Annotated in this window: 47 protein-coding genes and 1 tRNA gene (1 of these 48 running past the window's edge); 35 read left to right on the top strand and 13 right to left on the bottom strand. The window is 71.6% G+C overall.

Annotation, left to right across the window (positions count from 1 at the left end):
- The 4 genes from FM125_RS00790 to lplB all read left to right on the top strand — a co-directional run.
- A protein-coding gene (locus tag FM125_RS00790) for a sulfite exporter TauE/SafE family protein (protein ID WP_087133332.1) crosses the window boundary here: on the top strand, positions 1-234 show its 3' portion. It extends 636 nt beyond the left edge of the window; only the last 234 of its 870 coding nucleotides appear in the window; its start codon lies off the left edge, out of view; it ends in the stop codon at positions 232-234.
- Positions 235-349: 115 nt separating this feature from the next.
- On the top strand, positions 350-1189 hold the full coding sequence (locus tag FM125_RS00785) for a TrmH family RNA methyltransferase (RefSeq protein WP_082739828.1): 840 nt from the start codon (positions 350-352) through the stop codon (positions 1187-1189).
- Positions 1190-1280: 91 nt separating this feature from the next.
- Complete coding sequence (locus tag FM125_RS00780; protein ID WP_067190712.1) at positions 1281-1538, top strand: type B 50S ribosomal protein L31; 258 nt, start codon at positions 1281-1283, stop codon at positions 1536-1538.
- 156 nt (positions 1539-1694) lie between these two features.
- The gene (lplB, locus tag FM125_RS00775; RefSeq protein ID WP_087133331.1) at positions 1695-2759 is read left to right on the top strand and encodes a lipoate-protein ligase small subunit; all 1065 of its coding nucleotides are present in this window, start codon (positions 1695-1697) and stop codon (positions 2757-2759) included.
- Positions 2760-2954: 195 nt separating this feature from the next.
- Here lplB and pepN read toward each other — a convergent pair whose 3' ends face one another.
- The gene (gene pepN, locus FM125_RS00770; protein WP_087133330.1) at positions 2955-5621 is read right to left on the bottom strand and encodes an aminopeptidase N; all 2667 of its coding nucleotides are present in this window, start codon (positions 5619-5621) and stop codon (positions 2955-2957) included.
- Positions 5622-5690: 69 nt separating this feature from the next.
- Positions 5691-6929 (bottom strand): glucose-1-phosphate adenylyltransferase, encoded by a 1239-nt coding sequence (gene glgC / locus FM125_RS00765; RefSeq protein WP_087133329.1) that lies wholly within the window; start codon positions 6927-6929, stop codon positions 5691-5693.
- Between the two features lie 102 nt (positions 6930-7031).
- Between glgC and glgA the strand changes: the two genes are divergently transcribed.
- Positions 7032-8228, top strand: coding sequence for a glycogen synthase (gene glgA / locus FM125_RS00760; protein WP_070638330.1), 1197 nt, complete (start codon positions 7032-7034; stop codon positions 8226-8228).
- Positions 8229-8321: 93 nt separating this feature from the next.
- Here glgA and FM125_RS00755 read toward each other — a convergent pair whose 3' ends face one another.
- A complete protein-coding gene (locus tag FM125_RS00755; protein WP_087133328.1) occupies positions 8322-10457 on the bottom strand; it encodes an acyl-CoA dehydrogenase family protein in 2136 nt (711 codons plus the stop codon).
- Positions 10454-11152 (bottom strand): TetR/AcrR family transcriptional regulator, encoded by a 699-nt coding sequence (locus FM125_RS11650; RefSeq protein WP_180525274.1) that lies wholly within the window; start codon positions 11150-11152, stop codon positions 10454-10456. Before FM125_RS11650 ends, FM125_RS00755 begins: the two co-directional genes overlap by 4 nt.
- A gap of 100 nt (positions 11153-11252) precedes the next feature.
- Between FM125_RS11650 and FM125_RS00740 the strand changes: the two genes are divergently transcribed.
- The 3 genes from FM125_RS00740 to FM125_RS00730 are packed head-to-tail and all read left to right on the top strand — an operon-like array spanning position 11253 to position 14862.
- Positions 11253-12584, top strand: a complete 1332-nt coding sequence (locus FM125_RS00740) for an acetyl-CoA C-acetyltransferase (RefSeq protein WP_067190726.1) — start codon at positions 11253-11255, stop codon at positions 12582-12584.
- A 42-nt stretch (positions 12585-12626) separates the two neighbouring features.
- On the top strand, positions 12627-13985 hold the full coding sequence (locus FM125_RS00735) for a 3-oxoacyl-ACP reductase (protein WP_067190728.1): 1359 nt from the start codon (positions 12627-12629) through the stop codon (positions 13983-13985).
- A 1-nt stretch (position 13986) separates the two neighbouring features.
- Positions 13987-14862 carry a MaoC/PaaZ C-terminal domain-containing protein gene (locus FM125_RS00730; protein ID WP_087133326.1) on the top strand — a complete coding sequence of 292 codons (876 nt, stop codon included), beginning with the start codon at positions 13987-13989 and terminating at the stop codon, positions 14860-14862.
- Positions 14863-15018: 156 nt separating this feature from the next.
- Here the strand turns inward: FM125_RS00730 and FM125_RS00725 are convergent, their stop codons facing one another.
- On the bottom strand, positions 15019-18351 hold the full coding sequence (locus FM125_RS00725) for a 4-alpha-glucanotransferase (RefSeq protein WP_245829678.1): 3333 nt from the start codon (positions 18349-18351) through the stop codon (positions 15019-15021).
- A gap of 181 nt (positions 18352-18532) precedes the next feature.
- Positions 18533-18617: transfer RNA gene (locus FM125_RS00720), tRNA-Leu, on the bottom strand.
- Positions 18618-18809: 192 nt separating this feature from the next.
- Here FM125_RS00720 and FM125_RS00715 point away from each other — a divergent pair.
- The 4 genes from FM125_RS00715 (at position 18810) to mshC (ending at position 22695) form a co-directional block, all read left to right on the top strand.
- Positions 18810-20171 (top strand): M20/M25/M40 family metallo-hydrolase, encoded by a 1362-nt coding sequence (locus FM125_RS00715; RefSeq protein ID WP_087133325.1) that lies wholly within the window; start codon positions 18810-18812, stop codon positions 20169-20171.
- A gap of 44 nt (positions 20172-20215) precedes the next feature.
- Positions 20216-20458 carry a hypothetical protein gene (locus FM125_RS00710; protein WP_067190732.1) on the top strand — a complete coding sequence of 81 codons (243 nt, stop codon included), beginning with the start codon at positions 20216-20218 and terminating at the stop codon, positions 20456-20458.
- A gap of 100 nt (positions 20459-20558) precedes the next feature.
- Positions 20559-21392 carry an undecaprenyl-diphosphate phosphatase gene (locus FM125_RS00705; RefSeq protein ID WP_070638349.1) on the top strand — a complete coding sequence of 278 codons (834 nt, stop codon included), beginning with the start codon at positions 20559-20561 and terminating at the stop codon, positions 21390-21392.
- A gap of 28 nt (positions 21393-21420) precedes the next feature.
- Positions 21421-22695 carry a cysteine--1-D-myo-inosityl 2-amino-2-deoxy-alpha-D-glucopyranoside ligase gene (mshC, locus tag FM125_RS00700; protein ID WP_087133324.1) on the top strand — a complete coding sequence of 425 codons (1275 nt, stop codon included), beginning with the start codon at positions 21421-21423 and terminating at the stop codon, positions 22693-22695.
- Between the two features lie 9 nt (positions 22696-22704).
- On the opposite strand, the gene FM125_RS00695 is transcribed toward mshC, so the two are convergent.
- A complete protein-coding gene (locus FM125_RS00695; protein ID WP_067190739.1) occupies positions 22705-23655 on the bottom strand; it encodes a PAC2 family protein in 951 nt (316 codons plus the stop codon).
- Between the two features lie 43 nt (positions 23656-23698).
- On the opposite strand from FM125_RS00695, the gene FM125_RS00690 reads away from it, so the two are divergent.
- The 15 genes from FM125_RS00690 to FM125_RS00620 all read left to right on the top strand — a co-directional run bounded on the left by FM125_RS00690 (position 23699) and on the right by FM125_RS00620 (position 42147).
- Positions 23699-24415, top strand: coding sequence for an HAD family hydrolase (locus FM125_RS00690; protein ID WP_067190559.1), 717 nt, complete (start codon positions 23699-23701; stop codon positions 24413-24415).
- Positions 24412-25578 (top strand): site-2 protease family protein, encoded by a 1167-nt coding sequence (locus FM125_RS00685; RefSeq protein WP_067190561.1) that lies wholly within the window; start codon positions 24412-24414, stop codon positions 25576-25578. The genes FM125_RS00690 and FM125_RS00685 overlap by 4 nt, the downstream gene beginning before the upstream one ends.
- Positions 25575-26639, top strand: a complete 1065-nt coding sequence (locus tag FM125_RS00680) for a tRNA (adenine-N1)-methyltransferase (protein ID WP_067190563.1) — start codon at positions 25575-25577, stop codon at positions 26637-26639. The genes FM125_RS00685 and FM125_RS00680 overlap by 4 nt, the downstream gene beginning before the upstream one ends.
- 29 nt (positions 26640-26668) lie before the next feature.
- A complete protein-coding gene (gene arc, locus FM125_RS00675; protein WP_087133323.1) occupies positions 26669-28432 on the top strand; it encodes a proteasome ATPase in 1764 nt (587 codons plus the stop codon).
- A complete protein-coding gene (dop, locus tag FM125_RS00670) occupies positions 28429-30147 on the top strand; it encodes a depupylase/deamidase Dop (RefSeq protein ID WP_070637042.1) in 1719 nt (572 codons plus the stop codon). Before arc ends, dop begins: the two co-directional genes overlap by 4 nt.
- Positions 30148-30195: 48 nt before the next feature.
- A complete protein-coding gene (locus FM125_RS00665; RefSeq protein ID WP_067190569.1) occupies positions 30196-30393 on the top strand; it encodes a ubiquitin-like protein Pup in 198 nt (65 codons plus the stop codon).
- Positions 30390-31781, top strand: coding sequence for a Pup--protein ligase (pafA, locus tag FM125_RS00660; RefSeq protein ID WP_067190571.1), 1392 nt, complete (start codon positions 30390-30392; stop codon positions 31779-31781). Before FM125_RS00665 ends, pafA begins: the two co-directional genes overlap by 4 nt.
- Before the next feature lie 29 nt (positions 31782-31810).
- Complete coding sequence (locus FM125_RS00655; RefSeq protein ID WP_245829676.1) at positions 31811-32944, top strand: FKBP-type peptidyl-prolyl cis-trans isomerase; 1134 nt, start codon at positions 31811-31813, stop codon at positions 32942-32944.
- A gap of 30 nt (positions 32945-32974) precedes the next feature.
- On the top strand, positions 32975-33370 hold the full coding sequence (locus FM125_RS00650; RefSeq protein WP_067190578.1) for an FKBP-type peptidyl-prolyl cis-trans isomerase: 396 nt from the start codon (positions 32975-32977) through the stop codon (positions 33368-33370).
- A gap of 22 nt (positions 33371-33392) precedes the next feature.
- Positions 33393-35537: a helix-turn-helix transcriptional regulator gene (locus FM125_RS00645; RefSeq protein ID WP_087133321.1), complete on the top strand. Its 2145-nt coding sequence runs from the start codon at positions 33393-33395 to the stop codon at positions 35535-35537.
- 28 nt (positions 35538-35565) lie between these two features.
- A complete protein-coding gene (gene tatA, locus FM125_RS00640; protein ID WP_067190582.1) occupies positions 35566-35841 on the top strand; it encodes a Sec-independent protein translocase subunit TatA in 276 nt (91 codons plus the stop codon).
- Between the two features lie 39 nt (positions 35842-35880).
- Positions 35881-36861 (top strand): twin-arginine translocase subunit TatC, encoded by a 981-nt coding sequence (gene tatC, locus FM125_RS00635; protein WP_306301688.1) that lies wholly within the window; start codon positions 35881-35883, stop codon positions 36859-36861.
- A gap of 75 nt (positions 36862-36936) precedes the next feature.
- Positions 36937-39954, top strand: coding sequence for a DEAD/DEAH box helicase (locus tag FM125_RS00630; protein WP_087133320.1), 3018 nt, complete (start codon positions 36937-36939; stop codon positions 39952-39954).
- A gap of 123 nt (positions 39955-40077) precedes the next feature.
- A complete protein-coding gene (locus tag FM125_RS00625) occupies positions 40078-41175 on the top strand; it encodes a hypothetical protein (protein ID WP_087133319.1) in 1098 nt (365 codons plus the stop codon).
- Positions 41176-41412: 237 nt separating this feature from the next.
- Complete coding sequence (locus FM125_RS00620) at positions 41413-42147, top strand: polyprenol monophosphomannose synthase (protein ID WP_087133341.1); 735 nt, start codon at positions 41413-41415, stop codon at positions 42145-42147.
- 119 nt (positions 42148-42266) lie between these two features.
- On the opposite strand, the gene FM125_RS00615 is transcribed toward FM125_RS00620, so the two are convergent.
- The 3 genes from FM125_RS00615 to FM125_RS00605 all read right to left on the bottom strand — a co-directional run bounded on the left by FM125_RS00615 (position 42267) and on the right by FM125_RS00605 (position 44547).
- Entirely contained in the window at positions 42267-42605 is a 339-nt protein-coding gene (locus FM125_RS00615; protein WP_067190588.1) for an RNA polymerase-binding protein RbpA, read from the bottom strand.
- A gap of 100 nt (positions 42606-42705) precedes the next feature.
- Positions 42706-43992 carry an SPFH domain-containing protein gene (locus tag FM125_RS00610; protein ID WP_245232191.1) on the bottom strand — a complete coding sequence of 429 codons (1287 nt, stop codon included), beginning with the start codon at positions 43990-43992 and terminating at the stop codon, positions 42706-42708.
- Between the two features lie 57 nt (positions 43993-44049).
- Entirely contained in the window at positions 44050-44547 is a 498-nt protein-coding gene (locus FM125_RS00605; protein WP_227718807.1) for an NfeD family protein, read from the bottom strand.
- A gap of 124 nt (positions 44548-44671) precedes the next feature.
- Here FM125_RS00605 and FM125_RS00600 point away from each other — a divergent pair, with 124 nt between their 5' ends.
- Positions 44672-46972, top strand: a complete 2301-nt coding sequence (locus FM125_RS00600; RefSeq protein WP_087133318.1) for an oxidoreductase — start codon at positions 44672-44674, stop codon at positions 46970-46972.
- 140 nt (positions 46973-47112) lie between these two features.
- Here the strand turns inward: FM125_RS00600 and FM125_RS00595 are convergent, their stop codons facing one another.
- Positions 47113-47991 carry a DUF368 domain-containing protein gene (locus tag FM125_RS00595; protein ID WP_067190592.1) on the bottom strand — a complete coding sequence of 293 codons (879 nt, stop codon included), beginning with the start codon at positions 47989-47991 and terminating at the stop codon, positions 47113-47115.
- A 347-nt stretch (positions 47992-48338) separates the two neighbouring features.
- On the opposite strand from FM125_RS00595, the gene FM125_RS00590 reads away from it, so the two are divergent.
- The 3 genes from FM125_RS00590 to FM125_RS00580 all read left to right on the top strand — a co-directional run bounded on the left by FM125_RS00590 (position 48339) and on the right by FM125_RS00580 (position 50555).
- Positions 48339-48773: a DUF3054 domain-containing protein gene (locus tag FM125_RS00590; RefSeq protein WP_087133317.1), complete on the top strand. Its 435-nt coding sequence runs from the start codon at positions 48339-48341 to the stop codon at positions 48771-48773.
- 154 nt (positions 48774-48927) lie between these two features.
- A complete protein-coding gene (locus tag FM125_RS00585) occupies positions 48928-49209 on the top strand; it encodes an Lrp/AsnC family transcriptional regulator (protein ID WP_087133316.1) in 282 nt (93 codons plus the stop codon).
- 254 nt (positions 49210-49463) lie between these two features.
- Positions 49464-50555, top strand: coding sequence for a CapA family protein (locus FM125_RS00580; RefSeq protein ID WP_143745150.1), 1092 nt, complete (start codon positions 49464-49466; stop codon positions 50553-50555).
- A gap of 94 nt (positions 50556-50649) precedes the next feature.
- On the opposite strand, the gene trpD is transcribed toward FM125_RS00580, so the two are convergent.
- Positions 50650-51705 carry an anthranilate phosphoribosyltransferase gene (trpD, locus tag FM125_RS00575; RefSeq protein WP_087133314.1) on the bottom strand — a complete coding sequence of 352 codons (1056 nt, stop codon included), beginning with the start codon at positions 51703-51705 and terminating at the stop codon, positions 50650-50652.
- A 182-nt stretch (positions 51706-51887) separates the two neighbouring features.
- Here trpD and ctaE point away from each other — a divergent pair, with 182 nt between their 5' ends.
- The 4 genes from ctaE to qcrB all read left to right on the top strand — a co-directional run bounded on the left by ctaE (position 51888) and on the right by qcrB (position 56269).
- A complete protein-coding gene (gene ctaE / locus FM125_RS00570) occupies positions 51888-52544 on the top strand; it encodes an aa3-type cytochrome oxidase subunit III (RefSeq protein WP_070639030.1) in 657 nt (218 codons plus the stop codon).
- Positions 52545-52633: 89 nt separating this feature from the next.
- A complete protein-coding gene (gene qcrC, locus FM125_RS00565; protein ID WP_070639032.1) occupies positions 52634-53440 on the top strand; it encodes a cytochrome bc1 complex diheme cytochrome c subunit in 807 nt (268 codons plus the stop codon).
- Positions 53441-53509: 69 nt separating this feature from the next.
- Positions 53510-54586, top strand: a complete 1077-nt coding sequence (gene qcrA / locus FM125_RS00560; protein WP_087133313.1) for a cytochrome bc1 complex Rieske iron-sulfur subunit — start codon at positions 53510-53512, stop codon at positions 54584-54586.
- Between the two features lie 3 nt (positions 54587-54589).
- Positions 54590-56269: a cytochrome bc1 complex cytochrome b subunit gene (qcrB, locus tag FM125_RS00555; protein WP_087133312.1), complete on the top strand. Its 1680-nt coding sequence runs from the start codon at positions 54590-54592 to the stop codon at positions 56267-56269.
- Positions 56270-56518: 249 nt separating this feature from the next.
- Here qcrB and FM125_RS00550 read toward each other — a convergent pair whose 3' ends face one another.
- Entirely contained in the window at positions 56519-57286 is a 768-nt protein-coding gene (locus tag FM125_RS00550) for a hypothetical protein (protein WP_143745147.1), read from the bottom strand.
- Between the last annotated feature and the right edge of the window lie 385 nt (positions 57287-57671).

Here is a 57671-nt window from a genome sequence, read left to right as displayed (position 1 = left end):
AAGACGTGGCTGTCCCTGTGCGTGAACCTCGTGGCCGCCGTGTTCTACCTGCTCTTCGCCTTCGACCGCATCGACTGGGTGGCCGTGCTGCTGATCGCCGCCTCCTCACTGGTCGGCGGCTCCGTGGGCGCGAAGATCGGCCGCAGGATCTCCCCGACGCTGCTGCGCGGCGTGATCGTGGCCGTCGGTCTGGTGGGCCTGGCCGTGATGCTCCTGCGCCTCGTGCAGGGCTGAGCCGGACGTGGTCGCCTCCGCCGGCACCGCCGCACCGCGTCCCGACGACGGCCGCCTCAGCGTGCTCGTCTCCCGCCGAGACCTGGACTCGCCCGAGCTCGCCCCCTACGTCTGCATGACCGATGCGGCGCTGCGCCGCGCCGCCGATGCCGAGCACGGCGTGTTCCTGGCAGAGTCCACGCCCGTGGTGCGCCGGGCCCTGGACGCCGGCTGCCGGCCGGTGTCCTTCCTGCTGCCGCAGCGGTACCTGGAGACGGCGGCCGAGCAGCTGGCCGACGCGTTCGAGACGTTCCCGGAGGCGCCGGTGTTCACCGGGGACGACGAGCTGCTCAGTCAGCTGACCGGGTTCCACCTGCACCGCGGTGCGCTGGCGGCGATGGAACGGCCGGCGCCGCGTCCGGTGGACGATGTGCTGGCCGGCGCCCGCCGGGTGCTGGTGGCCGAGGACCTCACCGACCCGACCAACCTCGGAGCGATCGTCCGCTCCGCCGTGGCCCTGGACTGGGACGGGCTGCTGCTCTCGCCACGGGCCGCTGACCCGCTGTACCGCCGCGCGATCCGGGTGTCCATGGGCACGGTGTTCCGGCTGCCCTGGGCGCGAGCGCTGGCGTGGCCGGGGGCCGGCCACCACGGGATGCCGGCCGGGCAGGTGGGGAAGCCGCACCGGGCGCCGGCCACGGACGGACTGGAGGCGCTGCGACGGGCGGGCTTCGTCGTCGTCGCACTCGAGGTGACGGATCAGGCCGTGGCACTGGAGGACCCCGTGCTCGAGCCACTGCGGTACGCCGAGCGGCTGGCGCTGGTGGTGGGTGCCGAGGGGCCAGGCGTGCGAGCCGAGACCCTTGCCCTGTGCGACGTCCACGTGAAGATCCCGATGCCTGCCGGCGTGGACTCGCTCAATGTCGGCGCCGCGGCCGCGGTGGCACTGTGGGAACTGCGCTGTCGTCCGGTATAGTGATGCGCTGGCCGTGCGCGATGTACGGCTGACAGATGTGACCTCTCGAGCGCCCTGGCCAAAACCAGGGGCACTGAACGAAGGACTTTCCATGAAGGCTGACCTGCACCCCGAGTACCGCTACGTGATCTTCAACGATCTGGCCTCCGGCGAGAAGGTGCTGACCCGCACCACCGCCGACTCCGACAAGACCATGGAGTGGGAGGACGGCAACACCTACCCGGTGATCGACGTCGAGATCTCCGCCGCCTCGCACCCGTTCTACACCGGCAAGCAGCGCATCATGGACACCGCCGGCCGCGTCGAGCGCTTCAACGCCCGTTTCAAGGGCTTCGGCGGCAAGAAGTGATCTGAGGCGGCCTGAGCCGCTGGTCCGATCCGCGAAGGGTCCGTCTCCCCTCAGAACGGGGGCCGGGCCCTTCGTCGTGTCCGGGCTGAAACGCGGGTCACCTGGCCTGTGCCGTCCCCGCGCGGGACGGCGGCGCTCGAGCGATAGGCTCGAGGCATGAGCACCCAGCATCACGGCCAGTACAAGGTCCTCGGCGGCAAGCTCGTGCGCGTCGACCTCACGGTGGAGGACGGCGTCGTCACCGCCGCGAGCCTCAATGGGGACTTCTTCCTCGAGCCGGACGAGGCGCTGGAGGACATCAACGGCGCCCTCGTCGGCCTCGCCGAGGACACCGAGCACGCCGTGACCGCCCAGCGGGTGCAGGCGGCGATCCGCCCGGGTGCCCAGCTCTTCGGCTTCGACGCCGACGCCGTGGCCACCGCCGTACGCCGCGCCCTCGGCCGGGCCACGGCCTGGGAGGACCACGAGTGGGAGGTCATCGCCCCCACGCCACTGCCGATCCACCAGCACGTGGCCCTGGACCAGATCCTCACCGAGGACGTGGCCGCCGGACGCCGCAAGCCGTTGATGCGCCTGTGGCAGTGGACCGAGCCGGCCGTGGTGATCGGTGCCTTCCAGTCCCTGGCCAACGAGGTCGACGCCGAGGGGGCCGCCGCCCATGACATCCACGTGATGCGCCGCATCTCCGGCGGCGGGGCGATGTTCATGGAGGCGGACAACTGCGTCACCTACTCGCTGTCCCTGCCGCGCTCCCTGGTGGACGGCATGAGCACCGAGGAGTCCTACCCGTTCCTGGACGACTGGACCATGGAGGCCCTCTCCCGCGTGGGCGTGGAGGCGTTCTACCAGCCGCTGAACGACATCGCCACGCCGCAGGGCAAGATCGGCGGTGCCGCCCAGAAGAAGGTCGGCACCCACGGCCTGCTGCACCACGTGACCATGAGCTACGACATCGACGCGGACAAGATGACCCAGGTGCTGCGCATCGGCCGCGAGAAGCTCAAGGGCAAGGGCGTCGCCTCCGCGAAGAAGCGTGTGGACCCGCTGCGCCGGCAGACCGGCAACATGACCCGCCCGGAGATCTGGGAGGTCATGATGCAGGTCTTCGAGGAGCGCTACGGTGCGAAGCGTGTCGAGCTCGACCAGAAGACCCTGGACCGTGCCCAGGCCCTGGCCGAGGAGAAGTTCCTCACCCAGACGTGGCTTCAGCGCGTGCCGTGACGGCCCCGACGACGTGGGCCACCCTCCCCACCGTCCAGAGTGAGCCCCACCGTCCGGAGTGAGGGCGAGACACGGTCACGTTGGTCGATCTCATCACCGTGTCTTCCCCTCACAACGCAGTGATCAGCACCAGAGACGGCCCGCCGCCTTCACTTCAGAAGGCGACGGGCCGTCGTCGTCGACCCCGGCACAGGATCAGATGTGCCGCAGCTCCTCCTGGCGGGACTGGACGCGCAGGCTGCGGCGCAGTGCGTCCGTCTCCTCGATCACCAGGCGGCGCAGGGCGCCCGGGGCGTCCGGGTGTCCGTCGATCCACGCCTGCGCGGCGGCCAGGACGGGGTGCTGCTCCTGCGCGGCCTCGTCGCCGTCCACGGCGTCCTGGTGCAGCGGGAACAGGCCGTGGATGGCACGCGAGGCCAGGCCGTTCGAGCGGGAGGACCACAGCTGCTCGAGCTCGCCGAACAGCCTCTGGCCGTAGCCGGCGGTCAGCTCGCCGGCGTCGGTGGCGAAGCCCTCCGCGGTGGCCGAGAGCAGGTCGTTGGACAGGGGCGTGCCCGCTGCGTCCACGCCGGAGATCACGGCGTCCCATGCGGCCTGCTTCACCTGCGCCTCCGGCAGGGCGTTCACGGCCAGGGTGTGGCCGACCACGGTCTTGGCGGTGCGCTGCTCGGCCAGGGCGGTGTCCAGGCCGGCGCGGTCGATGCCGCCGGTGGCCGCCAACGCCTGCAGCACCAGCCAACGGATCTCCGTGTCCACGGCGAGGCCCGGCGCGGCGGTCTCGGCGTCCTGCACGAGGGCCTGCTCCACCTGACCGGCGAGCTCGGCGTCCTTGCGTGCCAGCAGGGCCAGGACGCGGGCGGCGGCGCGCTGCCGGTCCGAGCCGGCCTCGAGCCCGGCTACGTGGCGCAGCAGCAGCGAGCCCAGGCGGGTGCGCAGCCGGGCGCGCTCGTCGGCAGCGGCGTAGAGGGACACGGCTGAGGCGGCCTGGGTCAGCACCTGCGTGTACACGGCCACCGGGGCGATGGTGTCCGCGAGCGCCTCCATGGCGTCCACGAAGGCCGCCACGGACAGCTCGCCGCCGCGGACCATGGCCCACAGGGAGGCCCACACGGTGGCCTGCGCCAGCGGGTCGGCGATGCGGTGGGTGAGCACGGCGTCCAGGGAGATCTGGTCCAGGGACACGGCGGCGTAGGTGAGGTCCTCGTCGTTGGGCAGCACCAGGCGCACGCCGTGCTCCGGGACCTCCAGGCCACGGATCGGGGTGCGCTCGACACCCTTGGCCACGTCCACGGTGACCGAGTCGGTGCGCATCAGGGCGCCCGAGGCGTTCGGCTCGTAGACGCCCACCTGCACCACGTGCGGGCGGCGGATCGGTTCGCCGGTGGTGGGGTCCTCGCCGGACTGGACCAGCACCGCGGTGCCGTCCACGATGTCCACGCGCAGCGTCGGCACGCCGGCGGTGTGCAGCCAGGCATCGGCCCAGGCGGACATGTCCCGGCCGGAGGCCTCGGACAGCACGGCCAGGAAGTCCTTCAGCTCGGCATTGCCCCACGCGTGGCGCTGGAAGTAGGTGCGGGCGGCCTGCTCGAAGGCCTCGCGGCCCACATAGGCGGCCAGCTGCTTGAGCACGGATGCGCCCTTGGCGTAGGTGATGCCGTCGAAGTTCTGGCGGGCGGCCTCCAGGTCCACGATGTCCGCCACGATCGGATGCGTGGTCGGGTACTGGTCCTGCACATAGGCCCAGGCCTTGCGCCGGGAGGCGAAGGAGGTCCAGGCCTCGGTGAAGCCGGCGGCCTCGGCGGAGGCCAGGGTGCCCATGTAGTCGGCGAAGGACTCCTTCAGCCACAGGTCGTCCCACCACCTCATGGTCACCAGGTCGCCGAACCACATGTGGGCCATCTCGTGGAGGATGGTGTTCGCGCGGCCCTCCAGCTGGGCGCGGGTCGGCGCGGTGTCATGGATGTAGTGCTCGGTGAAGGTGACCAGGCCCGGGTTCTCCATGGCGCCGAGGTTGTACTCCGGCACGAACGCCTGGTCGTACTTGCCCCACTCGTAGGGGACGCCGAAGAGGTCATGGAAGAAGTCCAGGCCGTTCTTCGTGATGGCGAAGACGGCGTCTGCGTCCATGTGCTCGGCCAGTGTCTGCCGGCAGAAGATGCGCAGGTCCACCGGCACGGCCCCGGTGGCCTCGTGGCCGCCCCAGTGGTTCTCGAACACGGCGTAGGGGCCGGCGAGCAGCGTGGTGATGTAGGTGGACTGCGGACGGGTGGCCTGGAAGGCCACGGTGACCGAGCCGTCGTCGTTCTTCGTCCGGGAGGTCTCCGCGCCGTTGGAGGCGAGGACCCACGCGGCGGGGCCGGTGAGGCGGAAGGAGAAGGACGCCTTCAGGTCAGGCTGCTCGAAGTTCGGGAACACACGGCGGGCGTCGGCCGGCTCGTACTGCGTGTACAGGTAGGTCTGGCCGTCGGCGGGGTCCACGTAGCGGTGCATGCCCTCACCGGAGCGGGAGTACAGCGAGGTGCCCCTGAGCACCACGGTGTTCTCCGCGGCCAGGCCGGGCAGTCGGACACGGTTGCGGCCGGCGACCTCGGCGACGTCCAGGGTCTCGCCGTTGAGCTCGACGGACTCCACCGAGGCGTTGATCCAGTCCAGCCAGGTCTCCGAGCCCGGCTCGGAGCAGGAGAAGACGAGGGTCGCGGTGACCGGGTACGCCTCGGCCTCCGCGTCCTCGGCGTTCCGGACGTCGACGCAGACGTCGTAGGAGCGCACGGACACGGCGTTCGCGCGCCCACGGGCCTCATCGCGCGTGAGCTCGGCGGTGTCCCAGTCCGGGCGCGGCAGAGCGGAAGTGTTCTCAGACATGCGTCCTATCCCATCACATCAGCCGCCCCGGGCCGTCGTCGGGTCGGGTCCGTCGGGGACACGGCCGGGTCAGGCCGGGACGGCCTGGTTCTTCGGGATGACCGTCAGGCCGGAGGCGGTGACCGTGAATCCGCGGGCCTCGTCCTCGGCGCGGTCGAAGCCGATGCGCACGCCCGGCGGAACCACCACGTTCTTGTCCAGGATCGCGTTGCGCACCTGGGCGCCCTCGGAGATCACCACGGAGTCCAGCAGCACGGACTGCTCCACCCATGCCTCGTCGAGGATCCGGCAGTCCGTGGACACCACGGACTGGGCCACGGTGCCGCCGGAGACGACCACGCCCTGGGCCAGCAGCGAGTCCACCGCGGTGCCCGGGCGCTTCGAGGCCGAGCGGACCAGCTTGGCCGGCGGGGACACGGACTGCCGGGTGTACAGCGGCCAGTCCCGGTTGTAGAGGTTGAACTCCGGCACCGGCTGGACCAGGTCCATGTGGGCGTCGTAGTAGGAGTCGAGGGTGCCGACGTCCCGCCAGTAGTGCTGGCCGGAGCGGGCGCCCGGGATCTCGTTGGCGGTGAAGTCGTACACCCCTGCCTCGCCGCGCTCCACGAACCAGGGGATGATATCCCCGCCCATGTCATGCGTGGAGTCCTCGTCCTCGGCGTCACGGTTCAGGGCCTCCACGAGGGCGTCCGTGTCGAACACGTAGTTGCCCATGGAGGCGAGGAACGCGTTCGGGTCGTCCGGCAGGCCGGGGGTGGAGTCCGGCTTCTCCACGAAACGGGCGATCCGCTGTCGGTCGGTCTCCGCGGTCTCGATGACGCCGAAGGAGGAGGACATCTGAAGCGGCTGGCGCACCGCGGCCACGGTGGCCTTCGCGCCCGAGGCGATGTGCTGGTCCACCATCTGCTGGAAGTCCATGTGGTAGACGTGGTCCGCGCCGATCACCACCACGATGTCCGGGCGGGCGTCCTGGATCAGGTTCATCGACTGGTAGATGGCGTTCGCCGAGCCGAGGAACCAGTCCTTGCCTCGGCGCTGCTGCGCCGGCACCGACGCCACGTAGTTGTTCAGCAGCGTGGACATCCGCCAGGTCTCGGAGATGTGGCGGTCCAGGGAATGCGACTTGTACTGGGTCAGCACCACGATCTCGCGGTAGCGCGAGTTCACGAGGTTGGACAGGGCGAAGTCGATGAGCCGGTAGGCGCCGCCGAAGGGCACGGCCGGCTTGGCGCGGTCCGCGGTCAGCGGCATCAGACGCTTGCCCTCACCTCCGGCCAGGACGATCGAGAGGACCTTCTTCTGGACCATGGAACGAGGACTCCCTTCCTGCTGGCTGAGATGCCGGCATCGCACCGATGTCCGGTACCGCCAGACTATCGGCACGGTTCGGCGCTGGACTAGGTTGGAGGAGTGCGCATCGACATCGTGAGCAAAGAGTTCCCCCCGGCCGTCTACGGCGGAGCCGGCGTCCACGTCGCGGAGTTGACCCGCGTCCTCGCCGCACGCGCCGACGTCCGCGTCCACGCCTTCGGCGACCCCCGCGACGCCGACTTCCACGGGGCCCAGGTGCTGACCTACCCGACGCCGTCCGGCTTCGAGCAGACCAACGGCGCCGTCCAGACCCTCGCCACCGACCTGACCATGCTCGAGTCGTTCGCCGGAGCGGACGTCATCCACTCGCACACCTGGTACGCCAACATGGCCGGCCACCTCGGCGCCCTGCTGCACGACACCCCGCACGTGCTCTCCGCCCACTCCCTCGAGCCGCTGCGCCCGTGGAAGGCCGAGCAGCTCGGCGGCGGCTACCGCGTCTCCAGCTGGGCCGAGTCCACCGCCTACCACGCCGCGGACGCCGTCATCGCCGTCTCCGAGGGCATGCGCCGGGACATCCTGAGGTGCTACCCGCAGGTCGACCCGGCCCGGGTGCACGTGGTGCACAACGGCATCGACACGAAGCTCTGGACGCCGCAGACCTCCCAGGGCGCCCTGGCCGAGCACGGCATCGACCCGGACCGGCCGTCCGTGGCCTTCGTCGGCCGCATCACCCGCCAGAAGGGCGTGCCGCTGCTGCTCAAGGCCGCCCTGCAGCTGCCGGAGGAGGTCCAGCTCGTCCTCTGCGTCGGCGCCCCGGACACTCCGGAGCTGGCGAAGGAGGTCGACGCCCTGTTCGCCCAGCTGCGCGAGAAGCGCGACGGCGTCGTGGTGATCGAGGGCATGCTGCCCCGCCAGGAGGTCATGGAGATCCTGTCCCAGGCCACCGTGTTCGCCTGCCCGTCCGTCTACGAGCCGCTGGGCATCGTCAACCTCGAGGCCATGGCCTGCGGCACCGCCGTGGTCGCCTCCCGCGTCGGCGGCATTCCCGAGGTCGTGGACCACGGCACCACCGGGCTGCTCGTGGACATCGAGCAGGAGGACGACGGCACCGGCACCCCCGTCGACGAGGACGCCTTCGTGGCCGACTTCGCGGCCGCCCTCACCCAGGTGCTCTCCGACCCGGAGAAGGCCGCCGCCATGGGCGAGGCCGGTCGCACCCGGGCCATCGAGCACTTCTCCTGGGAGACCATCGCCGAGCGCACCCTCGAGGTCTACCGGACCGTCCTGCGCTGACCCGGCTCCACGCGAACGGCCGCCCGCCTCTGGCTGAGGTGGGCGGCCGTCGTCGCGAAGGGCAGGACCCGGCCGGACCGGGTCACGTCAGGCTCAGGCGTCGGAGTTCTTCGCTTTCTTCGCCGCCTTCTGCCGGGCGCGCAGGGTGCGCTCGTGGACCGGGGCGTCACCCGAGGCGGCCAGCTCCGCGTAGTGGGCGTGGGCCTCCTCCTGACGCGCGTGCTCCTCATCGGTGGTCAGCTCCATGCGCAGGTGCTCCTGCTCCAGGCCGTAGGCCTCCACCAGCTCCTGGGCGAAGGGGCGAAGGCGTTCGGCGAGGCGGTTGATGTAGCCGCGCAGGGCCCGGGCGCGCTGGGAGGACACGCGGCCATGGGCCACGTACCAGCCGAGGTCGTCCTCCACCGTGCGCAGCGCGAAGAGGTCGCGCAGCCAGGTGAGCACGGTGCGGGTGTGCTCGTCCTCGATGCCCTCGACGGCACGGGTGAAGGCCTCCCACTGCAGCAGGGCGGCGTGGTCGCGGGCGACCTCGATCAGCTCGTGCTGACGGGAGTTGAAGGCGGCGGCCTGAGCGGCCTGGTCCTTGCCGCGCACCTTCTGCAGGGTGCCGGCGATGTCCGCGGTCTTCGAGCGCACCCGATCCGTCAGCAGGCTCTGCTGGACCTGCGGGTCCTTGAACCAGTTCGCCGAGCGGCGCTCGTCCGAGCGGTCGGACACGGACTGGACCACCTTGTGCAGGCCGGCCCGGTGCAGGGCCTCGGAGGCCTGGCTGGCCACGTACTTGGACACGGCGCCGACGTCGAGGCGGCCGAACTCCTTCGAGTAGTCCGTGAGCAGACGCTTGCCCACCAGCTGGAGCAGGACGTTGTTGTCCCCCTCGAAGGTGACGAAGACGTCCAGGTCCGCACGCAGCTGGGTGACCCGGTTGCGCGCCATGAAGCCCTGGCCGCCGCAGGCCTCGCGGGCCTCCTGGAGGGTGTCCAGGGCGTTCCAGGTGGTCACCGGCTTCACCGCCGCCGCGAGGGTCTCGAGCTCCTGGCGGTGATGGTCGGTGTCCCCGCGGCCGGAGAAGACCTCGTCGAACTTCTCCAGCAGCTCGTTGGCGGAGAAGGCGTCCGCGTAGGTGCGGGCGAGGCGGTCGATCAGGCGGCGCTGATGGTTCTGGTAGTCCATCAGCACCTCCTCGCGGTCCGGGGAGGACGCGTTGAACTGGCGGCGCTGGTTGCCGTAGGTGATCGCGCCCTGCAGGCCGAGGAAGGAGGCGCCTGTGGCGGACAGGGACAGCGAGACACGCCCCTGCACGAGGGTGCCGAGCATGGTGAAGAAGCGGCGGCCCGGGGAGGCGATGGGGGAGGAGTAGGTGCCGTCCGCGGCCACGTCGCCGTAGCGGTTCAGCAGGTTGGTGCGCGGGATGCGGACCTCGGTGAAGTGCAGTCGGCCGTTGTCGATGCCGTTGAGGCCGCCCTTGAGACCGTCGTCTTCGCCGCCGACACCCGGCAGGAAGTTCCCGTCCTCGTCACGGATCGGCACGAAGAAGCAGTGCACCCCGTGGTTGACGCCCTTGGTGATCAGCTGGGCGAACACCGTGGCGGCACGGCCGTGCAGTGCCGCGTTGCCCAGGTAGTCCTTCCATGCGCCCTTGAACGGCGTGTGGATCACGAACTCCTCGGAGGCCTCGTCATAGGTGGCCGTGGTCGCGATGGAGGCCACGTCCGAGCCGTGGCCGATCTCCGTCATGGCGAACGCGCCGGGCAGCTGCAGGGTGAGGGCATCCGGCAGCCACTTCTCATGGTGCTCGGCGGTGCCCAGGTGCAGGATCGCCGAGGAGAACAGGCCCCACTGGACGCCGGCCTTGATCTGCAGGGAGGGATCCGCGGTGACGATGTCCGAGAACGCCGCCACGGAGGCGCCGTGCGCGTCCTCACCGCCGAACCTGGCCGGGAAGGCGCGGGCGATGGCGTCGTTGTCCACGAGGATCCTCAGCTGGTCCAGCACGCGCTCACGGTGCTCGTCCATGCCGAGCAGGGGGTCGCGGTGCAGCGCCGGATCCTTCATCAGGGCGCGGGAGGCGCGGCGGACGTCGGCCCACCGTCCCAGCAGCGCCTCCTGGAGGGCGGCTCCATCGAGGGCGCCGGCTTCCGGGTGCTCCGGGGCGATCTGATCGATGTCGTGGGGAACGGAGTCCGTGGGGTCGGTGGCGGGGGTCCCGGTCGTGGGCTCTGCGGCGGTCATGAGGTGCTCCTTTGCGTGCGGGAAAGGGCGGATGTGGTGGATGTGGTGGATCCGGTCAGGCCGTTGAGCAGCCAGCCGGTGATCTGGGCGGCGGTCTGCTCCGCCGTGGCGCGGCCGGGCACGCCGGACGCGGAGAGCCAGGCCTCGCCGGCGGCCTTGACCATGCCGAGCGCGGCGGTGGGCCACAGCAGCAGGGGGTCGCCGTCGGCGGGTGCCTCGCGCCCGGCGGCGGCGAGATGGGCGCGCAGCCGCTCCTCCAGGGCCTGGTGCATGCGCTCGAAGAAGCCGTGGAGCGTCTGCGCGTCGGCGCCGTCCTGCAGCCCGTGGGCCGACTGCACGGAGAAGGCGTACACATGCGGAGAGGAGTCGGCCATCCGCAGGTAGGTCTCGACCATGGCGCCCAAGGCCAGGCGGGGGTCCGAGGAGGTTCCCACCGCTTCGAGCAGGCGCCGCTCCATCAGAGCGATGGCCTCCTGCGAGACAGCCTCCTGCAGGCCCGCCTTGTCCCTGAAGTACCGGTAGAACACGGACTTGGAGGTGCCGGCGTGGGCGGCGATCTCCTCCATGGAGGGGTGGGGGCCCAGGTCATGCACGGCCTCACGGGTGGCCCGAAGGAGCGCGCGGCGTCGCAGGCGGCGATGCTCGTCCCAGCGGGCATGACGCCCGTCGCGCAGCGAGGATGTGTGTGACTTCACGGAACCCACCGTATCAGGTACTCTCGGTTGCGGAAACACCGTTCGCCCTGGCGACGTCCCCTCTTCACGCGGACGCGCCTGCCCCTCGAAGGAGACCGACGTGACCGTCACCGACGCCACCGATTCCCGTCCCGCCGTCGCCGGCGGCCCGCTGCGCAAGGCCGTCGTGGTCGGCGGCAACCGCATCCCGTTCGCCCGTGCCAACACCGCCTACGCGGACGCGTCCAACCAGGACATGCTGACCGCGGCCATCGAGGGTCTCGTCGCCCGCTGCGGCCTGCAGGGAGAGCGCCTCGGCCAGGTCGCCGCCGGCGCCGTGCTCAAGCATCCGCGCAACTTCAACCTCACCCGCGAGTCCGTGCTCGGCTCGTCGCTGTCCCATGACACCCCGGCCATGGACCTGCAGGTCGCCTGCGCCACCGGCATGGAGGCCCTCGGCATCCTCGCGGACAAGATCCGCCTGGGCCAGATCGACTCCGGCATCGGCGGCGGCGTGGACTCCATCTCCGACTCGCCGATCTCCGTCTCGGACGGCCTGCGCCGTGTGCTCCTGCGCCTCAACGCCGCCCGCACCGGCAAGGAGCGCCTCGCCGCTCTCAAGGACCTCCGCCCGGGCCACCTCGTCCCGGAGCCCGCCGGGGCCGGTGAGCCCCGCACCGGCCTGGCCATGGGCGAGCATCAGGCCCTGACCACCCACGACTGGGGCGTGACCCGCGCCGAGCAGGACGAGCTCGCTCTCGCCTCCCACCAGAACCTGGCCGCCGCCTACGACTCCGGCTACATGGACGACCTGGTCACCCCGTTCCGAGGCCTGGCCAAGGACAACAACCTCCGCGGTGACTCCACCCTGGAGAAGCTCGGCCGCCTCAAGCCGGCGTTCGGCCGCCACCTGGGGGAGGAGGCCACCATGACGGCCGCCAACTCCACTCCGCTCACCGACGGCGCCTCGGCCGTGCTGGTCTCCTCGGAGCAGTGGGCCGCCGAGCGTCGCCTGCCCGTGCTGGCCGAGTTCGTGGACCACGAGATCGCCGCCGTGGACTTCGTGGACGGGGACGAGGGCCTGCTCATGGCCCCGGTGTACGCCGTCCCGCGTCTGCTGGGCCGCCACGGCCTGACCCTGGAGGACCTGGACTTCATCGAGATCCACGAGGCCTTCGCCGGCACCGTGCTCTCCACCATGAAGGCCTGGGAGGACGAGGAGTTCTGCCGCTCCCGCCTCGGCCTGGACGGCGCCTTCGGCACCGTGGACCGCGCCAAGCTCAACGTGCACGGCTCCTCCCTGGCCGCCGGCCACCCGTTCGCGGCCACCGGCGGCCGCATCACCGCCCTGCTGGCCAAGATGCTCCACGAGAAGGGCGAGGGCTCCCTCGGCCTGATCTCCGTGTGCGCCGCCGGCGGCCAGGGCGTCGTCGCCCTGATGCGCGGCCGCTGAGCCGAACCGACCGTCGAGACCGACTGAAGAAGGACTGATCTGATGAACGACCCGTACGGCACCTTCGTCGACTCCGCCGTCGGCAAGAGGCTCGCCAAGGCCCTCGGCCTGCCGATGCCCGTCCAGCTGCGCCGGCACACCCCGGGCGCCCCGCTGCTCGAGGGCCCGGCGCTCGTGCTCGGCGGCACCCCCGCCGCCGAGGCCGCCGCCCGCCTGCTGACCGGCTGGGGCGTGGAGGTCCAGACCTCCCGTGCCGAGTCCGTGAAGTACGCCGCCGTGGTGGCCTGCTTCGACGGCATCGACACCCCCGCGGCCATCGGCGAGACCGTCCTCGACCTGGGCGGCACCCTCCGTCAGCTGGCGACGAACTCCCGTGTGGTCACCGTGGCCGAGGACCCGGAGGCCGCCTCGGTGGCCGAGGACCCGGCCGCCCGCGCCGCCCGCCAGGGCATCACCGGCCTGACCCGGTCCCTCGCCCACGAGATGCGCGCCGGCGGCACCGCCAACGGCATCCAGCTCGGTGACGGCGTGGGCCTGGACGCCCCGGGCGCCGCCGGCGCCCTGCGGTTCCTGCTCTCCGGTCGCTCGGCCTACGTCTCCGGCCAGTTCCTCCCGGTCACGACGACGGCCGGTCGCCTCCCGGAGGACCCCGACCGTCCGCTGGCCGGGAAGGTGGCCGTGGTCACCGGCGCCGCCCGCGGCATCGGTGCGGCCATCATCCGCACCCTCGCCCGGGACGGCGCGACCGTGGTGGGCGTGGACGTCCCGGCCGCCGGCGAGTCCCTCACAGCCGTGGTGAACGAGCTCGGCGGCACCGCCCTGCCGCTGGACATCACCGCCGAGGACGCCGGCGCCAGGATCCTCGAGCACTGCCGTTCGCGTCACGGCCGCATGGACATCGTGGTGCACAACGCCGGCATCACCCGGGACAAGATGCTCGCCAACATGGACGCGGCCCGCTGGGACTCCGTCCTGGCCGTGAACACCCTGTCCCAGCTGCGCATGAACGAGGCGTTCCTGGCGGAGGACGCGAAGGACGTGGTGGGCGAGGGCCTGCGCATCGTCACCCTGGCCTCCACCTCCGGCATCGCCGGCAACCGCGGCCAGACCAACTACGCCGCCTCCAAGTCCGGCGTGATGGGCCTGGCGGCCGCCACTGCGCCGCTGCTGGCCGCCCGCGGCGGCACCATCAACGCCGTGGCCCCCGGCTTCATCGAGACCGAGATGACCGCGAAGATCCCGCTGCTCACCCGCGAGGTCGGCCGCCGCATCAACTCCCTGAGCCAGGGCGGCACGCCGGTGGACGTGGCCGAGGCCATCGCCTTCCTCGTCTCCGACGCCGCCGGCGGCACCAACGGCAACACGCTGCGCGTGTGCGGCCAGGCCATGATGGGAGCCTGAGATGACCGAGCTGCAGACCATGCCGTCCCTGGCCGCCTGCTACCGGGCCGCCTTCGGCCAGGCCGCCAAGGACGCCGTCACCAGGCGGCGTCGTCCCGCGGATCTGCCCGCCGCGCCGGTTCTCGTGCGCGGACACCGCATCTCTGCGGAGTCCCTGGACGCCTACCGCCGCCTGCTCGGCGTCGGCGAACCCGAGTCCGTGCCCTCCGTGCTGGTGCACATCGAGGCCTTCCCCGCCGCGATGCACCTGATGGCGGACGAGTCCTTCCCGCTGCCGCTGATGGGCATGGTGCACCTGACCAACACGGTGTTCCACCACCGCCCGGTCCCCGTGGACGTGCCGCTGGACATCACCGCCCGGGCCTCCGAGCTGGTGGCCCACCACGCCGGCACCGCGGTGGACCTGACCGTCACCGTCACGGACCCGGAGACCCGCGAGGTCCTCTGGGAGGGCGTCTCCCGCTACCTGGCCAAGGGCGTGCACCGCGGTGAGCGGCCCGAGCGTCCGGCCCGCGAGGAGTTCACCGCTCCCGGCATGACCGGGCAGTGGCGCTTCGACGGCGGCGCAGGCCGAAAGTACGCAGCCGTCTCCGGCGACTACAACCCGATCCACCTGAGCGGCCCCACCGCCAAGGCGCTCGGCATGAAGGGCGCCATCGCCCACGGCATGTACCTCGCTGCGAAGATGCTCGCCGGCCGCGAGCCGGCCGCAGCGGGCTTCCGCTGGGAGATCGGCTTCGACGCCCCGGTCCAGCTGCCCGGCACCGTCGCGGTCGCCTACGCCCATCCGGCCGCGGGCATCACGGAGGTGACCGGCTGGAACGCCCGCAGGGGCCGCCGGCACTTCACCGGCACGATCGCCCCGATCGAGGCCTGACCCGGCCCCACTCGCACCGAGGCCTCGTGTGAGGCAGACCGGACGGCCCCCGTCACCGCAGAGAAGGTGACGGGGGCCGTCGTCGTGAAGCGCGGCGGCGGGACAGGACCCGGGCAGGTCGCCGTCCGAGGAGACGACCGGTGCCGGCCGTCCCGTTCAGAGCCCGGCGACCGCTGCGCGCAGGCGGCGGGCGTAGTCGTCCCAGGTGTGGGAGCGGGCCCGGCGCTCGGCCTCGCCGGACATGGCGCGCCAGGAGGCCGGATCCTGGAGGACCCGCTCCAGGGCATCCGCCCAGGCCTGAGGCGTGTTCTGCCGGACGAGGCGCCCGGTGGCGCCGTCTGCCACCGCATGCACCAGCCCTCCGGTGCGGTGGGCGAGCACCGGCGTGCCGCAGGCCTGCGCCTCGAGGGCCACCAGGCCGTAGGACTCGGAGAAGCTCGGCATGGCCACCAGGTCCGCGGCGCGGAACTGGGCGGCGAGCTGATCGGCCGGGACCGGCTCGCTGAAGGTCACCAGGTCCGCCACGCCCTCGGCCTCGGCCAGGGCGGCCAGGTCCGGGGTGTCGGCGCCGGAGGGGGCCCCGTTGACGTGGGCGCGCAGGCGGTCCGTGCCCGGGGCGAGCACGCCACGGCGGCGCAGCTCGCCCAGCGCGGAGATGAGCACCTGGGGACCCTTGTGGTGCTGGATCCGGCCGGCGAACAGGACGCGCAGCTCCGGGTCGAACGGATCCACGTCCTCGGCCTCACCGCCGGGCCACCAGGCATGCCCCGCGGGAGTGAAGACGTCCGTGTCCACGCCGGGGGTGGCCACCACGATGCGGCGCCGAGGGGCGTCCAGCACCTCCATGAGCGTGCGGGCCTCACCGGGGGAGTTCACCACCAGCAGGTCCGCGCCGGCGGCGATCTCCCGCTCGGCCGCCCGACGCTCGTCCGACTCGGCCGCCGCCGGGTCTGCGGCCATCTTCATGGCGGCCACGGTGTGCATGGTGTGCAGCCAGGGTGCGTCCGCGGCCTGCGCGATGCGTCGGGCGGCCGGAGCGGAGAGCCAGTAGTGGCCGTGGACGAAGGCGATCTGCTCGTCCGCCACAAGGCCCTCCTGGTCCAGCCAGGCCAGTGCGTTGCCCGCGAACTCATCCGCGTGCGCGGCGAGGTCCTCCTTGGACAGCTCGCCGCCGGGACCGGCCGGGACCTCGACGACGGTCACCTCCTCCGCCTGCACGCGCGGGGCCGCGGACGGCAGCGCGGACACCACCGGATCCGGGCCGGTGCCACGGGTGAACACGACCGGCCGCATGCCCGTGCGGGCCAGCGCAGCGGCCTCGTGGCGGACATAGGTGTTCAGGCCCCCGGCGTCGCCCTGGCCGGGCTGGTCCAGGGGGTGGGTGTGGAAGGCCACCAGGACGGCGACCGGCACGTCCTGGCGCAGACGGCGGTCCACCGCGTCGAAGAGTCGGCCCGCCCGCGGGCTCGCCGCGATCTCGTCTGCGTGCACCACGGCGCCGTCCGGTCCGCCGAGGGGCACGGTCCAGTTGCGGTACTGGTCCTGGGTGGTGCCGGGCTGGTTCTGGATGCGGCGTTCTCCCACGGCGTCCACCAGGGCCACCGCGTGCAGGGCGGCGGGGGAGCCTGCGGCGAAGCGGTGCAGGGCCAGGATCTTCGCCTCGGTCTCGTCGGATGGCCGGCCGAGCGCGGGATCACTGGGCAGCTGAGCAGCGGCGTCGAGGAAGCCGGCGACCGTGTGCTCGTGGCCGGCCCGCTCGTCCGCGGGGTCCCCGTCTACGAGGCCGAGCGATTCGCGCAGGTCCAGGTGGACGCCCTCCAGGTAGCCGGCGGTCGGAGGCAGGTCGTGGGTGTTGACGGCCGCCATGGCCAGTGCCCGGTGGGTGCCGGGCTCGGTCGGGACGCCGTCCCGGTTCTCGAACCAGAGGATGGTGGTGCCCAGGATCCCGGCGTCCGCCAGGGCCTGCTGGACCCACGGCTCGAAGGTCCCCAGGTCCTCACCGACCACCACGACGCCCGCCCGCTGGGCCTCGATCGTCAGCACGGCCAGCATGGCCTCGTGGTCGTAGCTGACATAGGCGCCCTCGCGCGGACCGCGGCCGGCCGGGACCCACCACAGGCGGAACAGACCGAGGATGTGGTCGATGCGGACGCCGCCTGCATGGCGCATGACGGTGCCCAACATCTGGCGCAGGCCCGCGTAGCCGTTCTCCGCCAGCGCCTTCGGGTGCCACGGGTGCTGCGACCAGTCCTGGCCGAGCTGGTTGTACATGTCCGGGGGAGCGCCGACGGACATCGACTCCACGAGCTGGTCCCCGAGCAGGGCGAGGTCTGCGGCGTGGCGGTCGGCGCCGACGGCCAGGTCCAGCATCAGGCCCAGGCGCATCCCCGAGGACACGGCAGCGGCCTGCGCAGCGGCGATCTGCGTGTCCGCCACCCACTGGCACCAGCGGTGGAAGTCGCGTTCGTCCTCGGTGTCCGTGCCGGTGCGGACGGCGCACCAGGACGCGAAGTCCTCCAGGCCCCGGCCCTGGTCCGCGCAGAAGCGCTCATAGGCGGCCTGGCGCTCGGCCGAGCGACCCACGGCGTGCACGGCGCGCAGGGCGGGCCACTGCACCTCGGCGACCGCGGCGCGGTCGATCGGCCCGCCCGCGTCCACGGCGGCCTGCAGGGCGGCCCCCGCCGAGAGCCAGCGCTGCTGCTCCGCCTCGGGCAGGTCCGCGAACTCCGGGATCTCGGGAACCCGGACGACCTGCACGTTGAGGAAGCGGCGGCTGACGGGGGAGTAGGGCGAGTCGAGCGGGGCGTGGCCCGGGTCGATCGCATGCAGCGGGTTGAGCAGCAGGAAGTCCGCGCCGTGCTCGGCCGCCGCGGCGGCCACGGTGGCGGCGTCGTGCATGTCGCCGATGCCCCAGGAGCCCGAGGAGGTCACCGAGTAGAGCTGCGCGGAGGCGCCCCAGCCGCGGCGGGCCAGGAACGGTTCGGCGGTGGTGAGCCGTTCCGGGGCGCAGAGGACCGCGGCCTCGGCGACGGTGCGGCCGTCCACGGACACCACCAGACGGTGGTAGCCCACCGGCAGGGACTCGGGCAGCTGCAGGTGGCGCCGCTCGCGGTCGATCGAGTCCACGCTCCGGCGCTCCCCGAGGGAGTCGGTGGCCCCGGCGAGCACGTGGCTGCCGTCCTCGCAGACCACGGTGGCCGCCACCTCCGCGCCGGGGCGCACGGTGAGGGGGACGGTACGCCGCGAGCCGGAGACCGCCACCACCGTGGGCGCGACCACGCGGCGCCAGTCGATCTCCTCGGCGGCCTGCACCGCGGCGTCGAGGGCGACCACGCCGTCCGAGGGGATGTCCACGCCGAGGGCGGAGAGCACCTCCACGAGGACGTCGTCGGCGACGGTCTGGTCGGAGCCGTCCTGGCCGACGTAGGTCGGCTGCACGCCGTGCAGGCGGGCAAGACGGTGGAGAAGGTCCTGGGCGGCGCGGTTCACCGGTGTCCTCCATCGGATGCTCTGGGCCGGGCGGGGAGGCCTCGGTCGCTGAACGCGCGGGCGTGTGCGCACGAGGCCCACCCCCACACTACCGGGGCTGTCCAGGGCCCACGCCCCGACGAGATGCCGGACACGGCGAAGGCCCCGGCAGTTCTGCCGGGGCCTTCGCCTCGATGAGCAGTGCGCGAAGGGGGACTTGAACCCCCACGTCCTTATCGGACACAGCGACCTCAACGCTGCGCGTCTACCAATTCCGCCACTCGCGCTCATTGATGCGGACCCGGCCGTGGCCGTTCCGCCATGCCCTGCGCGGGCAACTCGAGAACTGTACCACGGTGCCTCGGCGACCGCCAAAACGCAGGTGAGGCACCGTCGTCGGGCCGTCTCGGCCAGCCATGATGAGTCGCCGCGGGACACCGCCCGCCACGGCGGATCGGCTCCGGCGCTAGCCTGAAGGCATGTCCGAGAACAGCGCACAGACCATCCCGACCGACGCCGAGGCCGGTGCGGAGCAGACCCCGTACCGCGATGTCGTCCAGATCTGCCGCGACCTGATCCGCATCGACACCACCAACCGCGGCGGCAACGTGTCCGTCGGCGAGCCGGAGGCCGCCGAGCTCTGCGCCGAGCTCATGCGCGCCGCCGGCATGGAGCCGCAGCTCTTCGAATCCTCGCCCGGGCGCGTGTCCGTGGTGGGCCACCTGCCCGGCTGGGAGCCGGACGCCCCAGGGCTGATCCTGCACGGGCACACGGACGTGGTCCCCGCCGACGCCTCCGAGTGGAGCGTCGACCCGTTCGGCGCGGAGATCAAGGACGGCATGATCTGGGGCCGCGGCGCCGTGGACATGAAGGGCATGGACGCCATGATCCTGTCCACGCTGCTGCACTTCGCCCGCACCGGACAGCGCCCGCGCCGTCCCCTCACGGTCGCCTTCTTCGCCGACGAGGAGGCCGGCGGCGTCTACGGTGCCGGCCACGTGGTCCGCGAGCACCCCGAGGTCTTCGCCGGCTGCACCGAGGCCATCAGCGAGGTCGGCGGGTTCTCCACCGAGATCGGGCGGACCCGCGCCTACCTGGTGCAGACCGCGGAGAAGGGCATCCACTGGCTGAACCTCAAGGCAGTCGACCGCCCCGGCCACGGCTCCGCCCCGCATCCGGACAATGCCGTCACCCACCTGGCCGCCGCCATGCAGCGCATCGGCACCCACGAGTGGCCGCTGGAGTACACCAAGACCACCCGCCAGCTGCTCGAGACCGTCGCCGAGCTCACCGGCACCGAGTTCGACGAGCAGGATCCGACCCCGCAGCTCGAGGCCCTCGGCCACGCCGGCACCTGGGTCGCCGGCACCCTGCGCACCTCCACCAACCCCACCGGGCTCGGCGGCGGATACAAGCACAACGTCATCCCGTCCACCGCCACCGGCACCGTGGACATGCGCACCCTGCCCGGCTCGGACGAGGAGGCGCTCGAGGTCCTCAAGACCCTGGCGGGGGAGAAGGTGCAGGTGGAGCACGAGCACCGGGACATCGCCCTGGAGACCCCGTTCTCCGGCGACCTCGTGGAACTGATGGCCACGGCCCTGCAGGAGGAGGACCCGGATGCCGAGGTGCTGCCCTTCATGCTCGGCGGCGGCACGGACAACAAGCACCTGTCCCGCCTGGACATCGCCGGCTACGGCTTCTCACCGCTGCGCCTTCCCCCGGACCTGGACTTCACCTCCCTGTTCCACGGCATCGACGAGCGCGTGCCCATCGACGCCCTCGAGTTCGGCTGCCGGGTCCTGGCCCGGATCCTCGAGCCGCGAGAGACGCAGCGCTGAGAGCAGGGCTTCCGTGCCCGCCGCGACGGGGGTACCGTGAGCGCATGAGCACTGACCCGCGCCTGGCCCTCGAAGCCCTCGTCGCCGCCTTCAACGAGCACCTGGTCGCCGTCCAGAACAGCCGCGGCGAGGACGACCCGGCCGTCGAGGCCGCGTTCTTCTCGATCGCCGACGCCTTCGAGGCCTACGAGGACGCCCTCTACGCCAGCACCGGCGAGGTCACCCCGCTCGAAGTGTTCGAGGACGACGATGACGACGACGAGGAGCTCGACGACCTCGAGGACTGACCGCCGCCGGCTTCCCAGAAGCCCCTCCTTTTCAGAGAGGGTGTTCACACCTGCGCGTCGCCCCCGGTGCAGGGCCGTCGCCGTGCCGTAGAGTGACCCCGTGAGTTGGATCGAAGCAGTCATTCTGGGCCTGGTGCAGGGCCTCACGGAGTTCCTCCCGATCTCGTCCTCGGCGCACCTTCGCATCGTGGGCGAGTTCCTGCCCTCCGCGGCGGACCCGGGTGCGGCATTCACCGCCATCACCCAGATCGGCACCGAGCTGGCCGTGCTGATCTACTTCTGGAAGGACATCACGCGCATCATCGCGCAGTGGTGCAGGGCGCTGTCCGGCAAGGTCCCGCACTCCGATCCGGACGTGCGCATGGGCTGGCTGATCATCCTCGGCTCCCTGCCGATCGCGATCCTCGGCCTGCTGCTGGAGGACTGGATCGACACCGAGTTCCGGTCCCTGTGGGTCACCGCCACCATGCTGATCGTCTTCGCGATCCTCCTCGCCCTCGCCGACCGCTTCGGCCGCCAGCGCAAGCCCCTCGAGCAGCTCACCGTCCGCGACGGCATCCTCTACGGCTTCGCGCAGGCCCTCGCCCTGATCCCGGGAGTCTCCCGCTCCGGCGGCACCATCACCATGGGCCTGGCCCTCGGATACGCCCGGGAAGCCGCCGCCCGCTATGCGTTCCTGCTGGCCGTGCCGGCGGTGTTCGCCTCCGGCTTCTACAAGCTCTTCAAGTCCGTCGGCGACCCGACCACCGCCGGCCCGTACGGCATGGGCGAGACTCTGCTGGCCACCCTCATCGCCTTCGCGGTGGGCTACGCCGTCATCGCCTGGCTCATGCGCTTCATCACCCAGAACTCCTTCATGCCGTTCGTCTGGTACCGCATCGCCCTGGGCCTCGGTCTCTACGTGATGCTCGGCACCGGCCTCATCAGCGCCTGAATCACCGCCTCCGACTCGAAAGGCCTCCATGCAGTCCTGGTCCGTCCCCGGCGTGCCCACGCTCCCGGCCCATCCGGACACCCTGCGGGTGCACGACACCGCCACCGGCACGCTGCGCCGTCCCGGGAACCCGGAGGGCTCAGCCTCGCTCTACGTCTGCGGCATCACCCCCTATGACGCCACGCACCTGGGCCACGCGAACACCTACGTGGCGTTCGACCTGCTGCACCGCTACTGGCTCGGCGCCGGCCTGACCGTGACCTACACCCAGAACGTGACCGACGTGGACGACCCGCTCCTGGAGCGGGCCACGGCCACGGACGTGGACTGGCAGTGGCTCGCCGAGCAGCAGACGGACCTGTTCCGCTCGGACATGACCGCCCTCAACGTGCTCCCGCCGCACCACTACCTCGGCGTCACGGAGACGGTCCCCGCCGTCGTGGAGGGCGTCCAGGCGCTCGTGGACGCGGGCCTGGGGTACACCGTGCCGGGCCGGGACGGCGAGCCGGACGGGGACGTCTACTTCGACACCCGCGCCGCCGAGCGGACCACCGGCTGGCGCCTCGGCTCGGTCGGGGCGCACACGGACGCCGAGATGGCCGAGATCTTCCCGGAGCGCGGCGGCGACCCGCAGCGTCCGGGCAAGCGGGATCCGCTCGACCCGCTGCTGTGGCGCGTGCACCGCGAGGGCGAGCCTGTCTGGGACGGCGGCCCGCTCGGCCGCGGCCGTCCCGGCTGGCACATCGAGTGCTCGGTGATCGCCCGCCGGACGCTGCCGGCTCCGTTCACGGTCCAGGCCGGCGGCTCGGACCTGCGCTTCCCGCACCACGAGTTCTCCGCCGCGCACGCCACCGGCATCGACGGCAAGGACCTCGCCCACACCTACCTGCACTCCGGCATGGTCGCCCTGGACGGGCAGAAGATGTCCAAGTCACTGGGCAACCTCGAGCTCGTGTCCCGCCTCACCGCCCGCGGCGTCGAGGCGGTGGCCGTCCGTGCCGCGCTGCTGGACCACCACTACCGCTCCGACTGGCAGTGGTCCGAGGACGTGCTCACCCACGCCCAGGAGCGGGTCGCGGCCTGGCGCGCCGCGCTCCTGCAGGACTCCCGCCGGGACGGCGCCGCGGTGCACGCCGCTGTGGTCTCCGCCCTCTCCACAGACCTGGACGCCCCGGCCGCACTGCAGGTGCTGGACGCCTGGGCCGTGGGGGAGCGGCTGCCCGAGGCGGAGCCGATCGGCGCCCGGCAGGACGTGGACGTCGCTGACGTGGCCGACGCCCTGCTGGGCCTGCGCCTGCGCTGAGGTGCCCGCTCAGGAACGACGGCGGCCGCGCAGGTAGCGCTCGAACTCCCGTGCGATGGCCTCGCCCGAGGCGTCCGGCAGCTCGCGGGCGTCGGTGGCCTCCTCGAGCTGCTGCACGTAGGCGGCGATGTCCGCGTCGTCCTGGGCGACCTCGTCCACCGACTGCCGCCACAGCGCCGCGTCCGCCTGGAGCTCGGCGGTGTCCACGGTGACGCCGAGCAGCTCCTCGAGCGCCTCCACCAGGGACAGCTGTGTCTTCGGCGAGGGCGACTGGGCCACGTAGTGCGGGACCATGCCCCACAGGGAGAGCGTCGGCAGGCCGGATCGCGCGGCGGTGTCCGTGACCACCCCCACGATGCCGGTAGGCCCCTCATAGGTCGGCTGGTCTGCACCGACGGCGACGCGCACATCCCCCATCGGCGAGGAGGCCCGGGCGGGCATCGGACGGGTGTGGGGCACGTCGGCCAGCAGCGCACCCACGACCACCAGGGCGTCCACGCCCTCGTCTGCGGCCACCTGCAGGATCTCCTGGGTGAAGGCACGCCAGCGCACGTTCGGCTCGACGCCCGAGCACAGCAGCAGCTGCAGCCCGTCCGCGCCGCACTCCTCGGTGGAGACCGGACGTCCGTCGGCGTCCAGCACCGCCTCGTGGACGTGCATGGCGGGCCACTCGATGGTGCCCATGCCGTCCGCATCGCGCCGCACGGTGGGGCGGGTGACCTGGAAGTCGTAGTACTCGCCGGTGCAGACGTCCGCGCGCTGGAAGGCCTCCCACTGGCGGACGAGCGTCTCCAGGGCGCTGGTGGCGGCCTGGCCGGCGTCGTTCCACCCCTCGAAGGCCACGAGCATGACGCGCGGCGCCCGCGCGCCCGACTCCACGGCGGGCACCGTGGCGGTCAGGTAGGCGCGCAGCGGGCCGAGCTCGTCGTCGGTCCTCTCGGTGGACTCCACTTCACTCATGGACGCCACCCTAGACGGTCGGCCCCTGGCCTAGGATGGGCTCATGCCCTCCGCCTCCCACCGGAACGCCCTGCCGGACGCCGTCCTCTGGGACATGGACGGCACCCTCGTGGACACCGAGCCGCTGTGGAACGGCGTGCAGCGGCGCCTCGTCGCCGCGCACGGCGGCACCTGGACCGACGAGCTGGCCGCCTCGCTCGTCGGCCAGGCCCTGGACGTCGGCGCCCGCCGACTGCAGGCCGCCGGCCTCGACCTGCCGGAGGAGGAGATCATCGCGGTGACCATGGAGGAGGTCGCTCGCGGCGTTGCGGCGGACACCCCCTGGCGCCCCGGTGCCCGTCAGCTGCTCGTCGAGCTCGGCGAAGCCGGTGTCCCCTGCGCCCTGGTGACCATGTCCCATGCCCCGTTGGCACAGACCCTGCTGGACGTCGCCCCCGCCGGGGTGCTGGAGCTGTCCGTCACCGGCGACGAGGTCTCCCGCGGCAAGCCCGACCCCGAGGCCTACACCCTCGCCCTGTCCCGTCTGCGGGCGCGCCACCGGGACCTCGACCCTGCCCGCTGCGTGGCGGTGGAGGACTCGCCGGTGGGCGTCCGCGCCGCCATGGCCGCCGGTCTGACCACCGTCGGCGTGCCCAGCGTGCTGCCCCTGGATCCGGACGCGGCCACCGTCCGGTGGGACACCCTGGCGGGCCGCACGGTCGCCGATCTCGCCGCCGTCCTGCCGGGCGCCGCCGCCGGATCCGCGGCGGATTCCTCGTGACCGGTACCTCCGCGGGCCTGCGCCTGGGCAGCCTGGGCGGAGCCCCCATCGTCGTCGGCTGGGCGTGGCTGCTCATCGGCGCCGCCGTGCTGGTGATCTTCGGGCCCTCCCTGCAGCGGGCGGACCCGTCGCTGGGCTGGGCCGCCTACGCCGTCGCCGGCGGCTATGTGCTCGTCCTGGCCGTCTCCGTGCTGATCCACGAGCTCGCGCACGCCGCCGTCGGTGCCGCCCACGGCTCCCGGCCGGAGGCGATCGAACTGTCCGGCTGGGGCGGGCACACCCAGTTCGTCCGCGCCGTGGACCGGCCGCTCGGCTCCGTGCTCACCGCACTGGCGGGCCCCGCGGCCAACCTCGTGCTCGCCGGCCTCGCCCACGCCGCCGGCACCCTCGCGGCCCCGGGCACCGTCACGGCGCTGCTGCTGTCGATGGCGGCCACCGCGAACCTGTTGCTGGCCGCCTTCAACGTCCTGCCCGGCCTGCCGCTGGACGGCGGCCGCATGATCGAGTCGGCGGTCTGGGCCGCCACCGGCTCCCGGCCCCGCGGCACCGTGGCCGCCGGCTGGGCCGGTCGTGTCCTCGCCACCGGCCTGGTCCTCGGCGGGATCGCCGTCCCGCTGCTGACGGACGCCCGCCCCGGCCTCGGTGTCGTGGCCCTCACGGTCCTGGTGGGCGTGAGCCTGTACCGTGGCGCGGACGCAGCGATCGCCTCCGCACGCTGGCAGGACCGCGCCGCCCGCATCACCGTCGGGGACCTGATGCTCCCGGCCGTCCTCCTCGCCCCGGACGCCACCGTGGCGGACGCCGAGGCCGCGCTGCGGACCGGGGGCACCGCCGTCGTGCTGGAGCCGGCGGTCGGCGAGGGCACGACGACGGCCGCACCGGCCGTCGTCGACGTCCAGGCCGTGCGGCGCGTGCCGCAGGCACGGCGGGCACTGACCCCCGCCACGGCGGTCGCCGCCGCCCTCCCGGCCTCCGCGGTGCTCCGTCTGGGCACCGATCCGGAGTCCGGACCCGACTTGATCGACCGTCTCGCCGCCACGGACACTGCGGTGTGGGCGGTCGTCCGCCCCGACGGCCGTGTGCTGGGCATCCTTCCGCGCGCAGCCGTCCTGAACGCCCTCGAGCACAGCCCGCCGAGGCACCGAAGGAGAACACCGAAGTGACCGAGCAGACCCCCACGCCCGCACCCACCGGCGTGAGCGCCCGCCGCGGGCCCCTGCGCGCCGGACAGCGGGTGCAGATCAAGGACGCCAAGGGCCGGCTGAACACGATCACCCTCATCCCGGGAGGGCAGTTCCACAGCTACCAGGGCGTGCTGCGGCACGACGACCTGATCGGCGGTCCGGAGGGCGTGGTGGTGCAGAACAGCTCGGGCCACGACTACCAGGTGCTCCGCCCCCTGCTGAACGACTTCGTGCTCTCCATGCCGCGCGGGGCCACGGTGGTGTACCCCAAGGACGCCGGGCAGATCGTGCAGCAGGCGGACATCTTCCCGGGCGCGGTGGTGGTGGAGGCCGGGGTCGGCTCCGGTGCCCTGTCCATGTCCCTGCTGCGTGCGATCGGCGACGCAGGCCGGCTGCACTCCTACGAGCGCCGCGAGGACTTCGCCGAGATCGCCCGTGCCAACGTGGAGTCCTTCTTCGGTGCCGCGCACCCGGCCTGGTCCATCCACGTCGGAGACGCCCAGGAGAAGATGCTCCAGGTGCACGAGCCGCACTCCGTGGACCGCGTGGTCCTGGACATGCTCGCCCCCTGGGAGTGCGTGGATGCCGTCGCCACCGTCCTGGCCCCCGGCGGCGTGTGGCTCACCTACGTGGCCACCGCCACCCAGCTCTCCCGCGTGGCCGAGGCGATCCGCGAGTCCGGGAAGTTCACCCAGATCGAGGCGAACGAGACTCTCGTGCGCGGCTGGCACCTGGACGGCTTGGCCGTGCGCCCGGACCACCGCATGGTGGCCCACACCGGGTTCCTGCTGACCGCCCGCCGCCTGGCTTCCGGGCAGGAGGCGCTGAGGATGAAGCGCCGCCTGAAGGTCTCCGAGTTCAAGGACGAGGACGTGGAGGCCTGGACTCCCTCGGACGAGTCCCGCTGGACGCCCCAGGCCCTCGGCGAGCGCGTGGTCACGGACAAGAAGGCCCGCAAGAACCTCAAGGAGGCCCGTCTCACCGCCCGCCGTGCCGCCGAGGCCGAGCAGGGTGTGGACGCGCACGGCAACCCTGCCTGAGCCCCCACCTCAGCCCACGAGGAGGACCGATGAGTCAGAACGACCCCACCACCGGCACCGCCGAGGAGCGCGCGGCCGAGCTCGGCCGCATGCTCGCCGACGCACAGGGCACCGCGGAGCGGCTGCGCCTGCAGCTGGAGTCCGCGCAGCGTCACGCCTCGAAGCAGTCTGAGCTGCGCCGTGCCGCCGAGGCCCAGCTGCAGACCGCGGGCCGCAACAACAGGCGCATGGTCGAGCTGCTCGAGGACACCCGTGAGGAGATCACCACCCTCAAGGACGCCCTTGAGGCCACCACGCGCCCGCCGTTCCTCTACGCCCTGCTGGAACAGGTCCACCTGCCCCGACAGCCGCGCGAGGGCGTGGAGTCCGCCGCGGTGGTGCGCGGGGGAGCGGACGTGGTGCTCAACGGCCGCCGCATGCGTGTGGCCGTCTCCCCGCTGCTGGACGCCACGAAGCTGGTGCCGGGCTCGGAGGTGCTGCTGGACGAGACCCAGTCCGTCGTGGGCATCGCCGATTCGGTGCGTGCGGGGCAGATCCTGCGCGTCAAGGAGGTCCTGGACTCCGGCGACCTGGTGGTGGCCGGCGCCGCGGACGAGGAGCGCGTGGTGCGTCGCAGCCCGGCCCTGGCGGAGGCGGACCTGCGCCACGGCGACGCCGTCACCGTGGACCCCCGCCAGGAGTGGGCCCTGCAGACCGTGGTGCTCTCCGAGGTGGAGGACGTCCTGCTGGAACAGACCCCGGACGTCTCCTTCGCGGACATCGGCGGTCTCGGCGCCCAGATCGAGCGCATCCGGGAGGCGGTGGAGGTCCCGTTCCTGCACCCCGGGCTCTACGCCGAGCACGGCCTGCGGGCACCGAAGGGCATCATGCTCTACGGCCCGCCCGGCACCGGCAAGACCATGCTGGCCAAGGCCGTCGCCTCCTCGCTGTCCGCCCGCTCCACCGCGCAGCAGCCGGCCGTGTTCCTGAACATCAAGGGGCCGGAGCTGCTGAACAAGTATGTGGGCGAGACCGAGCGCCACATCCGCATCATCTTCGAGCGGGCCCGGGAGAAGGCCTCCGCGGGGGCGCCGGTGGTGGTGTTCTTCGACGAGATGGAGTCCCTGTTCCGCACCCGCGGCTCCGGCGTCTCCTCGGACGTGGAGACGACGATCGTGCCGCAGCTGCTCGCGGAGATCGACGGCGTCGAGTCCCTGGGGAACGTGATCGTCATCGGCGCCTCGAACCGTGAGGACATGATCGACCCGGCCGTGCTGCGTCCCGGCCGCCTGGACGTCAAGGTCCGCATCGACCGCCCGGACCGCACCGGCGCCGCCGAGATCATGGGCAAGCACCTCACCGCGGCCATCCCGCTGCACGACGAGGAGGTGGAGGACGCCGGCTCCGCCGAGCAGGCACGTGCCGACCTGATCGAGCGCACCATGGACGCCCTCTACGAGCGCAGCCCGCGCACGGCCCTGGCCGAGCTCACGGACGCCGCCGGCGGCACCGCCGTCCTCCACCTGGCGGACCTGGTCTCCGGCGCCGTGGTGGCGGACGTGGTGGACCGGGCCAAGCGCCACGCCGTCCGCGACCTGCTCGCCGCCGGCGAGGACCCCGCCGCCCGCGGGGTGCGCGCCGTGCACCTGCTGAAGGCTGTGGACGGCGTGCTGGCGGACCAGGCCGACCTGCTCGCCACCGTCTCCCCGGCAGAGTGGGCCCGCACCTCCGGCTGGCGCGGCCCGCACCTGACCGGCCTGACCATGCTGACCGGATCCTCCTCCGGCGGCGTCGCCCGGGAGGCGGGAGCATGAGCCCGGTGCAGCCGACGACCCCGGCACCGTCCCGCGTGTTCCCGGCCTTCCGGGGCCAGCGCCCGCTGTTCCCGGACACCATGCCCTCCGGACTGGAGGAGCCGCCGAACGGCCGCGACGCCGCCGGCTGGGGTGTCCGGCGCGTCATGGGGACCGAGACCGAGTTCGGCATCCACGCCCCGGCCAACCCGCAGGCCCACCACACCGTGCTCTCCCTCGAGCTGGTGAACGCCTACGCGGACATGGCCACCCGAGCCGGCACGCCGGTGGCCGGCACCGAATGGGACTACTCGGCCGAGTCCCCGCTGGTGGACGCCCGCGGCTGGCGCATGCCCCGCTCGGCCGCCCATCCGTCCCAGCTCACCGACGAGGCCATCACGGGCCAGGACGGCGAGCCGATCCACCTGCTCGTGAACACCGTCCTGGCCAACGGTGCCCGCTGGTACGTGGACCACGCCCATCCCGAGTACTCCTCGCCGGAGACCACCACCCCCCGCGACGCCATGGTCTGGGACGCCGCCGGAGACCTGGTGGCCCAGGACGCGGCGGACCACATCGCCGCCGGCGAGGGCAGCCCCGAGGTGCGGATCTACAAGAACAACGTGGACGGCAAGGGCGCCTCCTACGGCGCGCACGAGAACTACCTCGTGGCCCGCGCCCTGGACTTCGACGAGCTCACCGCCGTCCTGCTGCCGTTCTTCACCGCCCGCCAGGTGCTCGTCGGTGCCGGCCGCGTGGGCATCGGCCCGGACGGGTCCACGCCCGGCTTCCAGCTGTCCCAGCGCGCCGACTACTTCGAGGAGCAGGTGGGGCTGGAGACCACCATCCACCGGCCCATCGTCAACACCCGCGACGAGCCGCACGCCGTCCACGACGCCTACCGGCGCCTGCACGTGATCATCGGCGACGCCACCCTGTCCCAGCACGCCACCTGGCTGCGGATGGGCATGACCGCCCTGGTGCTCGCCCTGGCCGAGGCCGGCACCGCCCCGCGCATCGAGCTCGAGGATCCGGTGGCCGCCCTCCAGACCATCAGCCGGGACCCGTCCCTGCAGGCGGCGGTGCCCGCCGCCGTGGTGCACGACGACGGCACCCGCCACCGTGCGTCGCTCACTGGCATCGACATCCTCCGGGCCTACCTCGATGCCGCCGAGGCCCACTGTGCCGCCCACGGCGTGGATGACGCGGCCACCGCCGAGGTGCTCGCGGCCTGGCGGCAGGACCTCGACGACGCCGCCGCGGATCCCCTGTCCCTGGCCGACCGGGCCGACTGGGCCGCCAAGCTGCGCCTGCTCGAGGGCATGCGCGCCCGCACAGGCTCGGACTGGTCCGACCCCCGCCTGGGCATGCTCGACCTGCAGTACACGGACCTGGCCCCCTCCCGCTCCCTGCACCGGCGGCTGGTCACAGCCGGCCATCTGCGGGTGCTGGCGGACGAGGACGAGGTGCGGGCCGCCGTCGGGACTGCGCCGACGACCACCCGTGCCTGGCTCCGCGGCGGCCTGGTCTCCCGGCATGCGCGCCAGGTGGTGGGCGCCGCCTGGGACAACGTGCTGCTGCGCCCCCAGGAGGGCGACCGCCTGCACCGGGTGCCGCTGGTCGAGCCGCTGCGGGGCCGGGCCGCCGACCTGCCCGGATGGTGGGGCGAGGACGGCCGCACCCCCGACGCGGCCGAGCTGATGCGCACGCTCACGGCCCTGACGGGCGCGTTCTGAGCGCGTAGGCTCGGACCAGACCCTCACCCCACGCCAGAGGAGGACCCCATGGCCCAGGAGCGCATCCACCACCAGAAGCAGGGCGGCGGCGACGGCGGCGAGGACGCCGGCCTGCAGCAGCAGGCCCAGCAGTCCTCCACCGCGCCCAGTGCCGACCTGGACGGGCTGCTGGACGAGATCGACACCGTCCTCGAGGCCAACGCCGAGGAGTTCGTCAAGGGCTTCGTGCAGAAGGGCGGCCAGTGAACGACCGCCGCATCTTCGGGCTCGAGACCGAGTACGGGGTGCAGCACTGGCACCCTGAGGGACGTCGCCTGAGTCCCGAGGAGGTCGCCCGGTACCTCTTCCGCCCCGTCGTGGAGTGGGGCCGCTCCTCCAACGTGTTCGTGGAGAACGGCTCACGCCTCTACCTCGACGTGGGCTCACACCCCGAGTACGCCACCGCCGAGTGCTCCACGATCGACGAGCTGCTCGCCTCGGACGCCGCCGGCGACGAGATCATGCGGGAGCTGATCGCCCAGGCCGAGGAGCGCATGCACGCCGACGGCATCGAGGGCTCGGTGTACCTCTACCGGAACAACGCCGACTCGGCCGGCAGCTCCTACGGCTCCCACGAGAACTACCTGTTGCGCCGCCGCAGTGAGTACCGGCGCCTCACCGAGGCGCTCGTGCCGTTCCTCGTGTCCCGGCAGATCCTCGTCGGCGCCGGCCGCGTGGTGCCCGCCGGCGTGTGGCCGGAGGGCCAGGGGCAGGCCCACTACGCCTTCTCGCAGCGTGCCGACTTCGTGCAGGAGGGCGTGTCCTCCTCCACCACCCGGTCCCGGCCGATCATCAACACCCGCGACGAGCCCCACGCCGACGCCTCCCGCTACCGCCGGCTGCACGTGATCGTGGGCGACTCGAACCTCTCCGAGCACACCCACCTGCTGCGCTTCGGCGCCACGGACCTGATGCTCCGCATGATCGAGTCCGGCTGGCCCCTCGGTGACAAGGAGATGCCCCATCCGACCCTCGCGATCCGCCGGGCCAGCCACGACCTCACCGGCACCGCCCCGCTTCAGCTGCGCGACGGGGCCGCCTCGGCACTCGAGCTCCAGGAGCACTACCTCGAGCGCGCCCACGCGTTCGTCGAGCGCCACGGGGCCCACCACGACCGCGTCGATCAGGTCCTGGACCTCTGGGAGGAGGTCCTGGAGGCCGTCCGCTCCCAGGACACCAGCGGCATCGACACCCGGATCGACTGGGCCATCAAGCTCCGCCTCCTCGAGGACTACCGCGCCCGCCACGGGCTCGACTGGTCCTCGCCCCGGCTGGCGCAGCTCGACCTGGCGTTCCACGACCTCGCCCGGGGCCGCGGCCTGTTCCAGGTGCTGCTCGAGCGCGGCCGCGTGGACCGCGTGATCGACCCTGCCGCGGCCCGGCGTGCCCGCACCGAGCCTCCGTCCGGCACCCGCGCCGCCGTGCGTGCCGCGTTCATCCGCCGGGCCCGCGAGCGTCAGCTCGCGTACGCCGTGGACTGGACCACGATGAAGCTCAACGAGCACCCCCTGCACGTCATCTCCATGAAGGACCCCTTCGACACGTCCACCACGGCCGTGGAGAGGCTGTTCGACGGCGTGGTGGATCCAGCCTGAGTCCAGACTCCGTGGGTATGTTGGAGTCCATGACTTCCATCATTCCGCTGGGCCGCTCCCGCAGGCCCCTGACCGCCCTGTCCATGTCCCTGGCGGCGCTGCTGTTGGCCACCGCCTGTGCCGGCGAGGACGCACCCGCCGAGGGCGACTCGCCGTCCGGCGCCGAGACCTCGGCCGCCGGCCCCGCCGAGAACGGCGACGGCGGCGAGAAGGACGCCGAGGGCGACGACGAGGACTACACGCGGGCCGAGGCCGGCACCGGCGTGGGCCAGACCGACAAGCTCGAGGCCGTGTCCCTGTCCGCCGCGGACGGCGAGGAGCCGGTGGTGCAGGCCGACACCCCGATCAAGGCCGACGAGGTCTCCACCCGCGTGCTGAAGACCTCCGATCGCGAGCCGGCGAAGGACGGCGACCTCGTCACCGTCTCCACCGTGGCCGTGAACCCGGAGGACGGAGAGGTCATGGGGGAGAACTTCTCCACCGGTCCCGAGGTCGTCATGCTCAACCAGCGCCTGAAGGACGCCAACCAGGAGCTGTACCGGATGCTGCGCACCAGCGCCCCGGGCGCGGAGGTCGCGTACTACATCCCCGAACAGAAGGCCGAGAAGGGTGAGGACGGCCAGCCGCAGGGCCAGGACATGCCCGCCGCGCTCTACGTCTTCCGCGTGAACGACATCCTGCCGACCGAGGCGCAGGGCGAGGAGGTCACCGACCTCGACGACTCCCTCCCGAAGGTCACCGTGGACGAGGAGTCCGGCCACCCGAAGATCGAGAAGCCCTCCGGCGACGCGCCGAAGGACCTCACGGTGCAGCCCCTCATCCAGGGCGAGGGCGAGGAGGTCGGCGAGCACGACCAGGTCACCGTCCAGTACACCGGCGTCACCTGGTCCGAGGGCAAGACCTTCGACAGCTCCTGGGAGAAGGGCGGCGATCCGGCCACCTTCTCGCTCGACGGCGTCATCGAGGGCTGGAAGGAGGGCCTGGCCGGACAGAAGGTCGGCTCTCGCGTGCTGGTCTCCGTGCCGTCCGAGAAGGCCTACGGCGAGGCCGGCAGTCCGCCGAACATCGGCAAGAACGAGGACCTGCTGTTCGTCGTGGACATCCTGCACACCCAGGCTCCGGCCCAGCCCCAGCAGGACGACTCCGAGGACTCGGACCGCTGACACCCGTCACCTGAGAAGAGGAACACCCCTATGTCATTCGGACAGCGCAACTACGACCGCACGAAGCCCGAGGTGGACTTCCCGGGCGACACCCCGCCCACCGAGCTCGTCGTCGAAGACCTCATCGCCGGCTCGGGCAAGGCCGTCGAGGCCGGGTCCCGCGTCCAGGTCCACTACGTGGGCGTGGCCTGGTCCACCGGGGAGGAGTTCGACGCCTCCTGGAACCGCGGCACCCCCCTGCCGCTGACCGTCGGCGTCGGCCAGGTCATCGCCGGCTGGGACCAGGGGCTGCTCGGCATGAAGGTCGGCGGCCGCCGCCGTCTCGAGATCCCGCCGCACCTGGGCTACGGCGCCCGCGGTGCCGGCTCGGCCATCGGTCCGAACGAGACGCTGATCTTCGTCTGCGATCTCGTCTCGGTCGACTGACGACCGGCGCAGAGCACGTTCGATGACCTCCACCCCCGGAGAGCGTGAACGACGCACCAGCGAGCGCGTGATCGCGTTGCTGATGCTGCTGATCCACACGCGGCACGGCTACACCACCGCGCAGATCCGCCGCCACGTCGAGGGGTATGCGGAACTCGGCGACGAGGCCTTCGAGAAGGCCTTCCAACGCGACCGCGCACTGCTGGAGGACATCGGTGTGCCCCTGTCCCTCGAGCAGCCGGAGGATGCCGACGCCCGCCACGTGGTGGACGCCTCGGCCCTGCTGCTGCCCGAGATCCACTTCAGCGGGGCCGAGCGCCGTGCCCTGCTCCACGCCCGCGAGGTGTGGAGCGAGACCCGGCTGCAGACCGAGGTGATGCGGGCCGTCGGACTGCTCGTGGACCCCGGGTCCGCCGGCGAGGCCGACGACGGTCTCGGCCTGCCCCGCGTGGTGCAGCGTCTCACCCCGAACCTCGAGGTGTTCCTGGACGCCGCCGTGGAGCAGCGGGTGCTCGCCTTCGGCTACCGCACCGCCGCCGGGGCCGTTTCGCCGCAGGGCCGTCCGCGCCGCGTCCGCATCTGGTCCGCCCTCGAGATCGGCGGCGCCTGGTACGCCGCAGGATGGGACCTCGACCGCCAGGGCGAGCGCCTGTTCCGCGTCTCCCGCGTCATCGGCCGGCCCGAGGAGCTGCCCGGCACCGGGTCCGACGCCCCGGCCCGCCCCGCCGACTGGAACCCCGTCGAGATCCGTGACCGACTGCTCGGCCAGGGCGAGGGCCTGCGCGACCGCGTCCGGCTCTGGGTCGCCCCCGGACGCGGACACTCCGTGCGCCTGCGCGGCCAGGCCGTCACGCCCACCGCGCAGGACGGTGCCGCGCCCGGGGAGGGCTGGGAGCTGTGGGAGACCGACCGTCCCGCCCACGACGGCCTCGTCCAGCTGTGCGGCGGCCTCATGGGCGTCGTCCAGCCCTCGGCGGCCGATCCGGACGTGGTCGCCGAGGTGCTGGCCGCCTGGAGGCGCGTGGCCGAGGTCCACGACGGCGCCCCGCCGCCGCACCCGGAGCTCGCGAAACCACGCCAGTCCCGGTATCGCCAGGGACAGCGCGAGCGCGTCTCCCGTCTGCTCGACATCGTGGGCCTGGCCAACCGCGCCGGCGGCATCACGAAGGTCGAGCTCGCCGACCGCCTCGAGCTCAGCCCCAAGGCCCTCGACGCCGACCTGCGCGACCTCCAGTACTGCGGCCTGCCCGAGCGCCTCTTCCCGGGCTGGCTGTTCGACGTCGATGCCGAGTCCGACGTGGTCGAGGTGCGCCAGGCCGTGGACCTGCCCGCGCCCATCCGCCTCTCCCTGCCCGAGGCACACCGCCTCTCCGCCGCCCTGGACACGGTGGCCCAGATGCCGCACGCGGACGACGAGGTCGCTCCCGCCGCCGTGACCGCGGCAGCACGGATCCGGCAGGTGCTCGCCGACGTCGGACACACCGGTGCCACCACATCGGTGAGGCCCTCCACCGGCGGGACGGACGACCCCGGCGACGCAGCCGCCGTCGTGCCCTCCGCCGCCGACGGCGGGGGAGCAGGGGGCCACGAGCCACCTGCGACGCCCGTGACCTCCTTCTGGGACGTGCACGCAGACCAGGACACCGTGCGTGTGCTCATGGATGCCGTCGCCCGCCACCGGGTGGTGCGCCTGCGCTACCACGCCCTGCACTCCGACCGGACGACGGAGCGGGAGGTCGAGCCCGTGCAGCTCGTCCAGTCCGGCGTGGTCCTCTACCTGCAGGGCCATTGCCGCACCGCCGGCGCCATGCGCACCTTCCGCGTCGAGCGGATCTCCGCTGTGGAGCCGACCGGCGAGATCGCGAAGGCGCGGCGCCGCCCCAAGAAGACGATGCTCACCCCGGTCGACACGACGCTGGAGGCGGTGCTCGCCTGGCATCACCGCATCCGGGACCTGGCGGACGACTATGCACCGCGCCTGGAGGCTCAGGACGCGGACGGGCGACGGCTGACCCGCCTGGGTCTGCTCTCCGAGGACGCGGCGATCGCCCTGGCCGGCATGCACGCCGGGGACGTCGAGGTCCTCGAGCCCGCCGAGCTGCGCCAGGCCGTCCGCGATCGCGCGCTGGCCGCGCTCCGGCGCCTCGAAACCGCTGTACGCTTGTGAACAGGACTTCCGACGAAAGGAACTCACCATGGTCGCTGGACTCCAGGGATGGCAGCTCGTCATCATCGTCCTCCTCGCCGTGCTGCTCTTCGCCGCGCCGAAGCTGCCGTCGATGGCCCGCAACCTCGGCCAGTCCATGCGCATCTTCTCCTCTGAGGTGAAGGAGATGCGCAAGGACGGCAAGGACAAGAAGGACGCTCAGCAGGAGGACCGCTCCGCCGGCACCGAGCCGGTGGAGGGTCGCATCGTCGACCGTGACGTCAACGACGTCCGTGAGGGTTCCCACCGCGCCGACGAGCGTTGATCGGCCCGGCCCAGCCCGTCTCGACCGCGAGAGCCGCGCATGAGCATGGACCACACTCCGCCTGAGGGCGCACCCGGCACGGGTGCGCCCTCGGGCGCGCCCGAACGCCCCGCACAGGGCGCCCTCGCCCAGGACACTCCCGCCGTCTCCCGGGAGGAGGTCCGCGAAGCGGCCGCGACGCCCCCGGGCAAGCGCCGCAAGCGCGCCCGCCGGAAGGACAATCCCACCGGCGAGATGCCGCTGCGCGAACACCTCGCCGAGCTGCGCAACCGCATCATCAAGTCCGGCGTCGCGATCGCCCTGGGCACGGTGCTGGGATTCTTCCTGTACGAGCCGGTCATGGGTGCGCTCGCCCAGCCGCTCAAGGACGCCGAGCAGCGGGGCATCCTCGCCTCCCTGAACTTCGACTCGGTCGGACAGTCCTTCGACATCCTGCTGCAGGTCGGACTGTTCATCGGCGTGGTCGTGGCCAGCCCCGTCTGGCTCTACCAGATCTGGGCGTTCATCATGCCGGGCCTGAAGGCCCAGGAGAAGAAGTACGCCATCGTGTTCCTCTCCGTCTCCATCCCGCTGTTCGTCGGCGGCGTGGTGATCGGCTACCTCGTGCTGCCGCAGGCCGTGCAGTTCTTCACCGCCCTGATCCCGGACGGCGGCACGAACTTCATTCCGGCGAACGTGTACATCCCGTTCCTGCTGCGCCTGTTCCTCGCCTTCGGCGCGGCGCTCGTGCTGCCCGTGCTCATGGTGGGCCTGAACATGATCGGCATGCTCCCGGCCCGCACCATCCTCAACCACTGGCGCATCACCGTGTTCCTCATCTCGCTCATCGCGGCCATCGCCGCCCCGGGCGGCGACGCGATCACGATGTTCTACCTGGCCGCTCCGCTGTTCACCCTGTTCGGCGTGGCCATCGTGCTCTGCGTCCTCAACGACAGGCGCCGCAACCGCAGGAGGGCCTCCACCGAGGCGGACATCGAGGCGGAGATCGCCGCCGGCCCGAAGCCGCTCAGCGAGCTCTGAACCGGCGGGCCCAGGGGACTCCGCCGACAGCGGAGCCGCCTGGGCCGCGCACCTGCCCACCACTAGGCTGGCTCCATGGCCGACTCCCCGCATTCGCATCCGGTGCCCGACGACGAGCCGGTCCTCAGCCCCGCCGAGCGCTACGCCGCCGCCCGCCGGGCCCGGCACCATCCCGGCAGCCGTCTGTCCCAGTTCGCCGCGACCCTCGGGTTCCCCCTCGACCAGTTCCAGGTGCAGGCCTGCACCGAGGTGGAGGCCGGCCACGGCGTGCTCGTGGCGGCGCCCACCGGCTCCGGCAAGACCGTGGTCGGCGAGTTCGCCGTGCACCTGGCGCTGTCCCAGGGCCGCCGGGCGTTCTACACCACCCCGATCAAGGCCCTGAGCAACCAGAAGTTCTCCGATTTCGCCGCGATCCACGGCCCCGAGCGCGTCGGTCTGCTCACCGGAGACACCTCCGTCAACCCGGACGCGGACGTGGTGGTCATGACCACCGAGGTCCTGCGCAACATGCTCTACGCGGACTCCGCCGCCCTCACCGGCCTGGCCTCCGTCGTCATGGACGAGGTCCACTACCTCGGCGACCGCTTCCGCGGTCCCGTGTGGGAGGAGGTCATCATCCACCTGCCCGAGCATGTGCAGCTGGTCTCCCTCTCCGCCACGGTCTCCAATGCGGAGGAGTTCGGCGCCTGGTTGGACACCGTCCGCGGCGCCACCTCCGTGATCGTCTCCGAGCACCGGCCCGTGCCGCTGTGGCAGCACGTCATGGCCGGTCCGCGCCTCTACGACCTCTTCGCCGAGGACGTCGCCTTCGAAGAGTCCGCCGAAGACGACGGCGCCACCGTGCTCAACCCCGAGCTGGCCCGCCTGGCCTCCCAGGCGCACCGCAACGCCGAGCGCTCCGACTGGGGGCGCCCCGGCCGCGGTCGCGGACGCGGCCCCGGAGGCAGGGGCAAGGGGAGAGGCCGTGGCCGTCAGGGCGGGAGGAGACGCACCGACCGCGACGACGGCCGCTCCGGCGGGCGCGGTGCGTCCGGCGGCGGACGTGGCCGGCGCTCCGGCGCCGCCGGCTGGGACGGCGACCGCGGCGTGCAGGGACGCATCGGCCCGCGCGAGCACCGCAACCACGGACTGCGCACCTCGCGCCCCGAGATGGTCCGCACCCTGGAGCGCGAGGGGCTGCTGCCCTCGATCACGTTCATCTTCTCCCGCGCCGGGTGCGACGGCGCCGTGGAGCAGTGCCTGGCCGCAGACCTGGACCTGACCACCCGGGCAGACAAGCGGCTCATCCTGGAGCGGACGGACGAGGTGGCACGCCTGCTCCCGCCGGAGGACCTCGAGGTCCTCGGCTTCTGGGGATGGCGGGACGGCTTGTCCCGTGGCTTCGCCGCCCACCACGCCGGCCTGTTGCCGCCCGTCAAGGAGGCGGTGGAGGACCTGTTCGCCGCAGGGGCGCTGAAGGTCGTCTTCGCCACGGAGACCCTCGCACTCGGCGTGAACATGCCGGCCCGGTCTGTGGTCCTGGAGAAGCTGGTCAAGTTCAACGGGGAATCCCATGTGGACGTCACCCCCGGGGAGTACACCCAGCTCACCGGACGTGCCGGCCGCCGCGGCATCGACGTGGAGGGCCACGCCGTGGTCCTGTGGCGTCCGGGCCTGGACCCGGCCGCCGTGGCCGGACTGGCGTCGAAGCGCACCTACCCGCTGAAGTCGGCCTTCCGGCCCACCTACAACATGTCCGTGAACCTGCTTGCACAGGTCGGTGCACGTCGGGCCCGGGGGATCCTCGAGTCCTCCTTCGCCCAGTTCCAGGCCGACCGCTCGGTGGTGGGCCTGGCCCGCCAGGTGCGGGACAAGGAGGCCTCACTGTCCACCTACGCAGATGCGATGGCGTGCGACCGCGGGGACATGGCCGCGTACATGCGGCTGCGCAAGGAGCTCGCCGCAGCGGAGAAGGCCGGCTCCCAGGGTCGCAGGCGTGCCCGCCTCGGCGCGCTCAAGGAGTCCCTGTCCGAGCTCGCGGTCGGTGATGTGATCGACCTGCGTGACGGCCGCGCCCTCGGGCGCTGCGTGGTGGTCTTCCCGGCCGGCAACCCGCAGAACCCCCGCGTCGGCGTCATCACGGACAAGGCACAGCTGCGCCGCATCGGCGTGGAGGACCTCGCCATGCCCGTGGAACCGATCGCCGGTGCGGACCTGCCCCGGCTTCTCCAGGTGAAGTCCCCGGCCCAGCGCAAGGACGTCGCCGCGAAGATGCGGGAGGCCGTGCGCACGCACCGCCCGCCCTCCGGCGGGCGCGACCGCTCCGGCTTCCGCCGCGTGGAGCCGGAGGAGTCCCCGCGGGTGGAGGAGCTGCGCCGCGAGCTGCAGGCACACCCGTGCCACGGGTGCCCGGACCGCGAGGACCATGCACGCTGGGCCGAGCGCTGGTGGGGCCTGCGCCGGGAGGTCACCCAGCTCCGCGACCGGATCTCCGGACGCACGAACACGCTCTCCGCCGCGTTCGACCGCATCGTCGGACTGCTGCAGGAGTACGGCTACGTCGGCTCGGATCCGGGAAACCCGCGGGAGGCCGTGGAGCCGGCCGGTCAGGCGCTGCGGCGCATCTACGGGGAGCGAGACCTGCTGACGTCGCTTCTCCTCCAGGATCCGTCCGTCGCCCGGCTCACCCCGGAGGACTGGGCGTGCCTGGCCGCCCTGCTGGTCTACCAGGGCCGGTCCGAGCCCCTGGCCGGCACCGTGGTCATGCCCAACGCGCGGCTCCAGGCCGTCCACGAGGCCACCGAGCGGCTCCAGGACCGGCTCCGCCGGGACGAGGCCGCCGCCCGACTCGAGCCCACGCCGGAGACCGACCCGGGGCTGGTGGCGCCGATGCACCGCTGGGTGCGCGGCAAGTCCCTCCGGGACACGTTGCACGGCTCGGACCTTGCCGCCGGCGACTTCGTGCGCTGGGCCCGCCAGGTCATCGATGTGCTCGGCCAGCTCGCCCAGATCCCCGGGGACGAGGCCCGCACGCGCGACTGCCGCCGTGCCTCGGACCTCGTGGCACGCGGTGTCGTGGCCACCTCGCTGCCCGCGGTCGCCGTGGACGGGTGAGCCTGCCGGGCCGGTGGGCCGGACCGGACGGGACCCTGATGAGGCCCGGCCAGACGGGGCCCTGATGAGGCCCGGCCGGAACCGGACGGTCCATGGACCGGCAGAGAGCACTAGGCTGAGAGCGTGACCGCTCTCCTGTTGCACCACGGCATCGTCCACTCTCCGACCGACCCCTACGCCACCGCCCTGATCGTCGAGGCAGGTACCGTCGCCTGGCTCGGCGGTGACGACACCGCCGCCGCATTCCTGCGCGACGGCATGGCCGAGCAGGATCTGGACGGCGCCATCCTCACGCCGCTGTTCGTGGACCCCCTCGCCTCGAGCGCCTCCGGCGCCTGTCACCGCGGCATCGGCCTCGTCACCGTTCTGCGCGGCTGGGACGGAGACCGCACGCTGCGCACCGGGGTTCCCGGCGCCGACCACGAGGCGACGGACACACCCGGGGCAGCGGTCGTCGTCGAGTACCGCCCGCATCGGCTGGCGGACGCGCAGCAGGCCGACCGTCCGTCCGCCGGCGTCTGGATCGCCGCTGACGCGATCCCGTCCACGGAGCTCGACCAGGCCGTGATCGCCGCCGTCGAGGCGGGGGAGCAGGTCTACCTCGTCCCCTCCGACCTCGCCGATTCGTCAGCCGTGCAGGCCGCACAGACGGCTTCCCTGGCCGCTCTGCGTGCCGCCGAGAAGGCATGCGGCATCCCCGCCATCGGCCGGACACGTCCACGGCTGGCCGTGGGGGCGCCCCTGACCGCGCAGGAGGAGCACTTCCTCGCCGGACTCTCCGCCTCCGTCACCGCGCTGGTGGACGCCGGGGCCGGCACCACGGCCCCCGTGGGCGGTCTCCTCGCGGCGGCCGTGCCGGTGTGCCTGTCGCTGGCCGCGGACGGCAATCCCTGGGGAGCTGTCCGCGCCGCGCTGCACCACCCGGATCCACAGCAGGGCGTGTCCGCCCGGTCCGCGTTCACCGCCGCCACCCGCACCGGGCTGCGGGCCCTGTCCGACACGCCCGCCGCGCACGTCGACCTGCCGGCCCGGCTGTCCGTCTCCGCGCCGGCGACCTTCGGCGTCTGGGAGGCGGATGCGGTCACCGTGCAGGCGCCGGACGGCCGGGTGGCCGCCTGGAGCACCGACACGCGCGCGGGCACGCCGTTGCTGCCCTCGCTGGACGCCGGGGAGGACCTGCCCCGCCTGCGCTCGGTTTGGGTCCACGGCCGCGAGGCCTGAGGGCGATGTCGGTCTTCCGAGGCCGCCGTCTGCCGACGCCGGACGGCACGATCCACGGCCTTGCCTCCGCGCGATCAGGCGCAGCGGTTCCTATACTGGGGCGGATGACCCGCGCGCCGCGGGCCGTCTGCCTACGCCTGTGTCCCGTCCGGGGACTGCTCGGCGGCAGGGGACGGCGGGGTCCGCACTGGACCGGCCGGCGCTGACACGAACCCGATGCAGGAGGGGAACGCCCGCATGCGCGTGCTGACCATCATTCCCACGTACAACGAGATCGAATCGCTGCCGATCACTCTCGGCCGGCTCCGCGAGGCCAACCCGGAGGTCGACGTTCTCGTGGTGGACGACGGCTCCCCGGACGGCACCGGCGCCTGGGCGGACGAACGCTCCGCAGCGGACGCCAAGGTGAACGTGCTGCACCGCGCCGAGAAGAACGGCCTGGGCGGCGCCTACCTCGCCGGCTTCGCCTGGGGTCTGGAGCGCGGCTTCGACGTGCTCGTGGAGATGGACGCGGACGGATCGCACCAGCCCGAGCAGCTGCCGCGCCTGCTGGACGCGATCCACGGCGCCGACCTGGTGATCGGATCCCGCCGCGTCCCGGGCGGCAAGATAGTCAACTGGCCGCCCCATCGCAAGTTCATCAGCATGTGCGGGTCCCTGTACCCGCGCATCATGCTGGACCTGGACCTCACCGACATCACCGCCGGCTACCGCGCCTACCGCGCCCAGGTGCTGCGCGAGATGGACCTGGGCGCCGTGCAGTCCAAGGGCTACGGCTTCCAGGTGGACATGACCTTCCGTACCGCCCGCCTCGGCAAGCGGATCGTGGAGGTGCCGATCACCTTCGTGGAACGTGAGTTCGGCGAGTCCAAGATGTCCGGCGGCATCATCACCGAGGCTGTGACCAACGTGACCAAGTGGGGCCTGCAGGCCCGGTGGGAGAAGCTCAGGCAGCTCGTCTCCGGCCGCTGACCGCCGGCGTGACCTGCGGGGTTGTACCTATGCATGACGAAGGGGCCGGACGATCCACCGGATCGTCCGGCCCCTTCGTCTGTCCGGCCCGGGGCCGGGACGCGGGGGAGCGGCGCGGCTCAGGCCTCGCCGCGGCTGGCGCGCAGCTTGCCGAGCTGGACCTGGAGGGTCTCCTCCAGGTCCTCCATGGAGCGGCGCTCCAGGAGCATGTCCCAGTGGGTGCGGACCGGCTTGCCCGCGTCCTCCTCCGGCTTCTCGCCGTCCACCAGGAACGCCTCCTTGCCGGTCTTGGAGGTCCAGGTGGCCGGGATCTCGGCCTCAGCGGCGAAGGTGACGAACACCTGTTCACCGTCCTCGCAGCGGTACTCCACCCGCTGGCGGGCCGCGGGCTCGACGCCGGCCTCGGATTCCAGCGACTGGGCGCCCAGACGCATGCCTCGCAGGCTGCGATCGCTCACGTTCTCATCTCCCTCGTGTTCGGCGACGGGCGGCGCCCGGACGTGGACCCGGGCGCCGCCCCACTCTCGTCAGTGACGTTCAACTGACGATTGTCGCATGTCATTCCCGGCCGGTGCGGGGATCCTCCTGCGCCGCGCCGGTCCCGTCGCCCGAGGACGGATCCTGCCCGGGGGCGTCGGCAGGGGTATCAGCCTCGACGCCGGTGGGCTGCTCGGCGTCGCGGCCGGGGAGCTCCTGGGCCTCGGGCGCGCCTGCGGCGGTGGTGCCGGGGGCGGTACGGGCGGACTGGCCCTCCGTGAGCGGGACGTCCAGGTCCTGCGGCACGGCGAGGGCCTCGTCGAGGGAGGTCTGCGGCATCTTGTCCGCCGTCATGGCGCCGGCGGTCATGGATTCCATGACGCCCGCCGAGCGCAGGCCGTCCGCGGTGGTCGGGCGGACCTTGCGCTCCTTCCGCTCCGTGCGCTCACGGGTGGCGCTGGTCTGATCGCCGGAGGCGGCACGCGTCTCGGACAGCGGGGAGCCGGAGCCGGAGAAGGCACTGCCGATGTTCCTGAGCGCCTCAGAGAGCTCGGCCGGCACCACGAACATCGTGTTGGACTGGCCGTCGGCGATCTTCGGCAGCTGCTGCACGTACTGGTAGGCCAGCACGTCCGGGTCGGCGCCGCCGGCGTGGATGGCCTCGAATACGACGTCGATGGCCTCGGCCTCCGCGTTCGCGCGGAGGATCCGGGCCTGGGCGTCGCCCTCGGCCGCGAGGATCTGGGCCTGACGCTCACCCTCGGCGGTGAGGATCTGGGCCTGCTTGGTGCCTTCGGCGGTGAGGATGGCGGCGCGGCGGTCGCGCTCGGCACGCATCTGCTTCTCCATCGAGTCCTGGATGGAGTGCGGCGGGTCGATGGCCTTGAGCTCCACGCGGGACACGCGCAGACCCCACTTGCCGGTGGCCTCGTCGAGGACGCCGCGGAGCTTGTTGTTGATGGTGTCGCGGGAAGTCAGCGCCTCTTCGAGGTTCATGCCGCCGACCACGTTGCGCAGCGTGGTGGTGGTCAGCTGCTCCACGGCGTGGATGTAGTTGGCGATCTCGTAGGTCGCGGCCTTCGCGTCGGTCACCTGGAAGTAGACGACCGTGTCGATGGAGACCACGAGGTTGTCCTCGGTGATCACCGGCTGCGGCGGGAAGGAGACGACCTGCTCGCGCATGTCCATGTGGGGGAGCATGCGGTCGATGAACGGAACGACCAGTGTCAGGCCCGCTCCGGCGGTGCGCTGGTACTTGCCCAGGCGTTCGATGTTGGCTGTCCGGGCCTGGGGGATGATCTTGACCGAGGAGGCCAGGATCATCACCACCACGGCGATCAGGACGAGCACGATGATGAGTGACTCCACGTGATGCCTTTCGTCGGGTGAGGTCAGGTGGTCGGTGCGGCTCCGGGCGGGCCCGGATCAGGGATGTGCGGGGTCCTCGCCGGTGGCGTCCCAGTCGATCTGGGGCACCGGGCGGACGATCAGGGTGGCGCCCTCGACGCGGAGGACGGTGACCTCGCTGCCGGCGAGCGCTTCGGGGGCATCCGGCTCGGTGCGGGCGGTCCAGGTGTCCCCGTCGAGGGTGAGGGTGCCGGAGGAGCCGGTGATGGCATCCGGCGTGGTGATGCGGCGTCCGGAGAGCGACTCCAGGTAGGAGGGGGAGTCGTCGGCGGAGCCGTGCAGGCGCTTCAGCGCGGTCGGACGAGCGAGGCCGAGCATCGCCAGGGAGACGACCGCGAAGACCACCCCCTGCAGCCAGGGCTCGGCTCCGGCCAGGGCGGCGACCATGCCGCCGAGCGCCCCGACGCCGAGCATCAGGAAGATGAGATCGAGCAACAGCAGCTCCACACCGGCCAGCACGAGGGCCGCGGCGAGCCAGAGCCACCATGCGTTCTCCTGGAACCACTCCATACTCATGGGTCCGATTGTGTCACAGGCGACACTCATGGCCGCCACGGTCAGGACAAGGAGGACAACGGTCCGGTCACGAATTCCGGCGCGGGCGGGTACCACGTTTGCTACTCGCCAGTAGGATGGACGCATGTCCGACGCCACGCGCCGCCAATCTGCCCCGTCGTCCGCCGTCCCGACGACGGCCGCAGCCTCGTCCGTGCCGCCCACCGCCCGCTCGGGCCGGGGCGGCTACCCTCGGCTGTTCTCCCCGTGGCGGGTCGGCCACCTGAGCCTGCCGAACCGCGTCGTCATGGGCTCGATGCACATGGGCCTCGAGGACTCCCACGACGACCTGCCGCGCCTGGCCGAGTTCTATGCCGAGCGCGCCCGCGGGGGAGCGGGGCTGATCGTGACCGGAGGCTTCTCGCCCAACCGCCTGGGCCGGCTCTCTCCGGGCGCAGGGATGCTCGCCTCCCAGGCCGACGCGGACGCCCACCGCGTGGTCACCGACGCCGTCCACGCCGAGGGCGGACGGATCCTGGCCCAGCTGCTCCACGCCGGCCGCTATGCGAAGTCGCCGCTGCAGGTCTCCGCCTCACGCACGCGGGCTCCCATCAGCCCCGTGACGGCGTTCGCCCTGCCGACCGCCGCCGTGAGACGCACGGTCCAGGACTTCGTGCGCGCCGCAGGCTGGGCCCGCCGGGCCGGCTACGACGGCGTGGAGGTCATGGCCTCCGAGGGCTACCTCATCAACCAGTTCCTGGCCCCGGCCACCAACCACCGCACCGACCGCTACGGCGGCACCGCGGACAACCGCCGCCGCTTCCTCGAGGAGATCGTGTCCGGCATCCGGCAGGCCGCTGGGAACGACTTCGTCATCAGCGTCCGCCTGTCCATGGTGGACCTGGTGCAGGACGGCCAGACGCTGGAGGAGGTCCTGGACGTCGCCCGCGCCGTCGAGCGCTGCGGCGCAGACCTCATCAACACGGGCATCGGCTGGCACGAGGCCCGGGTGCCGACCATCGTCACCTCGGTCCCGCGCGCCGCCTTCGCCGCGGCCACCGCGCGGGTCCGCGAGGTGGTGGACATCCCGGTGTCCGCCTCCAACCGCATCACTCTGCCGCACACCGCCGAGCAGATCCTGGAGGCGGGCCAGGCCGACGCCGTGACGATGGCGCGCCCGTTCCTCGCCGACGCGGCCTGGGTCGCGAAGGCGCGGGCAGACCACGAGGCGGCCATCACCCCGTGCATCGGCTGCAACCAGGCCTGCCTCGACCACGTCTTCTCCGGCCGCACCGTGTCCTGCCTGATGAACCCGCGCGCCGGACGGGAGACCGAGGCCCCGTACGACCGCCTCGGCGGCCCGGTGGCCCTGGGCATGCCCGAGGTGCCGGCGGCGCCGGCGTCGAGGCCGACCGTCGCCGCGGGCCGCACCCGCGCAGACGCGGAGACGGCTGACCACACGACCGGTCCCGCTGAGGGACGGCGACGCGTGGCCGTCGTCGGAGGCGGACCGGCGGGCCTGGCGGCAGCCCACGCCGCCGCCGCCCGCGGACACGAGGTCACCCTGTTCGAGGCGACCGGGCACATCGGTGGGCAGTTCCGCCTGGCCCGCCGGATCCCCGGCAAGGAGGAGTTCGCCGAGGCGCTCGCCCATTTCCGGGACCGCCTCGATCCGCTGGGCGTCGACGTGCGCACCGGCGTGCGCGCGGATGCCGCCATGCTCGTCGGACAGGCCGGGGAGCCGGCCTACGACCACGTGGTGGTCGCCACCGGCGTGGTGCCGCGTGAACTGGACATCCCGGGCATCGACCGGCCCGAGGTGCACGCCTACCCGGACGTCGTGGACGGGACGGTGACCTGCGGGGACACCGTGGCGGTCATCGGGGCCGGCGGCATCGGCGTGGACGTCGCCGAGCTGCTCACCGCCCCGGCGAGCCACGCGCACGGCGCGTTCCAGGACCTGCAGGACTGGCAGGCCGAATGGGGCGTGGACCCGGCGTTCACCGAGCGCGGGGCACTGACTTCCCGCCGCCCGGAGGCGCCGGCGCGCACCGTGCACCTGCTGCAGCGCAGCCCCGGCAAGATCGGCGCCCGGCTCGGCGCCACCACCGGCTGGGTCCACCGTGCGGCGCTCAAAGCCCGTGGCGTGGTCAAGCACTCAGGTGTCCGGTACGTCAAGATCGACGACGACGGTCTCCACGTGGACGTGACCAGGACGGTGAGGACGTGGCGGAAGAGGACCGAGGTGAGCCGGAAGGTCCTGGCGGTGTCCGACGTCGTGGTCTGTGCCGGCCAGGAGTCCGAGGCGTCCCTGGCCGCAGAGCTGCGCGCTGCGGGGATGCCGGACGAGCGGATCCACGTGGTCGGCGGTGCGCTGAAGGCCGGCGAGATCGACGCCAAGCGGGCGATCGACGAGGCCGTGCGCGCCGTGGCGACCATCGGCTGACGACGAGCCGCGGGACCGGGGACCGACTCAGCCTCCCGCACCGGCCGGCCGCCGACCCTCACTGCACGAGCCGCGTGGCCGCCCCGCCGGGCCGGTGCCGGGGCGTCGGCCAACAGGGGAGCGGCACGGCGGGGGCCTGGTCAGTCGGTCTGGTACTTGTGGCCCAGCCAGGTGATGAGCAGGACCACGGCGGCACCGGCGACCATCAGGCCCACGGTCTGGGGGACCGCCTCGGTCGGAGCCAGCAGGACGCGTTCGTCCTCGAGCTGCCACGGCCAGAGGGCACGCAGGGCACCGACCATCAGGCCGGTCACCACGGCCAGGGTGACGCCGCGGTGGTTCTCCAGCAGACGCTGCAGGGCACGCACGAACAGGCCCAGGCCGAGGATGGCGCCGGCGGCGAAGATCGCCAGATAGCCCCAGTCACGGTTGTTGACGGCGTTGAGGGTCGGCTCGTAGAGGCCGAAGCTCAGCAGCAGGAACGACCCGGACAGGCCCGGCAATGCCAGCGCGCAGATCGCGATCGCGGCGGCGAAGAAGACCACGAACGGGTTGGCGGCAAGCTGTTGGATCGGCAGGCCGAAGAACAGGAAGGCCACGATGCCGGCCACCACGGCCACCAGCACCGTACGGACGTTCCACGCCGTTCCGACCGCCATGATCGGAATGAGCACGGCGGCCACGGACATGCCGAAGAAGACGCCGAAGGTCTGGATCGGATAGTCCTCGACGGCCGGCGCGATGAACTTCGCGCCCAGCAGCAGTGCAGGGAACATGCCGAGGACCACCGGGATCACGATGTCCCATCGCACCTGGCGCAGGTCCTCGTAGGCGCTGGCCTTGTCCGTCACCAGCCCCTTGATGCCGCCGACGAAGTGCCCGGCCGAACGGATGAGGTGCTCGTAGATGCCCACGATCATCATCACGGTGCCGCCGCTGATGCCGGGCAGCACTTCAGCGGCTCCGATGGCGGCGCCGCGCAGGACATGGAAGGGCGTCTGACGGTTCACAGAGGGCATGCCTGCCAGCGTAGTCGTGCGCGCGGGCGCGCCGGAGCAGATCCGGACACCGGCCACGTCGTGTTCGTCACCGACGCGCTGAGTGCCGCAGGCACGGCTCGACGGCACGGGGTTCAGGCTGGCTCACGTGAAGGTTGATGTCTGAGTGACAGAGCAGTGTCAACCTTCACTGCGGCATGTGGAGGGTTCATGGCAGATCAGCGACACTCACCGCGAGATGGAGCCTCTGAACCCGAACGCCGATAATGTACATTATGTCAGATAGCGGTTACCCGACCATGCGAGACCCTCCCCGGGCCGACCGCCATGGACGGCACGCACCTGCCCACCGATGGGACAATGAGGCCATGAACCGCGCCGTCGACACCGCAGACACACCCCACCGACCGCACCCGCACGCCCGGCGCGCCCTGCCGGGCTGGACGATCCCCGTCGTGCTGCTGATCGACATCGTGCTCGTGACCGTCTTCGTGGCGATCGGCCAGCGCGAGCACACCACCCAGAACGGGTTCCTGGGCCTGCTCGTCACGGCCTCCCCGTTCCTCATCGGCCTGCTGGTTTCTTCGTTCGGGTTCTGCCGGACCCGCGCGCATCGGTGGATCAAGGTGTGGCCGGCGGGCATCGGCGTTTGGCTCGGCACCCTGACGCTCGGGATGCTCCTGCGCGTCGCGTTCGACCAGGGCGGCGCTCCCCTGCCGTTCGTCCTCGTCGCCGCCGGCTCGCTGGCTCTGTTCCTGCTCGGTCGTCGCGCGCTGACCGGCCTGCTGCTGCGTCACCGCTGAGCTTGTCGGAGCGCAGCCGACAGTCGGTGGACGTCGGCGGCCGGCCACAGCTTCGGCGTACAGCCGCGCCTTGAGGTGAGTGGCGTCGTCGTACAGTGGGGCCACGCCCCGCAGGGACGCACCCCTGCTCCCCCGCCAACGGAAGGACGCCCCCATGGTGACCGCCATCGTCATGATCCGCACGGACAAGTCGACCATCCCGGAGACCGCAGAGAGGATCGCCGGCCTCGAGGGAGTCTCCGCCGTCTACTCTGTCACCGGCGGCTGGGACCTGGTGGCCATGGTGAAGCTGCGCGAGTACGACCAGCTCGCTGACACCATCGCCGACCAGCTGTCCAAGGTGTCCGGGATCCAGGAGACGGAGACGATGCTGGCGTTCCGGACCTACTCGCAGGCCGACCTGGGTGAGGGTTGGGCCCTCGGTTTCGAAGGATGAGCCGCCGCGGCGTCGCATTCACCGCCGCTCCGCTGCTGCTGGCGGGTGTGCTCGGTGGATGCAGCCCCGACCCGGCGGCCGCTCCCCCGTCGTCTCCCCCGTCCTCGGCGGCCACGTCTGCCTCGGCGTCGAGTTCCGCCGCTGCCTCTGAGACGGTCCCGTCGCGGACGCAAGCGACGTCGCCGTCGCCCTCGGACACCCGCCCGGGTTCGGGGTCCGCATCGACACACCCGGCACCGAGCACGCAGGACCCTGTGCCGACCGCCTCGGTCACCTCCTCCAGCCCATCCGACACTCCCCCGTCCACGACGCAGGCGCGTACGGCCACGATCTCCGTCTCCGGAGACCTGTTGTGGAACGAGCCCCTCTGGGAGGCGGCCCGCACGGACGACGGCTTCGACTTCCGCGCGCAGCTGGATGGACTCACACCCGCCCTGGCGAACGCGGACCTCGCCGTCTGCCACCAGGAGGTGCCGGTGGCGCGCCCCGGCGGCCCCTACTCCGCCTACCCCACATTCCGCTCCCCCGCCGAGACCGTGGACGCCGTCGCGGCCGCCGGCTTCGACCTCTGCACGACCGCCTCCAACCACACGATGGACGACGGCTGGGACGGCCTGGTGCGCACGCGCGAGACCCTGGAGGCCGCCGGGCTCGGCGCCGTCGGCACCTACACCACGCGCTCGGAGGCCCAGTCACCGCACCTGTTCACCACCGATCAGGGGGTGGAGGTCGCGATCGTGTCCCAGACCTATGGTCTCAACGGCATCCCCAAGGCACCCGGACGAGAGTGGTCCGTTGACCTCCTGGACCCGGACAAGGCCGTCGCCGACGCTCGCCGTGCCCGCGCCGCCGATGCGGACATCGTCATCTTCCACATGCATGCCGGCACCGAATACCAGCAGGAGCCGGACAGCAACCAGCGGTACATGGCGGCCATGGTGACCGCATCCGGTGAGTTCGACCTGGTCATGGGCCAGCATCCCCACGTCGTCCAACCGATCGAGAAGGTCAACGGGGTCTGGACGGTCTTCAGCACCGGCAACCTCATGGCCGCACAGCGCCGTGACACCCCTCAGACCGACGACGGCATGCTCGTGGACGTCTCCTTCCGGGAGACGCCGTCCGGGCGCTTCACCGTCGACCGGGTCCAGTGGGCACCCACCCACATCAGCCGACCCGGCGAGGATGCGGACGGGATCCCACGCGTGCGCGTCATCCCGGATGCGCTGCCCGAAGCATCGGGGCCGACGCGCAAGGCCTTGCAGGACTCGGCGGCCAGGACCCGCTCCGTGGTCGGCGCGCACGCACCCGACGGCCTCGTGGAACGCACCGAGCCCCTCGAGTGACCCGACTCCCCAGCTGAACGACGTCGGCCGTCTCACCTTCAACGTGAAGGTGAGACGGCCGACGTCGTGCTTCCGGCAGAGGCAGCCGTGCGGTTCAGGAACGCGAGAAGGCCACCCAGCGGTCCAGCACGTCCTGTGCGGCACCGGAGTCGAGGGACTCGGCGGCCACCGCCATCTTGTCCGTGATGCGCTCGGTCAGCGGGCGGGAGGCGTCGGGGTCGTCAGCCACGAGGCCGACGGCGGCGTTGAGCAGCACGGCGTCGCGGATCGGCCCCTTCTCCCCCGCCAGCAGGGCGCGGACGATCTGAGCGTTGTGGGCGCCGTCCTTGCCGGCCAGCGCCTCCACGGACTGCAGCTCGAGGCCGAAGTCGCGCGGGTCGATCTCATGCTCCGTCACTGCACCACGCACCTCGTAGAGGGCAGACGGGCCGGACGTGGTGACCTTGTCCCTGCCGTCGGAGCCGCGGAAGACGAAGCCGCGGACGCCGCGGTCGGCGAGCACCTGGGCCAGCAGCGGCGCCATCGTGGCATCGGAGCAGCCCAGCGCCTGTGCGGTGACCTTGGCCGGATTGGAGAGCGGGCCCAGGAAGTTGAAGACCGTGGGCACGCCCAGCTGACGGCGCACCGGGGCCACGTGCTTCATGGACGGGTGATAGTTCTGCGCGAACAGAAAGGTCATGCCGACCGCCTCGGCGCACTCCTCCGCCTTCTCAGCCGGCATGGACAGGTCCACGCCGAGCGCCTCGATGACGTCGGCCGCACCGGCGGTGGACGAGGCGCCGCGGTTGCCGTGCTTCACCACACGTGCACCCGCGCCCACGGCCACGAGCGAGGACATGGTGGAGATGTTGACGGTCCCCAGGCGGTCACCACCGGTGCCGACGATGTCCAGGGTCTGCCCCGGAACGGACACCGGCCGGGCGCGCCGGACCATGACCTCGGTCAGGCCGAGCAACTCAGGCACGGTCACGCCCTTGGCGGCCAGGGCGGTGAGGAAGCCGCCGACATGGGCCTCGGAGGCGGTGCCGCCCATCATCTCCTCCATGGCCCAGGCCGCCTGCGCCAGCGTCAGGTCGACGGACGAGGTGAGGTCGCCGAGGATCTCGGGCCAGGTGGACGGGGTCGATGCGGTGCTGGAGATGGCGTTCACATGGACGACCCTATCGCCCGGCGCACGCCCGGGGACGTCCGGCGGTCACGGTGTGACGCTGGACGTTCGCTGACCGTATGCCCTGCAATCACGTTGAACATGCGCCCTACCGGGGACATCCAGGCTGCGACACGGTAGCGTCCGGTTGGGCACAGGACACGGTTTAGGGCCATAATGGCCAGGTGACCACTGCAACTCCCGCTCTCCAGCAGCCCGCGCCCACCGGGCTCCCGAGCCGCCCCAACATGGTCCAGGTCGGAACCATGGTGTGGCTGGCCAGTGAGCTCATGTTCTTCGGCGGGCTCTTCGCCATGTACTTCACCCTGCGCTCCACTTCGCCGGAGCTCTGGGCGACCCACTCCGAGATCCTGAACATCCCGCTCGCGGCCGTCAACACGACCATCCTGGTGCTGTCCTCCGTGACCGCCCAGTTCGGCGTGTTCGCCGCAGAGCGTCTTCAGCCGCGCCGGACCGGAGGCCTCTTCGCCATCAAGTCCTGGGGCATGGTCGAGTGGTTCATCCTCACCGCGATCATGGGCTCGGTCTTCGTGGCCGTCCAGGCCTACGAGTACGCCGTGCTCGTGTCGGAGGGTGTCACCATCGCCGCCAACGCCTACGGCTCGGCGTTCTACATCACCACCGGCTTCCACGCCATCCACGTGACCGGCGGCATCATCGCGTTCATGTTCATCATCGGACGCGCCTACCTGGCCCGCCGCTTCGGCCACCATGAGGCGACCTCCGCGATCGTCGTGTCCTACTACTGGCACTTCGTCGACGTCGTGTGGATCGCACTCTTCTTCATCGTCTACTTCCTGGACATCGTCGCCCCGCTCTGACGGACGGCACACCAGGACCCACTCCGCACCCGAGGCGAATCGACCAGGCATGATGGTGTCGATTCGGCAGACAACGTAAGGAACCCACTGTGAAGGCACTATCGCAGCACCGCCGCCACCCGCTCATGGGGCTGGCACTGCTTCTGCTGGGGCTTCTGGTGACCGGCGGCCTCTACTCCGCCGCCAGCACGGTCAACCAGGCCCAGGCGGCCACCCAGGTCACGACGGCCGCCTCGAGCGATGACATCGCCGAGGGTGAGAAGCTGTTCAACGCGAACTGCGCCTCCTGCCACGGCATGGGTGCCGCCGGCACCGACGCCGCACCGTCGCTCATCGGCGTGGGCGCCGCCTCCGTCGACTTCCAGGTCGGCACGGGCCGCATGCCGATGCAGATGCACGGCCCGCAGGCCCGCATGAAGCCGGTCCAGTTCAGCGAGGAGCAGACCGCACAGATGGCCGCCTACGTGGCCTCCCTGGGTGCCGGTCCCTCCGTGCCGGAGGAGCAGTACCTCGATGCGGACCACGAGGACGTGAACATCGCCAAGGGCGGCGAGCTGTTCCGCATCAACTGCGCCATGTGCCACAACGCCGCCGCGGCCGGCGGTGCCCTGACCCGCGGCAAGTTCGCCCCGACCCTGGAGGGTGTGTCCGAGAAGCACATCTACGAGGCGATGGCCACCGGCCCGCAGAACATGCCGGTGTTCTCCGACGCCAACCTCAAGCCCGAGGACAAGCGCGACATCATCGCCTACCTCAAGACCATCGAGAGCAACGACTCGCCCGGCGGTCTCTCCCTGGGCTCCCTGGGTCCGGTCTCCGAGGGCCTCTTCATCTGGACTGCCGGCCTGGCCGTCATCATCGGCTTCATGGTCTGGCTGACCTCCCGGTCCTCCTGACCCCGCCGGCGCCCCGCGCGCCGGACGCAAGACACTGCATCACTCACTCAAGCAAAGGAAATGAGTCATATGGGCGAGCACGGCAACGGAGGGACCCAGCGCCCCTCGGACGCCCTCGAGCACGCCGGTGGGGACGCTCCCCGGTACGCCATCGACAACCCTGGGCTGCCTCCGCACCGCCCCCGGTTGGCGGACGAGGACCCGAAGGCCGCCAAGCGCGCTGAGCGCCAGGTCTCGGTGCTGTTCCTGATCTCGATCATCGGCACCGTCGTCTTCTTCATCGGCTACTTCGGCGTGGGCCAGATCGGCAACAACGAGTCGTTCGATGTCATCTTCCTGCAGAACCTGCTGCTGGGCGTCGGCACCGCCCTCGCGATGCTGGGCATCGGCGTGGGCATCGTCCACTGGGCGAAGACCCTCATGCCGGACCACGAGATGGTCGAAAGCCGTCACGAGGTGCGCACCGAGGCCGATCGTCAGGTCGCCGCCGGCATGATGCAGGACATCATCGACGAGACCCAGATCAAGCGCCGCCCGCTGCTGCGCAACACCCTGATCGGTGCCGCCGTCCTGGCCCCGCTGCCGTTCATCGCGGTGTTCCGCGATCTGGACAACACGGACAACTTCTCCGACAAGGAGACCGAGAACTTCGGCGTCGAGCGCCTGCGCCACACCATGTGGGCCGAGGGCGTGCGTCTCGTCCGTGATCCCACCGGTGCCCCGATCAAGGCCTCTGACGTGACCGTCGGCTCCGCCGTGCACGTCATCCCCGAGGGCCTGAACGACCTGCACCACGGCAAGCTGAACGAGAAGGCCAAGGCCGTCGTCCTGCTCATGCGCCTCGACCCCGCCAAGGTGAAGATCACCCCGGGTCGAGAGAACTGGAACGTGGACGGGATCTTCGCCTACTCCAAGGTCTGCACCCACGTGGGCTGCCCGATCGCGCTGTACGAGCAGCACACCCACCACCTGCTGTGCCCCTGCCACCAGTCGACCTTCGACCTGACGCAGGAGTGCAAGGTGATCTTCGGCCCGGCCAGCCACGCGCTGCCGCAGCTGCCGATCGCTGTGAACGACGAGGGCTTCCTCGTCGCCCAGAGCGACTTCCATGAGCCTGTCGGACCTGTCTACTGGGAGCGTGGCTGACCCATGAGCACCACTGTGAAAGAGTTTCAGCCGGCCACCCGCACCGGCCGCCTGGCGAACTATCTCGACACCCGGGTGGGCATGTCCCCCATCGTCAAGGAGTTCGGCCGCAAGATCTTCCCGGACCACTGGACCTTCATGTTCGGCGAGGTCGCGCTCTACAGCTTCGTCATCCTGCTGCTGTCCGGCGCGTTCCTGACCTTCTTCTTCGATCCGTCGATGGCGCACGTCACCTACGAGGGTGCCTACGCTCCGCTCTACGGCATCGAGATGTCCGCCGCCTACGCCTCGACGCTGGACATCAGCTTCGACATCCGCGGCGGCCTGTTCATGCGTCAGCTGCACCACTGGGCCGCGCTGCTGTTCGTCGCCGCGATGTCCGTGCACATGCTGCGCGTGTTCTTCACCGGCGCCTTCCGCCGCCCGCGTGAACTCAACTGGGTGGTCGGCTGCGGCCTGCTGATGATGGGCTGGGCCGCCGGCTTCACCGGCTACTCGCTTCCGGACGAGGTGCTCTCCGGCAACGGTCTGCGCATCATCGACGGCATCCTGAAGTCCCTGCCGCTGGTGGGCACCCACCTGTCGATGTTCCTCTTCGGCGGCGAGTTCCCGGGCTACTCCATCGTGGGTCGCCTGTACGCGCTGCACATCATGATCGTCCCGGCGGTCATCCTGCTGCTGATCGTGATCCACCTGTTCATGGTCGTCACCCACAAGCACACCCAGTACCCGGGCCCGGGCCGCACGGAGAACAACGTGGTCGGCTACCCGGTGGGCCCGGTGTACGCCGCGAAGGCCGGTGGCTTCTTCTTCATCGTGTTCGGCGTTCTGGCCCTCATGGCCGGCACCGTCACCATCAACGCGATGTGGAACTACGGCCCGTACGACCCGTCCCCGGTGCAGGCCGGCACCCAGCCTGACTGGTACATCGGCTGGTTCGACGGCGCCCTGCGTCTGATGCCGGGGCAGATCGGCGACTTCTCCTTCCTGTGGAACATCCCGATGCCGTGGGGCTCCTCTGTCTCGCTGCCCATGGGAGTCCTGTTCCCGCTGATGCCGGTCGGGATCCTGATCCTCGGCATGATCGCGTGGCCGTGGATCGAGGCCTGGGTGACCAAGGACAACCGCGAGCACCACATCCTGGACCGCCCGCGCAACGCCCCGGGCCGCACGGCCGCCGGTGTCGCCGGCATCACCTGGTACTGCGTCATGTGGGCCGCGGCCTCCTCGGACCTCATCGCCACCCACTTCCAGGTGTCGCTGAACGACGTGCTGTACCTGCTGCGCGTGCTGTTCTTCCTCGGCCCGGTGATCGCCTTCATCGTGACCCGCCGCATCTGCCTGTCCCTCCAGCGCAAGGATCGCGAGCTGGTGCTGCACGGCCACGAGTCCGGCGTGGTGGAGATGTCCCCGGAGGGCGGCTTCTCCGAGCGCCACCGCAACCTGACCGACTACGAGATGTACCGCCTGGTCTCCTTCGAGTCCCCGCGCCCGATCCCGGCCACCCCGGGTCGCAAGGGCAAGGTCTCGACCATGGAGAAGGTCCGTGCCAGCGTCTCCCGTCTCTTCTTCGAGGAGCGCGTCGAGCCGGTCACCCGCGAGGAGCTCGTCGAGGCGCAGCTCCACGGCCACCACGGCCACGGCGCCGTGGAGGGCGACAAGGGGAACCAGCTCGGTCACTGATCGACAGGCTCACCGCCACGGACGGAAGGCCCGCAGCACTTCATGTGCTGCGGGCCTTCCGCTGTCTGAGGCTCCGCTCCTCCCCCGCCCCCTGTCGCTTTCGCTAGCGAAATGGGAGGCAGCACCGACCGATACTCCCCCGTCCCTCCCCGCGCCTGGGGGTTTTCGCTAGTAAAAAGGGAGGCGCCGACCGACCAACTCCCCTGTCCCACTCGCCTTCGCTAGTGGAAAGGGAGGCAGATTCACCGCTCAGCCCTGCCCCTCGACCTCGTCACGGCGACACCGCACCTTGTGGATCACCCGGCGGAAGTCGTCCCGATAGTCCTCGACCGTCGCCCAGATCTGTGCCCAGCCGGCGTCGTCCCAGCCCTTGTTTCTCCAGGCATCCACCAGCTTCTGTGCTTCGTCGTCGTGAGGCGCGCCGTCATAGTGCAGCACCAGCCGCCACTGTCTGTAGCCCATGTCCCCGTCAGGACTCACCGGCCTGGAGGGGTCCAGGATGAGCTGCAGTTCCGGCTCCGGCAGGCCCGCATGGATCAACGCCAACCGCATCTTCGTCTCTGTGGCCGCGTCCGAGCCCACCCGGATCAGGTCCAACGCTGCTCGTGCCGTCCTCACCCCCTTGTACCGTCCTGCACGGCTCACCGCGGCTCTCAGGCGTTCAACTGTCGTGAGCGGCTCTCGGCGCCCGTCAGGCGTCCAGGGGCGCTTCACGATGCCGTCCCCGGCCACCACGAGCTCGTCCACCATCCCCATCGGCAGCAGTGCAGCCAGGTCTGCCCACGTGCGCTCGATGGATGTCACCGGGATCCCGTGCATCACCTCCACGTCCTCAGCGGGCACCGTCCGGCCATGCGTCACTACCCCACGCCGGCTCGCCACGCCGCGCACATGTGGCCGAGACACGTGGATCAGTCCGTCGTCGTCCTGCAGCCACGGCGGGAGAATGAACCCGTGCAGCCGCAAAGCCGTCTGGTGTGAGGCCACTGCCCTGGCCCGCTTCACGACGACGGCCACCTCCTCCGGCGGTCGGCTCACCGGAGGCGTCGGGTAGCCCAGCGTCTCCCAGCCCGTCAGGGGCATCGTAAGCGCCCGATGGGCGCCGTGGGTGACCTGCAGGATGTCCGCGGCGCGGAGGCGGTCTCCCGGGATGTGGGCCTGGTGAAGGACATGTCTGTCGAAGACCTGATCGCGGAGGTGCTCCGGAAGGCATCGGCGATTGCTCGGGGCAAGTGGAATGAGACCTGTGGCCATGCACCAACTCTTCCGCGCGCAAGCACATACTGGATCGCCTGGATCGTCAACTGTGGACCGCTTGGTATCTTTCGTCCGTTGTGCAGGAGAGAAGGGCGTGTCAGATGGTCTGTGTAAGCCGTACCGAGAGGAACGGTAAGAATCATGA

The sequence above is a fragment of the Micrococcus lylae genome (assembly GCF_900163825.1).
Lineage (GTDB): Bacteria > Actinomycetota > Actinomycetes > Actinomycetales > Micrococcaceae > Micrococcus > Micrococcus lylae.
The sequence above is the reverse complement of the archived record's forward strand: the minus strand, read 5'-3'. Positions and strand labels throughout refer to the sequence as shown.

Excerpts from the sequence above, each read along its gene's own strand:
- FM125_RS00780 (WP_067190712.1), top strand. The coding sequence starts at position 1,281 with ATGAAGGCTGACCTGCACCCCGAGTACCGCTACGTGATCTTCAACGAT.
- arc (WP_087133323.1), top strand. The coding sequence starts at position 26,669 with ATGAGTCAGAACGACCCCACCACCGGCACCGCCGAGGAGCGCGCGGCC.
- FM125_RS00645 (WP_087133321.1), top strand. The coding sequence starts at position 33,393 with ATGACCTCCACCCCCGGAGAGCGTGAACGACGCACCAGCGAGCGCGTG.
- pepN (WP_087133330.1), bottom strand. The coding sequence starts at position 5,621 with ATGTCTGAGAACACTTCCGCTCTGCCGCGCCCGGACTGGGACACCGCC.
- FM125_RS00690 (WP_067190559.1), top strand. The coding sequence starts at position 23,699 with ATGCCCTCCGCCTCCCACCGGAACGCCCTGCCGGACGCCGTCCTCTGG.
- FM125_RS00710 (WP_067190732.1), top strand. The coding sequence starts at position 20,216 with ATGAGCACTGACCCGCGCCTGGCCCTCGAAGCCCTCGTCGCCGCCTTC.
- FM125_RS00695 (WP_067190739.1), bottom strand. The coding sequence starts at position 23,655 with ATGAGTGAAGTGGAGTCCACCGAGAGGACCGACGACGAGCTCGGCCCG.
- FM125_RS00600 (WP_087133318.1), top strand. The coding sequence starts at position 44,672 with ATGTCCGACGCCACGCGCCGCCAATCTGCCCCGTCGTCCGCCGTCCCG.
- mshC (WP_087133324.1), top strand. The coding sequence starts at position 21,421 with ATGCAGTCCTGGTCCGTCCCCGGCGTGCCCACGCTCCCGGCCCATCCG.
- lplB (WP_087133331.1), top strand. The coding sequence starts at position 1,695 with ATGAGCACCCAGCATCACGGCCAGTACAAGGTCCTCGGCGGCAAGCTC.
- FM125_RS00655 (WP_245829676.1), top strand. The coding sequence starts at position 31,811 with ATGACTTCCATCATTCCGCTGGGCCGCTCCCGCAGGCCCCTGACCGCC.
- qcrB (WP_087133312.1), top strand. The coding sequence starts at position 54,590 with ATGAGCACCACTGTGAAAGAGTTTCAGCCGGCCACCCGCACCGGCCGC.
- FM125_RS00665 (WP_067190569.1), top strand. The coding sequence starts at position 30,196 with ATGGCCCAGGAGCGCATCCACCACCAGAAGCAGGGCGGCGGCGACGGC.
- FM125_RS00755 (WP_087133328.1), bottom strand. The coding sequence starts at position 10,457 with ATGACCGCCGCAGAGCCCACGACCGGGACCCCCGCCACCGACCCCACG.
- dop (WP_070637042.1), top strand. The coding sequence starts at position 28,429 with ATGAGCCCGGTGCAGCCGACGACCCCGGCACCGTCCCGCGTGTTCCCG.
- FM125_RS00585 (WP_087133316.1), top strand. The coding sequence starts at position 48,928 with ATGGTGACCGCCATCGTCATGATCCGCACGGACAAGTCGACCATCCCG.
- FM125_RS00630 (WP_087133320.1), top strand. The coding sequence starts at position 36,937 with ATGGCCGACTCCCCGCATTCGCATCCGGTGCCCGACGACGAGCCGGTC.
- FM125_RS00620 (WP_087133341.1), top strand. The coding sequence starts at position 41,413 with ATGCGCGTGCTGACCATCATTCCCACGTACAACGAGATCGAATCGCTG.
- FM125_RS00715 (WP_087133325.1), top strand. The coding sequence starts at position 18,810 with ATGTCCGAGAACAGCGCACAGACCATCCCGACCGACGCCGAGGCCGGT.
- FM125_RS00785 (WP_082739828.1), top strand. The coding sequence starts at position 350 with ATGACCGATGCGGCGCTGCGCCGCGCCGCCGATGCCGAGCACGGCGTG.
- FM125_RS00605 (WP_227718807.1), bottom strand. The coding sequence starts at position 44,547 with ATGAGTATGGAGTGGTTCCAGGAGAACGCATGGTGGCTCTGGCTCGCC.
- qcrA (WP_087133313.1), top strand. The coding sequence starts at position 53,510 with ATGGGCGAGCACGGCAACGGAGGGACCCAGCGCCCCTCGGACGCCCTC.
- FM125_RS00650 (WP_067190578.1), top strand. The coding sequence starts at position 32,975 with ATGTCATTCGGACAGCGCAACTACGACCGCACGAAGCCCGAGGTGGAC.
- FM125_RS00735 (WP_067190728.1), top strand. The coding sequence starts at position 12,627 with ATGAACGACCCGTACGGCACCTTCGTCGACTCCGCCGTCGGCAAGAGG.
- glgC (WP_087133329.1), bottom strand. The coding sequence starts at position 6,929 with ATGGTCCAGAAGAAGGTCCTCTCGATCGTCCTGGCCGGAGGTGAGGGC.
- FM125_RS00730 (WP_087133326.1), top strand. The coding sequence starts at position 13,987 with ATGACCGAGCTGCAGACCATGCCGTCCCTGGCCGCCTGCTACCGGGCC.
- tatC (WP_306301688.1), top strand. The coding sequence starts at position 35,881 with ATGAGCATGGACCACACTCCGCCTGAGGGCGCACCCGGCACGGGTGCG.
- FM125_RS00595 (WP_067190592.1), bottom strand. The coding sequence starts at position 47,991 with ATGCCCTCTGTGAACCGTCAGACGCCCTTCCATGTCCTGCGCGGCGCC.
- tatA (WP_067190582.1), top strand. The coding sequence starts at position 35,566 with ATGGTCGCTGGACTCCAGGGATGGCAGCTCGTCATCATCGTCCTCCTC.
- FM125_RS00590 (WP_087133317.1), top strand. The coding sequence starts at position 48,339 with ATGAACCGCGCCGTCGACACCGCAGACACACCCCACCGACCGCACCCG.